We start from the raw sequence: 57,671 nt of genomic DNA on the forward strand, positions 1-57,671 counted from the left end.
CACGAAGGAGGAGTTGCGGGACTGGCGCGGCGGGTATGCGGCCGTCGCGGGCCTGGCGTTCCTGGGTTGCGCCCCGACCGCGAAGCGGGCGATGACGGCGCTGAACCGCGGCAGCCTGCGGTGGCAGCGCCGAACGATCCCCCGGCGGATGGCCCTGGAGCTGCTCGCCGAGCGTGAGGTGCCGTGGCTGGCGGAGCTGGCCCAGCTGTGGGCGCAGACCTCGCGACTGTCGGACGTGGACGAGTGGAAGCTGGTCGACGCCCTCGCCGGTGCGGCGGGAGCTGAGCGGCCGCAGACGGCCGGGTTCGCCCGGGGCTGGATCGGCTGGGTCAACCAGCAGAACGACTCCTACGCGGCCCTGACCGCCGGCGACTATTCCGGCCACCTCCTTCCGCTACTGTTCGAGGACGACACGATGGGCCGCGAGTGGCAGTTCAGCTCTTCTGGCACGAGCTTCAACACCGCGCTCCTGCGCCTCGCCGGGGACGACCCCTCGATCCGCACGATGCTCGTCGACGGGTGCCTGGCCCGGCTTCTGCGCGGCGGCCGGCCCGGTGACCTGCGCTCGTTCATCGCGCTGTATGACGAGCTGAACGTCACTCCACAAGAGATCGGCGCCCGGGTCGCCGACTACGCCGGCCTCGCCGACGCCGACCTCGGCACCCTCGCCACACTCGCCCAACGCAGCCTGCGCCAGGCCGACGAAGCCGGCCTGCTGGAGGTCGACACCCTCCTCGACGTCACCGCGATCATCCTGCGGCGCAAGGAGAAGGGACTGATCAAGACCCAGATCAGCTGGGTACGCAAGGCGGCCAAGCGGCATCCGGCGCGAAGCACCGAGCTGCTCGCGTCGCTCGACCTGCCGGAGACTCTCGATCTGCTGCCGTCGACGCCGCCGATCGCGCCGACAGTGCCGCAGATGCCGGCGCCGATCACGACTCCGGCCGAGGTCGCCGAGGAGATCGCCGCGACCATGAGCGGCGACCGCTCGATGGTGACCATGGAACGGGTCATGGCTGCGGTCGTGGAGCTGTACGGCCGCGACCGGGCCGGTTTGATCGCGGCGATCGCCCCGGTCGTCGAAGCGAACCGGCACAGCCTTCGGTACTGGACGAGCGCCTTCTGGGGAGCGTACGGGGAGATGCTGGTCGACCTCCTCGAACCGCCCGAGCGCCGGTCGACCTGGCTCATGGAGGCGTTCGCCGACTTGCGGGCCGACCACGCCCTGACGAGGCCGCTGTCCGACTCGGAACGCTCACCGTCCACATTGCTGGAGGTCCGGCTGGCGACCATCAAGCGTTACCTGCGGCGCACCCCGGTTCCCCGGCTCGTGGCCACCCCGACGCAGACCAACGGCCACCTCGATCCCGAAGTTCTGCTTGGCCGCCTGGAACTGGCCGAACGGGACGGCTGGCAGCCGTGGCGCGCCGACCTCGTCCAGGCGCTGCTGCGACTGCCTCGGATGGACCCCGGCGACGGCGTACGCGCACGGGCGGGCCGTCTCACCAGCCCAGCCGGGCAGGCGCTCGCCCGCCACTTCCGCGACGGCCATCGCGATCCCGTCGTCACCGCGTACGCCCAAGACGGCCAGGACGGCCGCTACTCGTGGTACGGCAAGCTGCCGGAACGCCGGATGGCCGTCATGATGGAGCCTCCGGCGAACGCCGATCCCGTCGAGGCCGCGCTGTTCGCGTACCCGAGGCATCAGAAGCCGCAGAGTTCGCCGTGGATTCCGGGCTCCGGCGCACCATTGTGGACCGGTGCGTTCCCGTCGCATCGTGAGGTGGTCGCCGCCTGGGCGCTGACGCAGCTGGCTATGTCGGCCGACAGCGCCAACGCCGGTGGCGAGGCGGCGCAGATCCTGCCGCTGCTCGCGGAGAATCACGGGCCGACCGGTCCGGCCACCCAGCTCGCCCTCGTCTACGGCATGACCGCCCCGGGGGCTGCCGACCGGGTCGCCGCCGTCGACGCCCTGCTCGGGTTCGGCGCGGCGGTGGACTGGCGGGCCACCGGACAACACCTCGGCGACTGCGTGGCGGCCGGTTCGCTCGTCCTCACGCGCGCCGCGACCGTGCTCCGCGACACGGCCGAGGCCGGCGCGATCGAAACCGCGTGGCAGATCAGCGTCGGCGCGCTGCCGGCCCTGCTCGCCCTGCCCAAGCCCCGCGTCGGCACCGCCGACCTCCTCCAGCTCGCCGAACGGTGCACCCGTACGCTCGGCCGCCGGGATCAGGTCGAGGGCCTGGACACGGTGGCCGATCGCGGCGGCAGCAGCCAGTTCGCCAAGGCGGCCAACGGCCTGCGCGACGCCCTGGCCGGGGTCCTCTGACGGACCCGTCAAGCACTCGTCCCCTGCCTGGAGGGTCGGCCGGGCAGGGGACGAGGAATCATCGCGTCCGGCGAGCGTCGACCTCGATCTCGATCCTCATCCGCGGATCGGCCAGCCCGCACACCTGCATCGTCGCAGCCGGGCGTACCTCGCCGAAGCACTCGCGCAGGACCGGCCAGCACGGCTCGAAGTCCGCGGCGTCAGGCAGCAGATACCGAACGCGGACCACGTCGGCGAACGAACTGCCCGCCTCGGCCAGCGCCGCCCCGATGTTGCGCAGACACTGCGCGGCCTGCTCGACCACGTCCTCGGAGATGGTCATCGTGGCATAGTCGAAGCCGGTGGTGCCGGAGACGTAGACCGCGTCCCCGAGGACCACGGCGCGGGCGTAGCCGATCTGCTCCTCGAAGGTCGAACCACTGAGAATCGCGCGTCGCTCTGTCACCCCGCCCACGCTACCGCCCCTCCCCACCCCGCCCCCTCCCCGCTTCCGCCCCGCCCCCACCCCGCCCTTTCCGCGCGATCATGAACTATTGGTCGTGATCGACCGGCGTGTCGTGTCCGCAGCACCCTGATCAATTCCTTACGGGACTGATCAATGCGGGAAGGCGCGCGGGGTCCGGGTCGGCGCTTCCGCCCGATATGCCGCGATCCGGGATGCGACCTGGTTCATCCCGATGGTGTGCTCCAGCCGGTCCAAGTACAGGTTCCGCCGGGCCAGCCCGATCAGGTCGAACGTGAAGTACAGCGCCATCAGCGGATTGACGAACAGCACACTGTCTCGCGTACGCCGGGTGAAGCGCACGTCGCCGTGCCGTCCCGCCAGCGCCGCAGCGATCTGGCCGTTGACGATGCTGGGGCGCGACGGTGTCGTCGCCTGGGCATGCTCGACCGCGCTCCGATACAGCTCAGCTTCACGGGACCCACTCGGAACCGAGAACGCCCCGAGGTACGCGCCGTCCTGATCGAGGTCGGCGATGTTCTCCAGCACCTGCACATGGTTCACGCCGTGGTACGCGTCGATGCCGAACCCGATGCACGCCACGACCCGCACCGGTACGCCGTCGAGCCCGGCGACGGCGGCCAGGCTGGTCATGTCCTCGACGGGGGTGCCCAGCGCCGCTTCGTCACCCCGCAGCAGGATGTCCGTCCCACCGTCGATCAACACGATCGCGTCGATGCCGAGCAACTCGACGAGCGCCGCGTACGCCTCTCGCAAAGGCTCCACGCCCACCTTCGGGAAGGCGTACACGGTGGTGGGCAGCTCGGCGGCCGCTTCATTGCTCGCCAGCCATACCGCCAGGGACCGCTCCGGGAAGTAGTCGTCGAGCCCGGCCGTGGCCGGAGTCACCGCGGCCACGTTCGGGGCAGCCCAGACGCCGAGGTCCAGCACGTGCAGCTCGGAGAACGACAGGTTCGCCAGGAACACCTGCTTGCCACTGTCCCGCAGAGCCGATGCCAGCGGCAGTCCCGCGTACACGTCGAAACCGCCGCCGGCCCCAGCGATCAGGACGCGCTGAGCCGGATCGAGCGAGGCGAAGATCGCGGGCCGCTGCACCGCGCCGACGATACCGCGCCTACGCTCCGAGACGAACGATGAGAGAGCGGGGGCGGCGTGGGCTTCGGGTACAAGACCTCCTGGCTGGCAGTCCGCGACCGGACCGCGGCGGACATCGCCGACGCCCTCGGACTTCACGACCGGCAGTCGATGGACTGGGCCACCGGCGTGGACCTCGCCTACGGCCAGGGTGTCTATATGGCCTCACCGATACCAGGATGGACGGTCGCCCATAGCCGAAGGGATCTGCCCTTCGAGGCGTACGACCTGGGCTTCGCTGAATGGCTGGGGGACTTGAGTCGCAGCCTGGGCGAGGTCCAGTTCTTCGCCAACGAGCGGGTCGTCGGGTATCACGCGTGGGCGATCGCCCGCGCGGGCGAGGTCCTGCGGGCTTACTGCTTCATCGGCGAACAGGGCGAGATTCCGCTGTTCGTCGGCGATCCCACCGCGGACGAGATCCGCATCGGTAAGGGAGTGCTCGGCCCGGTCGCGGATTACGCGGACTGGTCGGACGACGAGGCGGAGGCTTGGTTCCGCACGACGCCGTCGGAGGAGGACGTGCTGCTGATGGCCGCGGCCTGGAGCTTCGATCCGAGCACCATCGACGACGCGGCCGTCACCACACTCGGTCTCTACGCCTGAACCGGTACGCGGACAGCGCGCAGGGCTCGGTCGACCGTTTCCTCGTTCTCACCCACCGGAGCCACGTATCCGACGACCTCCCGGACGGCGTCCTCGCCGAGCACCCGGTCGATGACCCAGGCGGCGAGGTATTGGGAGGCGAGGCAGCCGCCGGCGGTCGCGATGTTGCCCTCGGCGTGGAACGGCTTGTCGAGGACGGTGACGCCGCGGGCCTCGACGTACGGGCGGCTGACCATGTCGGTGCAGGCGGGCATGTCGCCCAGCAGCCCGAGGCGGGCCAGTACCAGCGCGCCCGAGCATTGGGAGCCGATGAGCTGCCGGGCCGGGTCGAGCGGCAGCCGGGAGACCAGCTGGTCGTCCGCGATGACGTCGCGGGTCTTGATCCCGCTGCCGATCAGCACGACCTCGGCTTCGGTCACGAACTCCAGCGGCCGCTGGCCGGTGACCTCGACGCCGTTCATCGACGTGACGACCGGTGTCGGCGTGGTGATGAACGCTTCCAGGCCGCGCTTGCGACAGCGGTTGATCAGCGCGGACGCAATAAAGCTGTCGAGTTCGTTGAATCCGTCGAAGGTGACCACGGCTACCTGCATGAGCTGACGATGGCCGACCCGGCGCAGTCGAGTCGAGGGCCAATCCGGCGACAGCGGCCTGCCAGGAGCCGGGCCGCGTGTGACCATGGCGGGATGACCGACGATGTAGTGGCAGAGCAGGTCGACTACTACCGGCGGCGGGCGGCCGAATACGACGCGACGGCGTACGGGGATCTCGCGGTCGCACGGCCACGCATCGCACGGCTGGTCGAACAGATGCGGCCGGCCGGGCGGGTGCTGGAGATCGCGTGCGGCACTGGAGTGTGGACGGAGCCGCTGGCCGCGTACGCCGACTCGCTGACGGCCGTGGACTTCGCGCCGGAGGCGCTGGCCATCGCGCGGGAGCGGGTGACCTCGCCGAACGTGACGTTCGTGGTGGCCGACGTCTTCGACTGGACGTCGGACGCGCAGTTCGACGTCATCTTCTTCTCGGCGTGGCTGTCACACGTCCCGCCGGAGCGGTTCGGCGCGTTCTGGGACTCGCTGCGGCCGATGCTGGCCGACGGCGGCCGGGTGCTGTTCCTCGACGAGCACGTGGACGAACGCGGGAAGGAGTCCTACCTCCGGGAAGGGGTCGTCGAGCGGCGGCTGTCCGACGGGAGCACGTTCCGCGTGGTCAAGCACTTCGTGGAGCCGGACGCCATGACCGCTCGGCTTCGCGAACTGGGCTGGGAGTGCGACATCCAGCGCGACGGCGACGACTGGGTCCTCGGCGAAGCACGCCCCCGCTTCTAAGACCGACCGGGTCCTCGGTGAAGCACGGCGCCCCTGAGACCGACCGGCTCCGGGCCCAGCACGCCCCACGAGTTGAGTCTGCGCCACGTACCGTACTGCGGATGGGGACGAGCACGAGCGCCTTCCGGGGCGCGGCCGCGGTGACGGTCGACGGCGAAGTGGTCTTCGAGTCGGCGGAGACGAAGACGACCTGGTATCGGCTGGCGTCGGTCGGCAAGCACATCTGCGCGACCGGGATCCTCCAAGCGGGACTCGACCTTCACACGCCGGTCGCCACTTGGCTGCCCACAATGGACGATCGGGTCACGCTGCACCATCTGCTCACGCATACGGCCGGGGTCGCGCACTGGCAGCCGGGCGTACCGGGGTTCGACATCGACGTCCCGATGCCGGTCGATGAGCGGTTGCTGCTCATGGAGCGGGCTCCGTTGATCGCCGAGCCCGGCGCCGCCTGGCACTACAGCAGTCCCGGGTACGCCCTCGCCGGCCGCGTCCTCGAAGTCGCCAGCGGGCGGCCGTATGCCGAGTGCCTCAACGCGTACGTCTTCGCAGCTTTGGGGGCGACGGCGATCACCGCCGGCGATCCCCCCGCCGACCGGACGATCGCCCAGGGCCACCGGGACGGGCAGCCGGTCCCGACGAACGATCTCACGAGCCTGCCCGGGACCAGGGACGTCTGGGCGACCGCAGCCGGGCTGGCCGACTTCACCACCCGGCTGCACACCTCCACCCTGCGCGGGGTACGCGACCTGACGGGGCACGTCGCGATGGTCACCGACGAGGACGGGATCACCACCGAGTCCTACGGCTACGGGCTCTACGCGGGGACCGTCGACGGGAAGGCGGCGTACCTGCACCCGGGCGACAATCCCGGCTTCCAGACGCTGTCGGTGTGGTTCCCCGAGCAGCGGGCGAGCATCGCCATCCTCGCCAACGAGGAGACCACCGACCCGCTGCCGATCCTCCACGATCTGGTCCGGCTCGTCCCGTGACTCCGGTGCCCGTCCCGGCTCAGCCGAGGCGGGCACCGACTGAACCAGGCCGGACGCCGGACCCCGACCGCCGGAACCGACCGCCGGAGCCGACCGCTGGAGCCGACCGCCGGACGCCGCCGGAACCGACCGCCGGAGCCGATCGCCGGTCGTCGCCGGAACCGGTCGCCCACGGAGCCGGAGTCAGATGAGCCGCGCCAGGCCGGCCCACGTGTTCGGGCCTGGTACGCCGTCGATCGGGCCGGCGTAACCGCCGAGGCGGGCCATGCGCTGCAATCCGGCGTAGGTGTTGACGCCCGCTACGCCGTCGACCGGACCGGTGTAACCGAACCCGCGCAGGACGGTCTGGACGCCCTTCCACGTGTTGGGCCCGAGCGCGCCGTCGATCGGCCCGGTGTAGCCGCCGAGCTTGGCCAGCCGTTGCAGGGCCGCATAGGTGTTCGCCCCAGGTACGCCATCGATCGGGCCGCTGTAACCGAACCCGCGCAGGACCGTCTGAATGCCCTTCCACGAGTTGGGCCCGAGTGCGCCGTCGACGGGACCGGCGTAGCCGCCCTTCTGCGCCAGCCGCTGCAGGGCCGCATAGGTGTTCGTCCCAGGTACGCCATCGATCGGGCCGGTGTAGCCGTATCCACGCACGACGGTCTGCACCCCCTTCCACGTGTTGACACCGGGTACGCCGTCGACGGGCCCGGTGTAGCCGCCGGCTTGGGCGATCTCCTGGAGGATCCGGCCTTCCGACGAGGTGCTCGGGCCGGGTGCGTAAGTGAGCGGGTTGATCCGCACTCCGTTCGGATCGATCATGTGCCAGTGCACGTGCGGACCGGTGGAGTTGCCCGCCCCGTCGGCTCCGGCGGCTCCGCCCGACCAGCCGACCACGGTCCCAGCCGCGACCGCGGTGCCGTTGGCCAGCCGGAACTGTGACAGATGCAGGTACTGGCTGCGGTATCCCTCGGAGTGGTAGATCGTGACGGTGTGGCCGCCGGTGCCGTTGTAGGGAGTGTTCTGAATGGTTCCGGCTCCACAGGCGGGCAAGGGGGTGCCGACGGCCATCGCGAAGTCGATGCCGCCGAGCGAGCCCCGGTTGAGATGGTCCTGCCAGGTGCCGGTGATCGGGTACGCGCTGAACGGGTTGTAGATCGACGGCGCAGCGAGGGCCGTCCCCGGCACGAGCAGCCCGCCCGCGAGCACGCCGCCGCCGACGATGGCGCTGCGCCGCAACAGATCACGGCGGCTGACCGGAGCGGGCGCCGATCCGTCGCCGGTGCCGCCACAGCAGGGTTGCGTTCGGTTGTCCTCGTTCATCGGTCCTCCCCAGCTGGAATCAATGCTCGATAAAATCAAGCACGCTCGATTTACTGGGGACAACCCAACGAAACCGCGGAATCGGCTAACCGCCGACGGACTGGGCGACCTCGCCGCTGCGGCCGATCTTCTGCCAGCCGAGGCGACGTCCGGCGAGGGCGGTCACCACCGATTGGACCAGCACGAGATACATGATCTGCCGGTACGCCACCTGCTGGAGCGGCAGTGCCCACAAAGGTCGTAACGGTTCCCGGTCGAGCCGGAACGCCAGCACAGCGGTGATCGCCTGCACGATCAGCACCGCGATCCACCCGGCCAAGGTGGCCTTCCGGTCGAGGAACAGCACCCCGTAGACGGCCAGGATGTCCAGCAGCGGGCCGAACACCGGCAGGATCACACTGAACAGCGCGATCAAGGGCAGCCCGACGCGGCCGAACCGGCCGGACGCGCCGCGCTCGACGACCGCGTGGCGGTGCTTCCACATCGCCTGCATGGTGCCGTAACTCCAGCGGTACCGCTGCCGCCACAGTTGCCGGAGGGTGGCCGGGGCTTCGGTGACCGCCTGCGCGCTCTCCTCGTAGACGACTCGCCAGCCCGCCCGCAGGACGGCCATCGTGAGGTCGGTGTCCTCGGCCAGGGTGTCGGTCGGCGGTCCGCCGGCGTCGGCGAGCGCCTGGCGGCGGAAGGCGCCCAGCGCACCCGGCACGGTCGGGATGCAGCCGAGCGAGTCGTAGAGCCGCCGATCCAGGTTGAATCCGATCACGTACTCCAGATGCTGCCAGCGGCCGATCAGGCTCGCCCGGTTGCCGACCTTCACGTTCCCGGCCACCGCTCCGACGGCGGGATCGGCGAACGGCTGGATCAGGCGCCGGATCGTCTCCGGGCGTACCACTGTGTCCGCGTCGATCATGACGATCAGAGCGTGACCGGCCATCGCGACCCCGGCCTTCAGGGCGGTGGCCTTGCCACCGCCCGGCACCCGCACGAGCCGCACGTTGTCGAGTTCCAGCTCGCGGACCCGGTCGCTGGTGGCATCGTCAGACCCGTCGTCGACCACGACGATCTCCACCGGGTGGGCGGAGGCGACGAGGGTACGCACAGTGGCGACGATCGTGTCCTGCTCGTCGTGGGCCGGGACGATCACCGAGACCGGCTCGGTCACCGGTACGCCCCACGTGAAGCCCGCCGCGCGACGCGATCGGCTGTGCCGGACGGCGACGGTGAACATGAGCAGCGTGCGGGCGAGCGTGAGGACGCCGACGGTGAGCAGCAGCACCCACAGCAGGCGCAGCGTCAGATCGGCGAGCCCGACGGTGTGCACGACCACCGCGCCCCGCCACCGGTCGTTCGCGGACGACGGCTGGTTCACCGGAGTCGCCAGCGAACCACGCAGCGCCTGCGAGACGGTGGCGAACTGGTAGCCACGGGCCTGCATCTGCGGGATGAATCGGTCCAGCGCCGCCACGGTCTGGGCACGGTCGCCGCCCGCGTCGTGCATCAGGACGATCGCGCCGTCGCCGCTGGGCGTCGCGTTCGCCACGATCCGGTCGACCCCCGGACGCGCCCAGTCCTGGCTGTCGGTGTCGTCGAGCACGGTCAGATATCCGGATCGGCCCGTGGCGGCCAGCACCGGCCAGTCCCGGTCGGTGACTGCGTCCGGAGTGGACGAATACGGCGGCCGGAGGATCGAGGTCTTCACCCCCGTCGCGTACGCGATCGCCAGCTGGGTGTGGGCGTATTCCAGGCGCTGCCGCCAGCCGCCGATCGCGCCCAGGTCGGGATGGGTGAAGGTGTGCACGCCGATCTCGTGCCCCTCGGCGACCTCCCGCCGGGCCAGGTCCGGATGACGGGCCACCTCGGAGCCGATGACGAAGAAGGTCGCGGGCACGTGGTGCCGGGCCAGCACGTCCAAGATCTGGGGCGTCCAGCGCGGATCGGGGCCGTCGTCGAAGGTCAGCACGATCTGGTTCCGCGGCACCCGCAGCGTACGCGGCTGGTCGCCGGTCGCGTCGATCACCGGCCCCCCGTCGTCCTTCACCGCTGCGGGAACCTGCCCGCTCGTCTGGCCCGACGGCGGACGGGCGTCGGGGGCGAACGCGGCATCGGTGTACGCCTCGATCGCCAGCAGCACGGCGACGACGCCGAGGACCGTGGCGGTCAGCGCCACCCGGACGAAGCGCGAGGCCACTCGGCGTACGCCCGGCCCGGGTGATGGCGGGGTCTGCGCCTTGCTTCGGCTCACGTAGAGGCTCATCGGCGCTCACACGACCCTCCGCCGACCGGGACCGTCGCCCCGGCCCGCTTCACCGACACCGTCGGGTTCGAGGCGGCGGCCGGGTTCGTGCGAGCGGCCGGGTGCGTGGGGGCAGCCGGGCAGACTTCGAGCGGGGCCGGGTCCACCGGCCGGGCGTACACCCCGATGAGCAGCACGATCGCCCCCGCCACGGTCGCCAGCACGACCAGCAGCGCGGCCACGTGCAGCACGCGGCGACGGCGACCGCTGACGTCCACGAACACCGGCGGCGGCTGCGGCGCTACCGGCAGGGCCCGGGTCCCGAGCGGTTCCCGTCGACCCGGCGGTTTGGTTGGTCGCAGCTTCGGCTGGGCACGTCCGATGTGCCGTTTCGCTTGGCTGCCCATCCGCTCCCGCCTCCGCCGCTCGCGATCACCGTCAGGCTTTGATCCCGCGTCGAGGCGGTCGGCAAACCGGACGTGATGCGCGGCACGGAATCCGATGAGGTCGGTGACATGCCGCCTCACCAGGCCCTACAGGGCCGGGGCACGAACCCTCACCATCTTCCGGTTCAACCCGATCAGCCGATCCCCTGTCACACCCCCTCGTCATCCCTCGACACACCGTCGAGACCACAGTTAACTCCATGCTCAACGCGAAAAAGGGGTGGGCGGCGAGGCGAGGGCGGGGCCTTAGAAACGCCAATGGCAAGGAGAAATATCTCCCTGCCACTTTTAACGTATACCGCAGGTGGGGGCTTGCGGCAAGACCCGGGTCGTCACGCACAATGGTCGACCGAAGCCATTACCTGCCGAATTGGGGGATTCGCGAAATGCGCGTGGTATTGACGACGTGGGGATCGCGCGGGGACATCGAGCCGCTGGCCGGGCTCGCGGTGCGGCTGAAAGAACTCGGCGCGGAGGTGCGCTTCTGCGCCGCCCCGGACGAGGAGTTCGTCGAGCTGCTGGCCCGGGAGGGCATCGAGCTGATCCCGCTCGGCCCGACGGTGAAGTCGGTCGTCGCCCGGGAACGCCCGCCGACGGCCGACGACGCCTTCCGGCTCGCGGCCGACCTGGTCGCCGCCCGGTTCGAGACACTGGGCCAGGCGGCGCAGGGAAGCGACGTCATGGTGGCGACCGGCCTGATGCCGTCCGGCGCCCGATCCGTGGCCGACAAGCTGGGGCTGCGCTACTGGCTGGCCGCCTTCCATGTGTACGGGCTGCCGTCCCAGCACTACAAGCCGGGCCGCCGCCCGGGTACGCCGTCCACGGCGGACGAGAACGACCTGAAGGCGCTGTGGCGGCAGGACGCCGAGGCGGTGTACCGGCTGTACGGGGAGGCGGAGAACAGTCATCGGGCGGCGATCGGCCTGCCGCCGGTGGAGAACATCCGCGACTACGTCTTCGGCGAGCCGGTGTTGCTGGCGTCCGATCCGGTGCTGTGCCCGTGGGCGGAGCTGACCGATCTGGACCTGATCCAGACGGGCGCGTGGATCCTGCCCGACCGGCGTCCCCTTCCGGCCGAGGTCACGGAGTTCCTGGCAGCCGGGGAGCCGCCCGTCTACGTCGGCTTCGGCAGCATGGCGATGCACTCCACCCCGGGGCTCGCCCGCATCGTCGTCGACGCCGTACGCGCCCAGGGCCGTCGCGTACTGCTGGCGAAGGGCTGGGCGCAGCTGGCCGCGATCGATGCTCAGAACGACTGCCTGGCCGTCGGCGACATCAGTCACCAGGCACTGTTTCCGCAGGTCGCGGCGGTCGTCCACCATGGCGGGGCGGGCACGACGACGGCCGCCGCGATGGCGGGCGTACCGCAGGTGGTGGTGCCGCAGTTCGCCGACCAGCCGCTGTGGGCCGGGCGCGTCGCCGAACTCGGCATCGGCGTGGCTCACGACGGTCCCACCCCGACCTTCGACTCGCTGTCCGCCGCACTCAAGACCGTCCTCACAACCGAGACGCGGGACCGGGCCAAGGAGGTCGGCAGCACGCTCCGGACCGACGGGACGACGGTGGCCGCCAAACTCATACTCGAAAGTTAGGACGACAGCCCGGCCACCCAGTCCGCCACGGAGGTGACCTCGGCCTGCCGCGGGAACACCTTGCCCGCGAACGCGCGGCCGACGATGCCGGCGTGGACGTCCATCACGAGCAACGCGGTTCGGTCATCGGCCACCTCTCGAATCCGTGGTCGCCATGTCGCGTACCACTTGGCCTTGATCATCTGGAGCCCGGCCGATCGCGGAGAGCGAGCGGTCGACGAGCGTGACCACGAGGTAGGCCGCCGCGATCGCGATCAGGAACCAGCCGAGTTCCCGCAGGCCCGGCGTGTCCGCCCGGGTCGGGAAGAACGCGCCGGTGGCCGCTGACGCGAGCATCGCGCCCAGATACATCGCGGTCCGCAGCAGGCCCGCCGACGAGCCGATCCGCGCCGGGTCGGCCTGGTAGTAGACGCTGTTCTGCAGGGCGAGGCTGTTGAGGCCCTGCGGGATGCCGAAGACCACCATCACCCCGAGCAGCGCGACGACCGGCCTCGCGGGGGTCAGGACCAGCAACAACGTGGCGGCGACGAGCTGGCTGGCGCTGGCGACGACGAGCTTGCCGCGGATCTGGGGATTGCGGCCGGTCAGCGAGGAGACGATCAGGCCCGTCCCGAACACCGGCAGCTGGACGAGGCCGGCGGCCGCCGCCGACAGCCCGCGACCGTCCTGGAGCCACTGCGTGACGCCGTAGAGGAAGCCGTAGCTGACCGTCGCGGCCAGCACCGCCCGGATGTAGGTGAGGATGAGCGGCCGGTTCCCGGCGAGTACGCGCACGTCGACGAACGGGTTCGCGGCATGGAGTTCCCGCCGGACGAACAGCCCGCCGAGGACGGCCGCGAGCACCGGCAGATACCAGCGGTCGGCCCGCGGTGCCAGCAGGAAGACCAGCAGCGCGATCAGGGTCGGGGCGAACAACACGATACCGGGGAGGTCGACCAGATCGCGTACGCGTCCCTCGCTCTTGGCCGTTCGGGGCAGATACCGGGCGCCGAGGGCCAGGCCGGCGATCGCCAGCGGCACGTTGATCGCCAGGGTCGCCCGCCAGCCGCCGACCGAGATGAGCAGCCCGCCGAGCGCGGGACCGATGACGGTGATCGTCTGCGTGGCGACGGCCAGCGCGGTGAGCACCCCGGCTGGACTGCGCATCCCCGTACGCCGTGCTTCGCTGCCGATCAGATACATCGCGGCGGGATAACCCGCGCAGGTGCCGAAGCCGAGCAGCACCCGGGCAAGGATCAGCGTGCCCAGGTTCGGGGCGAGGAAGCCGATCACGCCCGCCAGGCCGACCAGCACGGTGGCGGTCAGGAAAAGCCGTCGTGGCCCGTAGAGGTCGATGAGCCGGCCCACCACCGGCTGTCCGATGGCGGTCGCCAGGTAGAGGCTGCCGACCAGCCAGGCCGTCTGCGCCGGCGGGGCGCCGAACGCGATGCCGATGGGCACCAGCGACACGGCGAGGATCGACGAGTTGATCGGGTTGAGGATCGCCCCCAGCATCATCGACGCCAACAGCCGCCGATCGAACGAGCCCTTCGTCGCCGAGGTCACACCCCGACCAACCGGTCGAGCACCGCCAACGCGGCCAGCACGGTCTGGCGCTCCTCCTCGGTGCAGCGCTCCTGCAACGCCCTGGCCAACCACTCCTCACTGGCCCGGCGGCGGTCAGCGAACAGTTCCTGGCCTGGTTCGCTCAACGCGATCTGGATCCGCCGCCCGTCGGTGGGGTCGGCGGTACGCGTCAGCAACCCTCGCCCGTCCATCGCCGACAGCGTCGTGGCCATCGACTGCGGGCGTACGCGTTCGGCCGCGGCCAGCTCACTCAGCGTGGCCGGGCCGTCCTTCGCCAGCCGGATCAGCACCGCCGTCTGGGACGGAGTGATCCCGTCGGCCGAATAGCTCTCCCGGAGCCGCCGCCGGAGCCGACTGAAGACCGCCCGCAGTTCGCTGGCCGCCTGGTTTGCGCTGCTCACAAGCCCACCGTACAACTCTTCAGTTCAACCTGACAAGTCTGAGCTGAAGGGTTGTCCGGTGGGCTGCAGATCACGGTCACGCAGGCATCCCGGGGCGGTTTCAGGCTGCCCAACCGTGATCCGCAGGTATCCCGGCGGGCTACAGCCAGCCGTTGGAGTCGGCGATTCGGGCCGCCTCGGCCGAGGTACGCGCCCCGGTCTTGCCGATCGCGGCGGACAGGTGATTGCGTACCGTGCCGGCGGACAGGTGCAGCTGGCGAGCGATGTCGCCGACCGTCGCCCCGGTCGCGGCCGCGCTGAGCACGTCGCGCTCGCGGGGCGTGAGCGTACTGGCGCCGGCGGCCAGCGACTCGGCTGCCAGGCCGGGGTCGACGACGCGGAGTCCGGCGTGAACTCGGCGGATCGTGTCGACCAGGTACGCCGGTGGCGCGTCCTTGACGACGAACGCCGACGCTCCGGCGGCCATGGCGCGGGCGAGGTAGCCGGGGCGGCCGAAGGTGGTGCAGATGACGATGCGGATGGCCGGGAGCAGCCGATGCAGTTCGGCCGCCGCGGTCAGCCCGTCGACGCCGGGCATCTGCACGTCGATCAGGGCGACGTCGGGCGTCGCCGTACGCGCGGCCGCCATGATCTCGTCGGCCCGGCTGACCTGGGCGACCACCGTCAGGTCGGCTTCGAGGTCGAGCATCGCGGCCAGCGCGCCCCGGACGAGCGCCTGATCGTCGGCGAGCAATATCTTGATCATGCCGCGCGGATTCATGCCGCTCCGAACTGTGCCCGCAGCCGGAAGCCGCCGCCGTCGGCCGGTCCGGCGGCCAGCGCACCGCCGCTGCCGGCCAGCCGTTGCCGCAGTCCGGTCAGCCCGTTGCCGGGTTCGGCCGCGCCGCCCCGGCCGTCGTCGGTGACCTCGACCGAATCGGGGGCGATGACGATCTCGCAGATGGTGGCGCCGCTGTGGCGCAGGACGTTGGTGACGCCCTCGCGGACCACGTAGGCCAACGGCTCCCGCAGGTGCGCCGGGACGACCGCCGGATCCCCGATGACGCGTACGCCGATCTGCCCGGCCTCCAAGGCGATCCGAGCACCGGCGAGTTCGGCGTCGAGGGAAACCTGCCGGTGGCCGGAGACGGTGGCGCGCAGCTCGACCAGGGCTTGCCGGGACAGGTGCTCGATGTCGGCGAGCTCCTGCCCGGCCCGGTCCGGCTGACCGGTGCCGAGCAGGCGTTGCGCCAGGGCCGACTTGACCGTGAGCGTCGTCAGCGTATGCCCGAGGACGTCGTGCAGATCGCGGGCGACCCGGGTGCGCTCGTCGGAGACCGCTCGCGCCGCCAGCTCGTGACGCGCCTGGAACAACGCCTTGTTCGAGGTCATCAGCATCCCCACGAGCAGCAGGTCCACCACGATGATGAGCAGCGTCGTCCATGGCTCCCACGACGAACTCGACCAGATCACGGTCGCGACCGCCGCGGCGGACAGCACGACCGCGGCCACCCCGGCCGCCCACCGGATCGGCAAGAGCACCGCTGCCACGGCGAAGGCGTACCCGATGAGCGGCAGCCAGGGCAGGCCACGGACCGTGACGTAGCCCGCGACCAGGGCGAGCAGGATCGTGACGCCGGTGAGCTTGGCCGCCACGCCGCGCCGCCACAACGCCGACGGCGTGACCAGATAGACCGCGGCGTAGGCGAGGAGCAGGACCATCGCGATGATCCGGCGCGGACCCGCCGGCTCGTGCCAGGTGTCGAGGCCGACGGGGATCAGCATCACGGTGAAGAACACCCCGATGGCGATCCCCCACTTGCGGCCCACGCCTAACCCCATGTCGCCACGCACGCGCTCACGCTAATGCTCAGGCTCGTGCGACGTCGGCCCGGAACCGGGTGATCGCGACCACCCCGGCCGCGAGGGTCCAGCCCGCGAGGACCAGCAATCCAGTGGTACGCGAAGCGACCGGACTGAACGCGGACAGTCCGAACTCCCGCAACCAGTAACTCGGCGTGGCCTGCATGACGTGGCGCATCCACCCGGGCACGATCTCGGCCGGAATCCACATGCCGCCCGTCAACCCCAGTACGCTCATCAGCGCGCCGCCCATCGCCTGCGCGTTGGTCGATGTGGACAGCTGACCGAGCGCCACCCCGAGTACGCCGAACGGCAGCACGGCGAGCCACAGCCCGACCGTCACCCCGAGCCACTGCGGGCCGGTGAGGTCGACGTCGCCGACCACCGCGCCGAGCACCGAGACCAGCAGCACCGGCGGCATCGCGACCAGCATCGACAGCATGGTCTTGGCGGCCAGGTATCCCGAGCCGCTCAGCGGGGTCAGGCGCAGCTGCCGCAACCAGCCGCTGCCCCGCTCGGCGGCGATGGTGAGCCCGGTCGACAGCGCCGCGCCCATCGCCCCGTACCCGGCCATGCTGACCATGAGCGCCGGGGAGGCCCGCGTGCCGTTGTCGAACGCCTGGCCGCCGAACAGCCCGTCGAAGACGAGGAACAGCACGGCCGGCATCGCGACGGTGAAGACCAGGAACCGGATGTCGCGCAGCACCGTGCGCGCTTCCAGGAGCAGGTAACGCACGTTCATCGGGTCTCCTCCGTCGGCTTCTCAGCGAGTGTCGTCGGCTGCTCAGTGAGTGCTAGGAACGCGTCTTCGAGACCAGCCGCGGTCACTTCCACGTCGTACGCGTCCCGGTGGCGGTCGAGCAGCGTACGCAGGGCCGCGTCGGAGTCGCCGCAGCGCAGGGTCACCCGGTCGTCGCGTACCTCGACGTGGTCGACGCCGGGCAGCCGTCGCAGTTCGTCCAGGTCGGCGCCCGGGACGACGGCCTGAATGGTCCGGCCGCTGGCCGCCGCCCGGATCTGCGCCACGGTCCCGTCCGCGACGACCCGGCCCTGTCGCAGCAGCACCACCCGGTCGGCGAACGACTGCGCCTCCTCCAGATAGTGCGTGGCGAAGACGACCGTGCGACCGGTGTCGCTGTACGCCCGCATCGCCGCCCAGAACTCGCGGCGTGCCTCGACGTCCATTCCGGCGGTCGGCTCGTCGAGCACGATCAGCTCGGGTCGGGAGATGAGTGCGATCGCGAAGCGTACGCGTTGCTTCTCGCCGCCCGACAACTTCGCGCAGCGCCGGCCGGCCAGCTCGGTCAGCCCAGCCTCGGCCAGCACCTCCGGTACGCGTCCCGGCCGCCGATGCAGCGCGGCGATCTCGGCGACGGTCTCGCCGACGGTCAGCCCGTCCCGCAGCGCCCCGGTCTGCAGCATGGCCCCGACCTGCCCGGCTACCACCGCCTCCCGGGGGCTGCGGCCGAACAACCGGGCCTGCCCGGCGTCGGGCGCGATCAGCCCCAGCATCATGTCGATGGTCGTGGACTTGCCCGCGCCGTTCGGGCCCAGCAGCGCCAGCACCTCCCCCGTCGCGATCTCCAGGTCCACCCCGGCGACCGCGACCGTGCTGCCGTACCGCTTCTCGAGGCCGGTCAGCCGGACCGCCGGGGCGGTCACGACGGGCTCGGCCGTCACGGTGTTCGTCATGCCCCGCACGGTATGCAGCCGTCGGCCTCTCCTCCTCTGCTTGCTGTCACCCCTTCCCCATGACATCTGTCATGCCCCACTGCTCCTGCTTGGGCGGCAGATCACGGTTATGCATGCTTTGACGGCGTCGGGAAGCCTGCATAGCCCTGATCCGCAGGCATCCCACCGCCCATTCGGCTACTCATCCGCCGAGGGGACCCACAAGCTGGGGCGGATGCCACACGTTGTAGGTAACGGCACATCACACGGAGGGAATCAACCATGTCGACAAGCGCAAGGCTGCACCAGATCAACATCGTCGTGTCCGACCTCGACGTGTCGATCGCGTTCTACCGTCGGCTCGGGCTCGAATTCGTCGTCGACGCGGCGCACACCAGCCACGCTCAGTGCGAGCTTGCCGACGGCATCGTCGTCGCACTCGACACCGAGGCGGCGGTCGCCCAGTTCACGCCGACGTGGACCGCCCCTACCGGCGGCCCGCGCGTGGCGTTCGCGTTCGGCCTGGCGTCCGCCGAGGCGGTGGACAAGCTGTACGCCGAACTGGTGGCGGCCGGGTTCGCCGGGCTGCGCGAACCGTGGAGCGCCGAATGGGGCGTACGCTACGCGACCGTGCTGGACCCGGACGCCGTTCCGGCTGACCTGCAAGCACGCCTGTAACGCCGGTAAACGCCGATAAACCGGGCGAGGAATGTCGCCCGGCGCCGGTACCATCGGCGGGCCGGGGCGGCTCCCAGACGCGCTTCCTTCTCAATCTCTCTGATGAATCAGCGTGTCGACTCTCCGCCCCGGCTCAACCGACGGCACCGGCACAGGCATGGGGGTCAGCAGGTGGACGCGCTCGCGACGGTCCTGGTACGCCGCCTGAGCCGGGTCAGCCTGCCGGCCGGGAGTGCCGCGCCCGAGGACGCCGAGCCCTGGGTGTCCACTCTGGAAGCCGATCTGGCCGAGCGCGGCTGGCTCCTCGACGCCCGGCTGCGGGCGCGGTTCACCGAGCTGACCGCGCATACGCGGATGCTGTGGGCCGACTGGCTGCTCGCGCTGGCCGACGAATGGTCCGGCGCCGATCGGCGGCATCTTCCGCTGTACCGGCAGTTCCCGGACACTCCGGCCGAGCCGGCGGCGGTGTTCGTGAACCGGCTGCTGGCCGAGCTGTTCCAGGCCCCGGACGCGCCATGCGTCCTGTGTGGAGACTACGGTGACGTCAACCCGGTAAGCCCGTGTGGGCACCTCGTCTGCGCGACCTGTTTCGACCCGGCGGACTACACCGCCTGCGCGATCTGCGGCCGTCGCGGTGACGGCAGCTTCCTGAAGGTCGCCAAGCCGCGCCGGGCCGGACGGCCGAAGTCGGACCCGGTCCGGTGGAAGCGGCTCACGCTGGACGAGACGCCGAAGGCAACCGCCGTCCGCCTGCGCGACGACCTCGTCGTACGCCCAACCGCGCTCAGCGAGGCGGACGCGGCCGATCTGCGTACGCTCATCGAGGCGACGGCGCTGCGCAAGCTCGACTGGCTGCCCGACACGGTGCCGGCCCGGGAGACGCTCGCCCTCGTACTCGCCTGGGCGCTGCCGCCGGCCGCCCGCCTCTCGGCGTACCCGGAGATCCTGCGGCAGGCCGTGGCGCGGTGGACGACTGCCACCGATGCCGCGCGCTGCCTGTGGGCGTACTCGGGCGGCGACGCGGGCCTGATCGTCCCGCGACCGGAGCCGTCCGACGGCCCGGACGAGGGCTGGCGGCCGTGGCACGAGCCGAAGGTGACGGTCGCGGTTCCGCGCGTCAGTCCGCTGCCGCGCGCGATGCGCCGCGCGGTGCTCGCCTTCCTCGACGGTCTCGACCTGCCCACGCTGGCCGAGGATCTGGCGCGGCACCGCACGGTCTGGAAGCGCCTCGCCGAGCGCCTGCACCCGTTCGAGCAGGCGGGTGCGCATCCCCGGGCAGCGGTGGCGTTCGCGGCACTGCGGCAGACCCGCACGCCGATCGACGGGCTGCTCGGCTTCGCCATCGCCGAGGCGGCCGCCGAGCATCCGGATCGCGTCGTGCCCACGTACCATCCGGGCGGCCTGGTCTCGGTGCGCGTGCGCACGTTCGCGTCGCTGGTCGAGGCGGCCGTCGCCGCCGACGACGTGGTGACGGCGACCGCGTTGCTCGCCGGGCGACCCGGCGACCTGTGGCGGCGGCTCGATCACCTGCTCCGGCTCGCGGCCGACGATCCGGACGCGACCGAACTGGTCCTCGACACCGCGGTCCAGACGGCCGCGCGGGTGTCGCCCACCGTCCTGGCGGGAGCGTTCGCCGAGCTGCACGGTCGCGACGCGACGGTCGCGGTCCGGCTGGCCCAGGCTCAAGTCGCGGCGCGCGGCGAGGCTCGGCAGGTCGTCGTGCGCTACGAGCACGCGACGCCCGAGCTGCGTGGTCCGCTGCCGGGCACGCCGCGCCGGACCTTCTTTCCCAAGGGCGATGTGGTACGCACCTGGACCGAGCCGGAATACCGCAAGCGGCTGGCCGCGACCACGGTGACGCAGGTGCGTACCGCGGTGGACGTCGAGCTGACCCGCCGGGCAGCCGCCCAGGGACGCTTCGACGTCGCCGTGATCGACGCCGCGCTCGGTAGCGTACCGGCGCCGTCACGGGAACGGGCCGGCTCGGAGCAGCTCGCCGGCTGGCCGCGCGGCAGCTTCCGCGCCCTCGGCGACGCGGATGTGCTGCGGCTGTTCCTGCATTGGATGGACGGCCCGACGTTCCGGGTCGACCTCGACCTCTCCTGCGCGTTCTACGACGCCGACTGGGAAGAGGTCGGCCACTGTGACTACACGCGACTGCGGTTCGGCAAGCGGGCCGCGATCCACTCGGGCGACCTCACGTCCGCCCCGCCGCCGGGCGGTGCGACGGAGTACCTCGATCTCGATCGCCCGGCGCTGCGCGCTGCCGGGGTGACCTGGGCGGTGCCCGTCGTGTTCAGCTACAACGACGTGCCGTTCGAGGCGTTGACCTCCGCGTTCGCCGGGTTCTCGCTGCCGCTGGACCGTAAGACGCAGTTCGACCCGGCCCGGGTGTTGCAGCGGTTCACCCTGCGCGGCAACGCCAAGGCGCTGCTGCCGATGATCCTGCAGGTGGAGACCGGCACGGTGATGTGGGCCGACGCCAGCCTCACCAGCCCTGGGTACGCCCACCGCATCGGCAACCGGGGTCCGCGCCTGGGCCGGGTGGCCGCCGATCTGTGGGAGCACTTCGACAACGGCAAGCGTGCCAGTCTGCTGGATCTCGTCGCGTGGCACGCCGCTGCCCGGGCCGACCGGGTCCTGGTGGCGTACGCCGACGGCACGGCGGCCGAGGTGCCGACCGGCTCTGCCGAGGCGATCCGCGCCGCGGCCCTTCTCCCCGCCGGCTCGATGCGACCCGGGCCGCTGAGCGGCTGCCGGATCCTTGCCGCCGCCACCGGCCCCGACCGGCTGACGGCGTACGCCGGCCCGGACGCTGCGCCCGGTTCGGTCGCCGTGCTCGTCGACGGCATCGCCGGTCCACCATGGACGGCGCTGGCCGCGGCCGACCTCGCCGCTCCCCTGGGTGCTCAGTAAGGATCGCTAACAGTCTATTGACGCGCGTGTCACCGCATCGTAGCCTGAGAGCGCTCTCCCTCAGCGTCAGCCCTGGTACGCAGGAAGGTGAGAGCGCTCTCAGTCAATCGTCATGGATGGAGAGGGCTTCATGCGTACCTGGACAAGGGTCGCCGGCGCACTCGCGGCGACCGCCCTGGCCGTTCCCCTGGCGCTGGCCGACGTGGCCACGCCCGCCCAGGCCATCGGACCCGACCTGCTCCCGGTCACGGTCACCAACAGCACCGGTCGCGGCGACGCCACCTACCTCTACGTCATCGGCGTGCAGCTGTCCTCCGGGCGGCTCGGCTACGTCAACTCCGGCGGCACGTTCACGGCGTGGAGTGGTGGGCAGATCCCGCCGAGCCCCGCCCCCGACGTGTCGATCGGCGGGCCGGGCAACGGCGGCAGCACCACGATCCGGTTTCCGCGCGGCTTCTCCGGCCGGGTGTACTTCTCCTTCGGGCAGAAGCTGCAGTTCTTCCTGACCCCGGACGGGCTCGTCCAGCCCGCACCATGGGCGGCCGGCGACGCGAACCAGAACATCCTGTTCGACTGGAGCGAGTTCACCTACAACGACGCCGGGCTGTGGCTCAACAGCTCGCAGGTCGACATGTTCGCGGTGCCGCACGCGGTCACCGTGACGGGCGGCTCCGGCGTCACGAAGCGTACGGGTGACCTGGTCGCGAACGGGCGGGACGCGGTCATCAACGGCGTCCGCGGCCAGTCCGGCTGGGCCAACACCGTCTACACCCGTTCGGACGGGACCGTGCTGCGCGTCCTGTCCCCCGGCAAGGCCGCCGGGGCGGGCCTGTTCAGCGCGACCTATCTGGACGGCTACATCGCCTCCGCCTGGGGGGCGTACGCCTCGAAGACGCTGACCGTCGTCCCGTTCGCCGATCAGCCGAATACCAAGTACTTCGGGCGTACGAGCGGAACGGTGATGGCCTTCACCAACTCGTCGGGCGCTCAGGTGGCGTCGTTCAACCGCCCGTCCAGCGCCGACGTGTGGGGCTGCGCCGGGAACCTCAACGCTCCCAACGATCTGGTCGTCGGCCCCATCGCGCGTACGCTGTGCGCCGCGCTCAACCGGGGCACGCTCGGCACGATCGACACCCAGCCGAGCACCAACGCGGCGCAGTTCTACCAGAACAGCCCGACCAACCAGTACGCCAAGATCATTCACGCGAACATGACCGACGGCAAGGCGTACGCGTTCCCGTTCGACGACGTCGGCAACTTCGAGTCCCTGGTCAACGACGGCGATCCCCGGTCGGCGAGCATCATCCTGAGCCCGTTCACCGGTGGCGGCGGCGGCGGAACGATTCCGGCGGGGTCGGGGACGATCTCTGGTCCGGGTGGCAAGTGTGTGGACGTGGCCGGTGACGACGTCGGGGTGAACGCGGCGGCGGTGCAGCTGTGGGATTGTCAGGCGGCGGCGGTGGATCAGCATTGGCGGCATAACGCGGATCTGTCGTTGTCGACGTTGGGCCGGTGTCTGGACATCGTGGGCAACGGCACGGGGCAGGGTACGCAGGTGCAGTTGTGGGATTGCAACGGTGTGGGCGGGCAGAAGTGGGTGCAGCAGGCTGACGGGTCGTTGCGCAATCCGCAGTCGGGCCGGTGTTTGGACTCGCCCAGTGGTGCCACGGCGAACGGGACTCGGTTGCAGATCTGGGACTGCAACGGCAGCGGCGCGCAGAAGTTCACGGCTAATGGTGGTGGTCCGATTGTGGGGCCGGGTGGCAAGTGTGTGGATGTGGCCGGTGACGACGTCGGGGTGAACAACACGGCGGTGCAGTTGTGGGACTGTCAGGCGTACGCGGTGGATCAGCATTGGCTGCGGTTGTCGAGTGGTTCGTTGCGGACGTTGGGCCGGTGTCTGGATGTGGTGGCCGGTGGCACGGGCAACGGGGCACTAATCCAGTTGTATGACTGCAACGGGACGGGGGCGCAGATCTGGCAGCAGCAGGCCGACGGGTCGCTGAAGAACCCGCAGTCGGGCCGCTGTCTCGACTCGCCCAGCGGTAACACCGCCGACGGGACCCGGTTGCAGATCTGGGACTGCAACGGCAGCGGCGCACAGAAATTCGCCCTGTCCTAAGGCTTTCTCCTCCACCTACGCCGACCCCGCCCACGCGGACCGCACTGGATCAGGGATCTCGGTCGAATCATGGGTCAAGATTCGACACGGATCCCTGATCCAGCGCTAAACAGCCAGCGCTAAACAGCCAGCGCCAAAACAGCTGGCGCGATCTTCGATCTCCCCCGGGAGGGTCACCATGACCAGACTCCTTCGCATGGGCTCGGCCCTGATCCTCGCCGCAGCCACCGTCCTCATCGGAGCGACGCCGGCGCACAGCGCGTACGTGCCCAAGACCCCGCCGCTCAGCACGCCCTGGACCAGCCAGGTGTCGCTGACCAACCCGCTGCCGGAGTACCCGCGGCCCCAGCTCACCCGGTCCGACTGGCAGAGCCTCAACGGTCAGTGGCAGTTCGCCCACGCGACCGGGCTGACCAACCCGCCCGTCGGGCAGACCCTGGGCGAGACGATCCTCGTGCCGTATCCGGTGGAGTCGGCGCTGTCGGGGATCATGCGGCACGAGAACCACATGTGGTACCGGCGTACCTTCACCGTGCCGTCGGGCTGGTCGGGCCGCCGCGTCCAGCTCAACTTCGGTGCGGTCACCTGGCAGGCCGCGATCTGGGTGAACGGCCAGTCGGTCGGCGGCCACACCGGCGGATACGAGTCCTTCAGCGTCGACGTCACCACCGCCCTCAACGGCGGGACCAATGAGATCATCGTCGGGGTCTACTCCCCCGTCGACGCGGCCGGCATACCGCTGGGCAAGCAGCGGCTGAGCCCGAGCGGGATCTTCTACACCGCCGCCTCCGGCATCTGGCAGAGCGTCTGGCTGGAGCCGACCGTCGCCGCCCACGTCACCAGGCTCGACACCACGCCTGACATCGTCGCCGGGCAGCTGGATCTGGTGGTGCAGACGGGCGGCGGGACGGCGCAGGGCGTACTGGCCGAGGTGCTCAGCGGCGGCGCATTCGTCGGCAGCGCCACCGGTTCGCCCGGCGCGCACCTGCGGGTCACCATCCCGAACGCCCGGCTGTGGAGTCCGGACGATCCGTTCCTCTACGACCTGCGCGTCACCCTCACCGGCACGGGTGGCGGTGACGTCGTCGGCGGCTACTTCGGGATGCGCTCGATCGCGAAGGCCGTCGTCAACGGCTTCCTGCGGCCGGTGCTCAACGGGCGGTTCGTGTTCCAGATCGGCACCCTCGACCAGGGCTACTGGCCCGACGGGAGCTACACCGCCCCGACGGACGCCGCGCTGGCCTTCGACCTTCAGCAGCAGAAGAACCTCGGGTTCAACACCGTCCGCAAACACATCAAGGTCGAACCCGCGCGGTGGTACTACTGGGCCGACCGCCTCGGGCTGATGGTGTGGCAGGACATGCCGTCGATGCGTACCGGGGTGACGCCGTCCACGTCGGACCGCACGAACTTCGAGAGCGAACTGCACCGCATGGTGGACCAGCTGCGCGGGATCACCTCGATCGTCCAGTGGCAGCCGTTCAACGAGGGCTGGGGCGAGTACGACCCGGCGCGCATCGCCGACCTGGTCAAGAGCTGGGATCCGACGCGGCTGGTGGACAACAACTCCGGCTCCAACTGTTGCGGCTTCGACGGCGGCAACGGCGACGCGATCGACGACCACATCTACGTCGGGCCGGGCCAGACCCAGCTGCCCAGCGTCACCCGGGTCGCCGAACTCGGCGAGTTCGGCGGCCTCGGGCTGATCGTGCCGGGCCACGAGTGGCAGGCCGGCGCCGGGTTCAGCTACGAGATGGAGCCCGACTCGGCCACGCTCACCAAGCGGTACGCCGAGGTCACCGACACGCTCCAGGGACTGATCTTCGCCCGGGGCCTGTCGGCGTCGATCTACACCGAGCCGACCGACGTGGAGAACGAGCGCAACGGGTTCTACACCTACGACCGGCAGGTCCTGAAGATGGACGCCGCCCAGGTACGCGCGGCGAACCTGGCGGTGCAGGCGGCGGCCGGCGGGCTACGGCTCAACACGCTGGTGTCCCTCGGCGCGACGACGTCCTGCTGCACGACCCGCTATCTGCGGCAGAACCCGCTCGGCGTGACGGTTCCGGTGACCAGCGGCAGTGGCGACGTCACCAAGCAGGACACCACATTCCGGCTGCGAGCCGGGCTGGCCGACGCCGCGTGCTACTCCTTCGAGTCCCGTAACTACCCGGGGCAGTACCTGCGGCACTCGGCGTACCGGGTGCAGCGGGCGGTCAACGACGGCTCGTCGCTGTTCGCGCAGGACGCCACGTTCTGCGTGCGTACCGGGCACACGGCTCAGGGGGTGTCGTTCGAGTCGAAGAACTTCCCCGGCCGGTTCCTGCGGCACATCGACTCCGAGGTCTACATCGCCGCGAACGGCGGCCCGAACAGCTTCGACAACGCGGCGTCGTGGGCGGCCGACACCACCTGGCAGGTCGCCGCGCCCTGGTGGCGCAGCGGCGCATCGCTCGCCACCGACCAGGCCGTCTCGCTGCAGGTCGTCACGGCCTGCTGCACCAACCGCTATCTGCGGCACTACAACGGTCTCGGCTACACCGAGGTGGTGACGTCGGCCGGCGACGCGACGCTCAAGGCGGACGCGACCTTCGTCGTACGCCACGGCCTTGCCGATTCGAGCTGCTACTCGTTCGAGTCGCGTAACTTCCCGGGCCAATACCTGCGGCACGCGCAGTTCCGCGTACGCAAGGACGCCAACGACGGCACGGCGACGTTCGCCCAGGACGCCACCTTCTGTGCCCAGCCGGGCCGGCTCGCCGGCTCCGACGTGACGCTGACCTCCTACAACATCGCCACCCGGGCGATCCGGCACTACGCCTCGGAGGTGTGGATCGCCGCCGAGGGCGGACCCAATTCGCCGTACGACGCCGCGGGCAGCTATGCCGCCGACGTCACCTGGCATCCGGCGGCGGCCTGGGGCTGACCTTCTCCCCCGACAGACGGTCTCCTACTGACGCGGCCGGGCGACAGCGACGTCGTCCGGCCGCCGTCCGGCGAACTCGGCCCGGTATCGCGTCGGCGTGGTCCCCAGCGCGGCGGCGAAGTGCTCGCGCAGGCGGGTCGGCGTACCGAAGCCGGATCGGGCCGCCACCACGTCCACCCCCAGGCCGGTCGATTCCAGCAGGTGCCGGGCACGGTCGAGGCGCTGGGTGACCAGCCATCGGTGCACGGTCGTGCCGGTACGCGCCCGGAACATCCGGGTGAAGGTGCTGCGACTCATGTGCGCCTGCGCGGCCAGCTGATCGATGCCGAGCGGACCGTCCAGATGGGACTGCGCCCAGGTCAGCGCGGCGGTCAGCGGGTCCTCGCCGGGATGCGGCGAACTCGTCGACGCGGCCGGGCATCGGGACGTGGTGATCGCCGGGTTCATGACCCACATGTGCGTCACGTTCACCGCGGAAGGCGCGTTTCTGCGCGGCAACGCACCCACCGTCGTCGCCGACGCCTGCGCCACCCGGCCGCTGCCCTCGGCCACCGGTCCGACGACCGCCGCCGAGCAGCATCGCGTCGCGCTGGCGACCATCGGCGACCTGTACGCCGTCGTCGTCCCCACCGCGGCCGACCTGCGCTGACGGCCGTGGGCAAATATTTCTGCGATCCCGGCGGCAATAGGAACGAACTGTTCCTAATGGCCTTCTAGCTTTATCGGCATGAGAATCCTGATCGCCGGATCCACCGGCACCGTCGGCCGCCAGATCGTCGCCCAGCTCGTCGCCCAGGGGCACTCGGTCCGGGCGCTGACCCGCAACCCGGAGGCCGCCCTGCCCGGCGCGGAGATGGTCGTGGGCAACCTGACCGACCCCAGCACCCTTGTCGAGGCGCTCGACGGCGTCGACGCCATGCACCTGATCAGCTTCGACGGCGGCGGTTACCAGCCGCTGGCGACCGGGCCGGAGATCGTCGAGCTGGCGAGCCGGGCCGGCGTCAAGCGGGTGACCGTGCTCGGCGGCAAGGACGAGTCCGGTGTGGAGAAGGCGCTGCGCGACAGTGACCTTGCCTGGACGATCGTGCAGCCCGTGGAGTTCATGGGCAACGCGCTGGCCTGGATTCCCGCCGTCCACGCGGGTGAGGTCAAGGAGCCGTTCATCGACCGGCGCAGCGCGATGGTGCACGAGGCGGACATCGCGGCCATCGCCGTCGTGGGACTGACCGAGGACGGCCACGGCGGGCAGACCTACACGGTGACCGGTCCGCAGGTGCTGACCGTGCCGGAGAAGGTCGAGATCCTGAGCCGGGCGCTCGGCAAGGAGATCGGGCTCGTCGAGCTGACCGAGGCCCAGGCGCGGGAGAAGTGGGCCGGCGAAGGACTGGCCGCCGACATCATCGACTTCCTGATCTGGGCGTACGGGAACACTCCGGAGATCGGCTACACCGTCGTGTCGACGGTGGAGGATCTGACCGGCAAGCCCGCTCGCACCTTCGCACAATGGTGCGCGGAGAACGCTCCGGCCTTCGCCTGATCACTGTCGAGGAAGCCGGGACGCGGCGGTCGCCGTGTCCCGGCTTCGTGCGCTGCGCTGTGCGTATCAGCTGATCATGCTGGATTGTCGCCGTGCGTGAGGGTCTCCCACGCGACGAACAGGTTGTTGGTCCCGGCCGGGCGTTGCGCGAGGGTGAGCGCCTCGGTGTTGGTCATGCCGTAGCCGAGGCGGTTGTGCATGGCGTTGTAGCCGACCTCGGTGATCGGCCCGAGGCCGAGGGTGAGCGAGCCGCCGCACAGCCAGGACGGCACAGCGGCGCCGCGCTGGTAGGTCGACTGGAAGCCCAGCGCCTGCCGCAGCCGCTCCCCCACCTGTGGGTAGAGGTCCTGGCCCTGGATGCGCGAGGTCTCCGCGACGTGCGAGATGGCCGAGATGCCGTAGCCGGTGTGGGTGAAGTCGCGGCAGGTCTCCTGGGTCAGCCCGGTGACGAAGGTCGACTGGCCCTGCCAGTACCCGATGATCTCGCTGCTGGTGTCGAGGCCGCTGCCGGGGACGGTGTAGGGCAGCGAGCCGTCGCTCGTGAGATAGACGTACGCATGCACGCGGTTGAGGTAGCGCGTGACCGCGGAGTTGTAGCTCGCCCGGTCGTCGAGGAAGACCGAGACGCCGATCGCGGCCTCCATCATGGACAGCTCCCAGTTGCCGTTGCTGTTGGAGCCGTTGCGCACCTTGGGCAGGTACACGTTGCGCAGCATGGTGGCGAACCGGCCGGAGTTGGGCCACGACGAGTAGGTGTACTTGATGATCTCGGCCGCCCGGGGCCACACCGAACCGGCCCAGCCGGTCTGCAGCGGGGCGTTGGAGTTCGTGTGATCGGTGATCACCGCCGACCAGGCGTCCATGAGCTGGATCGCCTTCTGCGCGTATGCGGTGTTGCCGGAGATGTACCAGGCCAGCGCGTCCGTGTACGCCGCGATCGCGTCCTCGCGTTCGTCGGTGCACCCGTAGTTCGGGTTCGAGTAGGGGCCGCATTCGACGACCGATCTCGGCGCGGGCGTACGCGACAACGACGCGTACCGGCTCGCGAGCATCGCGTTGTACGCGCTGGTCCACGGCTGCGCCCCGGCCTGCACCCTGCCCTTGACGAAGTCGAGCTGCGCCCGGCTCACGAGTACGCCCGGGTGGACGAAGCCGGCCGACGCGCCGGGGAGCGTCCACTGCTGGTTGGCGTTGCCGCTGCACGACCAGATCTGCAAAGCCGTCCCGTCGGCCGAACTCTGCCCGGTCGCGTCGAGACACGTGCCCGACCCGGCGTTCACCAGCGCGGTGCCGGTCTGGTTCCACTTCTGGGCGTTGGTGCCGTCGCAGTCGTAGATCTGGGCCTTGGTGCCGTTCGCCGTCCCGGCCGCCGCGACGGTGAGGCATTTGCCGAGAGCCTTGATCGTGCCGTCCGCACCGACCACCCATTGCTGGGCGCTGGTGCCATTGCAGGTGTAGAGCTGGACCTGGGTTCCGTTGGCGGAGTTGGCCGCCGCGACGTCGACGCACTTGCCGCCGATCCCGGTGATCGGCCCGGTGCCGGTGACCGCGGCGGCGGCCGTCGGGGACAACTGGCTGCCGGTGACGGTCAGCGCTGCCGTTACGGCGAGCGCGGCGAGCAGCCGAACGAGGCGGATTCGCCGCGGGTGGGCGCGGGTGGGCATGGCGTGCTCCCTTCACAGGAGATAGCGCCTCATCAATTAGGAAGGCGTCTGAACAGATAGGCCGACCTAGATTGCCACCCATCGCGCCGTTCGTCAACGCATGGACACATGTCCACATATGTGGACGGGATCTTGGCGCGGCTTCCGTTTCATGATCGGCGGCTGCCGACGATCGAGGCCGTAGCACGTCCATGATCGGCGGCTGCCGACAACCAATGGCAGCGGCGCCACCAAGATCGTCGGCAGCCGACAACAAGTGGGCTAATTCGCCCTTGATCGTCGGCTGCCGACGATCACCATGCGGGCCGGGCCACGGCCGAAGCGTCAGGCGGGGACGACGTCCGCGACCACGCAGGCGACGTTGTCGGGAGCGCCGGCGGCGTACGCCCGGGCGATGAGGTCGTCGACGACCTCGTTCGCGCCCACGGATCGGGCGAGCGACGTCCGGATGGCGTCCCTGTCCACCACCGCGAACAACCCGTCGGTGCACAGCAGATAGCGGTCGCCCGCCCGCGCCTCGCGTACGCTCAGGTCCGGTTCGGCCGCGCCTTCGTTGGTCAGCGCACGGATGAGCTGAGCCCGTTGCGGGTGCGCCATCGCCTCGTCGTCGGTCAACCGGCCGCTGTCGACCAGCGACTGGACGTAGCTGTGGTCGTGGGTGAGCTGGAACAGCTGCCCGTCGCGCAGCAGGTAGACCCGGGTGTCGCCGATGTGCGCCAGGCCCAGCTGGGAACCGGACCAGACCAGGGCGGTCAGCGTGGTCACCGCTTGCCCCGACGGGTCGTCGGCGGCGATCTCGGTCAGCCGCGCCTGGGCCCGATCCACCGCAGCGGCCAGCGCCGGGATCAGGTCGCCGGTCGGCAGGTCGCGCAGTGCCTCGATCGCGGCGGCGCTCGCCCGGTCACCGGCCGCGCCGCGCATGCCGTCGGCGACGGCGAGCAGCCGGTCGTCGGCGTACGCCGTGTCCTCGTTGGTGTCGCGGCCGACGCCGGGCTCCGTGCGCGCGGCGTACTGGATGGTCAGTGGGGTCGGCATGGGTTCGGCCCTTCCGGAGAAGTGGTCGACGAGAAAGGTGGCGACCCGGTCGCGGGTGGCCGCCTCGGACGCGATCACGGCGCGATACCGCTCGATCTCCTTCGCGGCCGCGTCAGGGGTCGCGTCGCAGACCACGCGGATCACGTCCAGGGGCATGCCGAGCCGGCGCAGCCACGCGATCAACCGGCCGCGGCCGAGCTGTTCGGGGTGGTAGTACCGGTACCCCGTCTCCGCGTCGACCACTTCCGGCGGCAGCAGCCCGAGCTTGTCGTAGAGCCGCAGCGCCCGGGGTGACAGCCGGGCGGCGCGAGAGAACTCGCCGATCGTCAGCACCCGTTCCGCCTTCCTCGTCGTGGCCGGACCGGCGGCCCGGCGAGTCCCATGGTGGGCCTTCACCCAAGGTGAAGGTCCAGCGTAATGGGCTGACGACTGTGACGGAGACGCGCGTCACAGCCGCCGATGTCACATCTCGCCGCGTCTTCTCGTCGAAGAGGTATGAGCAATGAGCTGGACATCCTGCGCCGCGACTTCCGCGGCGACATCATCGAGCCCGGCGGCGCGGACTACGAGACCGCCAGCCGTTCCGTTCTGGTCGTCGGCAGCCCCGCGTACGTGCTGCGCCCCAAGTCCGTCGCCGACGTGCAGGCCGCCGTGACGTTCGCGAACTCCGCCGTCCTCCCGCTGGCCGTGCGCGGCGGCGGGCATGCCTTCGCCGGTTTCGGCACGAACGAGGGCGGCGTCGTGATCGACCTGAGCCCGCTGGCCGACGTCGAGGTCCTCGACGACTCCCTCGTGCGGATCGGCGGCGGCGCCACCTGGGGCCAGGTCGCGACGGCGCTCGCCCCACACCGCCTGGCGATCTCCTCCGGCGACACCCGCAGCGTCGGCGTCGGCGGGCTGACGCTGTCCGGCGGGATGGGCTGGAAGGTCCGCAAGCACGGCCTCGCCCTCGACGCCCTGGTCTCGGCCGAGGTGGTCACCGCCGACGGCCAACTGGTACGCGCCAGCGAGGCCGACAATCCGGACCTGTTCTGGGCGATCCGGGGTGGCGGCGGCAACTTCGGCATCGTGACGGCCTTCGAGTTCCGGGCCCACCCGACGACGGACGTGTTCTTCGGCCGGATCTCCTTCCCGGCGGCGGAGGCAGCGACCGTGCTGCACGGCTGGGCGGAGTGTCTGCGTACCGCGCCGGCCGAGCTGACCTCGATCGTCGAGCTGGCCAACCCGTTCGCGGGCGGCAACGCCGCACCCGTCGAGGTCCGCGTCGCCTACGATGGCGACGACCCCGACCTGGCCGCGCGGGCGATCGACCCGATCCGGCGGCTCGGGACCGTCCTCGACGACACCGTGGTGCTCACGGCGTACCCGGACGTCCTCGTGGACGGCGTCGTCCCGCCGCCTGGCATCGCGCTGTTCACCCGCAGCGGGTTCGTCGAGCAGGCTTCCGTGCCGGAGGTGCTGCGCATGCTGGCCGAGGTGGGCGCTTCCGAGCGACCGCCGTTCCTGGCCGTACGCAGTCTCGGCGGCGCGGTGTCCGAGGTACCGGCGGACGCGACGGCGTACGCCCACCGCTCGGCGGAACTGATGGTGCTGACCACGATCGCGGGACCGAAGCCGGTCGTGGACGGCGCGCGAGCCGGGATCGACGCGATCTGGGGACGGCTCGCGCCCCACGTCAGCGGGGCGTACGCCAACTTCCTCGCCACCGCCACCGAGGCGGACGTCGCGGCGGTCTACCCGGCGGCGACCTATGACCGGCTGGCGGCGGTGAAGCGACGGTTCGACCCGGGCAACCTGTTCAGCGCCAACCACAACGTCCGGCCCGCGTAGTCCGGCGTCGTCGCACGGTGTGGCCCCACGGTGCGTGTGGGGCCACACCGCCCATTGACTTCCACAATGGACGAAGTTACGGTACGCGCCGCCGGGACGGCGCTGACCAGCGAGCGGAATGGGTGACCTGACGCCCATTTTCTTGACTGATTCCAGAAAACGGGCAAGACTGCGGGTGATTACCCACAGGTGAGCCCGGAAGGAATCCGATGTCAGAGAACCACGACGCCGTAGTCCACGACGCCGAGGCCGGGGCCGAGTCCCGCTGCCCGGTCGCGCACGGACGGGCGCCGCATCCGACTCAGGGTGGCGGCAACCGCGGCTGGTGGCCGAACCAGCTCAACCTGAAGATCCTCGCCAAGAACCCGGCCGTGGCCAACCCGCTCGGGGTGGAGTTCGATTACGCCGCGGCGTTCCAGGCCCTCGACCTGGCCGCGGTCAAGCGCGACATCGCCGAGGTCCTGACGACCTCGCAGGACTGGTGGCCGGCCGACTTCGGCAACTACGGCCCGTTCATGATCCGCATGGCGTGGCACAGCGCCGGCACCTACCGCATCAGCGACGGCCGCGGCGGCGCGGGCGCCGGTCAGCAGCGGTTCGCCCCGCTGAACAGCTGGCCGGACAACGGCAACCTGGACAAGGCCCGCCGCCTGCTGTGGCCGGTCAAGAAGAAGTACGGCCAGTCGATCTCCTGGGCCGACCTGATGATCCTCACCGGCAACGTGGCGCTGGAGACGATGGGCTTCAAGACCTTCGGCTTCGCCGGCGGCCGGGCCGACGTCTGGGAGCCCGACGAGGACGTCTACTGGGGCCCGGAGAGCACCTGGCTGGGCGACCAGCGCTACACCGGCGACCGCGACCTGGAGAACCCACTGGCCGCCGTCCAGATGGGCCTGATCTACGTCAACCCGGAGGGCCCGAACGGCAACCCGGACCCGATCGCTGCCGCGCGGGACATCCGCGAGACGTTCGGCCGCATGGCGATGAACGACGAGGAGACCGTCGCGCTGATCGCCGGCGGCCACACCTTCGGCAAGACCCACGGCGCCGGCCCGGCCGACCACGTGGGCGCCGAGCCGGAGGCCGCGCCGCTGGAGGCGCAGGGCCTGGGCTGGCAGAGCACCTACGAGTCCGGCAAGGGCCCGCACGCGATCACGAGCGGCCTCGAGGTCACCTGGACCACCACGCCGACCCAGTGGAGCAACAGCTTCTTCGAGATCCTGTTCGGCTACGAGTGGGAGCCGTCGCAGAGCCCGGCCGGGGCGCACCAGTGGGTCGCGAAGAACTCCGCCGAGATCATCCCGGACGCATACGACCCGGCCAAGAAGCACCGGCCGACGATGCTGACGACCGACCTGTCGCTGCGGTTCGACCCGGTCTACGAGCAGATCTCGCGGCGCTTCCTGGAGAACCCGGAGCAGTTCGCCGACGCGTTCGCCCGCGCCTGGTTCAAGCTGACCCACCGCGACATGGGCCCGATCGTGCGCTACCTCGGCCCGGAGGTCCCGGCCGAGGTGCTGATCTGGCAGGACCCGCTGCCGGCCGCCGACTACGCGCAGATCGACGCGGCCGACGTCGCGGCGCTCAAGCAGCAGATCCTCGCGTCCGGCCTGTCCGTCGCGCAGCTGGTCTCGACCGCGTGGGCGTCGGCTTCGACGTTCCGCGGCAGTGACAAGCGCGGTGGCGCCAACGGCGCGCGTGTGCGCCTGCAGCCGCAGAGCAGCTGGGAGGTCAACGAGCCCGACGAGCTGGCCGTCGTGCTGAACGCGCTGGAGCGCGTCCAGCAGCAGTTCAACGCCCAGGGCGCGAAGAAGGTCTCGCTGGCCGACCTGATCGTCCTCGGCGGTTCCGCGGCGGTCGAGCAGGCGGCGAAGGCGGCCGGTCACGACGTCGAGGTGCCGTTCACGCCGGGCCGTGTCGACGCCACGGCCGAGCAGACCGACGCCGAGTCGTTCGCGGCGCTGGAGCCCACTGTGGATGGTTTCCGCAACTACCTCGGCAAGGGCCACCGCCTGCCGGCCGAATTCCTGCTGGTCGACAAGGCCAACCTGCTCACGCTGAGCGCGCCCGAGCTGACCGTGCTGGTCGGCGGTCTGCGGGTGCTCGGCGCGAACTACGGCAACTCCTCGCTCGGCGTCCTCACCGACAAGCCCGGGTCGTTGACGAACGACTTCTTCGTCAACCTGCTCGACCTCGGCACCCAGTGGACGCCGACCGGCGACGACCTCACCTACGAGGCCCGCGACGCGGCCGGCCAGGTCCGGTGGACCGGCAGCCGCGCCGACCTGGTCTTCGGCTCGAACTCCGAACTGCGTGCCGTGGCCGAGGTCTACGCCGGCGACGACGCCCAGGAGAAGTTCGTCGGCGACTTCGTCGACGCCTGGGTCAAGGTCATGAACCTCGACCGGTTCGACGTCGCCTGATTTCCGCTGAGTCCAGGCCGGCCCGCGTGGGTCGGCCTGGACTTTTTTGTACGCCGAAAGCAGCGCCCGGGACCGGTCAGAAGGTCAGCGCACTGATCAGCGAGACATAGGCCGCCACGAGGAACACCGAGCCGGTGAGCAGGCCCGTCATCGCGCTGGGGTAGACGCCCCGGCGGCGCGCCAGCGGCACCGAGACGATCGCCGCGACGCTGACCAGAACCGCGACGAGGTGGAAGAACGCATAGTCCACCAGGATCGCCAGCGGGATGAAATGCAGGCCGACCACCAGGGCGACCCAGGCGGCCATCAGCTCCTTCTTCCCGCGGCGCGCCAGAAGGACGCAGCCGATTCCGGCCAGGACGAACTCGATCGCCACGACGATGCCGAACCTCGGGCTGGTGTCGGCGTCGAAGGCGGTGCCGTCGTTCCAGTGACGCCACACGAGGATTCCGCCGGCCACGGTGCAGGCGAGCCCCACGATCGATCCCGTGGTCAGCCAGGCACGCCACCGCTGTGGCGGCGACTCCTGCGCCCAGCCGAACCAGACGGAGGTCACGAAGCCGAAAAGTGCGGCGCTGGCCGCGATGTCACGCAGAAAGCCGGAGGTCACGGCAAGACGGTAGCGTGCAGTCGCTACGGGTTTCGCAGCACATACCGCAGGAATCCGCTGTGCGGGGTGTAGTTGTCGTAGAGCATCCGGGCGCGGTAATTGGTCTCCCGGGTCTGCCAGGACAGCGACGACCAGCCGCGTACGCGCGTCTCGTTCCACAGCCAGTCGATCAGGGTGCGGCCGACGCCGCCGCCGCGCACGTCCGGGTCGACGTAGAGGTCCTGGAGGTAGCAGCCCGGCGCCAGCGCCGAGGTGCTGTCCTGGAGCAGGTAGTGGGCGATGCCGACGACGCCCTCGCCGGGCCGCTCGGCGACGATCGCGTGCACCGAGCCGGCCGGATCGAGGATACGGGACCAGGTCTGCCGGGTGATCGCCTCGACCGGTTCGCGCTCGTAGAACCGGGTGTACGCGTCCCACAGCTCGCGCCAGCGGGGCTCGTCGTCGGCGTGGGCGGGACGAATGGCGACGGCAGGCGACATGTCGATCATGATAGACACCAGGCGCCGGACGTATGCCGTCCGGCGCCTGGTGGATTCAGCGGGGCTTACTTACTCGATCTCGACCAGCCGGCGGCGCGTCGCGACCATCATCAGACCGCCGCCCAGCAGGAGCAGCGAACCGGCGACGATGAGGATCGAGCTGAACGAGCTACCCGTGGTGGGCAGCATCTCGATCGTGGTCGGCGACGGCGTCGGCGACGTGACCGGGCTGGTGCTCTCCGAAGCCTTCGGAGACGGGCTGGTGCTCTCCGACACCGTGACGGACGGGCTCGGCGACTCCGACACCTCCGGCGACGGGGAGGTCGAAGCACTCGGGCTCTCCGACACCTCGGCCGAGGGGCTGGTGCTCGGCGACTCCGACACCTCCGGTGACGGAGACGTCGACGTGCTGGGGCTCTCCGACACCTCGGGCGACGGGCTCGTGGAGACGCTCGGGCTCTCCGACGGGCTCGGGCTCTCCGTCACACTCGCGGACGGGCTCGCGCTCGGCGACTCCGACACCTCCGGCGACGGGCTGGTCGAGCGGCTCGGCGAGGTCGACGGCGACGCGCTCGGCGACGGCTTGACCGGCGTACCGGGGCAGGTGTGGCTCAGGTTGAACGTCGCGTCCTTCGCCTCGTTGGCGAGGTCGGCGGTGGCGGCGGTGAGCTGCCAGCCCGCCGTCGTGATCACGTACGCGTGCTTGTACTGCTGCTTCTTGCCGGCGGCGTCGAGCCAGCCCTTCCAGCCCGTGCCGGTGTTCGGCGCGGCGGGGTCGGTGCTCGTGATCGGCCCGGCCGTGACGGTGCCGCCCGAGGTCGAGAAGGTCAGCGTGAGGCTGGTGAAGCCGTCACCCTGCTTGTCCGGGACGACGAAGTGCCAGCCGTCCTGCGAATCGGACAAAGTACCGAAGCCGTCGCACTGGTGGGTCTTGAACGCCTTGGCCGTGGTGGGGATCTGGCTGTCCTTCACGGACGCGGCGAACACGCCGACACCGAGGGTGACCGTCCCGACCACCGCGAGGACGAGCGGAACGCCCACTCGGCGGATATAGGGGCTGAAACGTCCTGCTGACACGAAGCTCTCCGAGGGTGATCGACAATGCCAGCGCACGGTAACCAGGTTGACCAGGATTCGGCATCGGCTGCCGCCACTAGATCTTGCTGACGAACGTTTTCGCAGGTCAGCCGTTAGGTGGAGAGATCTTGGCCGAATCGCGATCTTGGTACGCCCACCGGCTGACGCCTGTCACGGCCCCGTGTCGCGCCGGAGTTGCCGAACTCCGCCTCTGGGCAGACCAACCACGGTAGAAAGAGGTCATGGCCACGTACAAGGTTGGATATTTCGTCGGCAGCCTCTCGTCGACCTCGATCAACCGGGAACTGTCCAAGGCACTGATCCGGCTCGCGCCGGAGGACCTCGAGTTCGCCGAGATCCCGATCGGGGACCTGCCGCTGTACAACCGCGACCTCGACACGGCGTACCCGCCGGAGGCGATGGCATTGAAGGAGGCCATCCACCAATCCCAGGCGATCCTGTTCGTGACGCCCGAATACAACCGGTCGATCCCCGGAGCGCTCAAGAACGCCATCGACTGGGCGTCGCGGCCGTGGGGTCAGAACGCCTTCGACCACATCCCGGCCGCCGTCATCGGAGCCAGCATCGGGCAGATCGGCACGGCCCTGGCTCAGCAGACCCTGCGGAATGTGCTCTCGTTCTGCAACGCCCGGCAGATGACCGCGCCGGAGGCGTACATCCAGTACACGCCGGAACTGTTCCCGGGCGACGGCGCGGTCACCGATCCGGCCACCGCGAGCTTCCTTTCGGCGTACATGTCGGAATTCCGCGAGCACATCATCCGCGTGCTTCAGGTGCTGCCCCGCGAGGCCCGAGTGCCCACGGCCTGATCAGCCGTTGGCGTAGAGGCAGAACGGGTGACCGTCCGGGTCGAGCATGACCCGGACCTCGGTCTGGGGCTGGAACTCCGCGGGGGTCGCGCCCAGCTCCATGGCGTGAGCCACCGCGGCGGCCAGGTCTTCCACCTCGAAATCCAGGTGCAGCATCTGCTGCTGGCGGCCCTCGGCCGGTGGCCACACCGGCCGAACGTATTCCGGGGAGTCCTGGAAGGCGAGGTAGCCGACGCTGTCGGGCGGGATGATCGTCCGGCCCTCGGGACCCAGCTCCCAGCCGAGCAACTCGGCGTAGAACCGGGCCAGCGCCCGGGCGTCGGGACTGTCGAGCACCGCACCCCAGTAGTCGTGCCGCTGGTCACGAGGGGTGGAACCGTCGTTCTGAGTACGACCGCGCATGAGCCCATGGTGCCGGAGAACGGCCCGGGTCGCAGCCGACCCGGGCCGTCGCCTGCTCAGTAGCCGTAGCGGCTCTTCAGATGCCGCCACCAGTCGCGGAACATCCACTTGTCGAACTCGGTGATGGAGGTGGCGCTGCCCGCGTTCATGATGAAGCAGCACTGACCGGTCGGCGTCCAGTCGTAGAAGTCGTCCAGCCCGAAGGTATGCCCCATCTCGTGCAGCAGGATGTGGATGTTGTCGGTGTTGAGGTTGCCGGTGAAGTACTCGCTGCCGATCCGCTGACCCCAGTCGCCGCCGGCGCCGCCGGTCATCCCGGCGGTCAGCCACAACGACATGTCGTAGTGGTGCGACGCGCCGCCGGTGCAGCCGGAGTAGTTGCCGTCCTGGTGGAAGAAGCGGCCGCACGGCTCAGAGCACTGCGGCGCGTCTTCGCGGATGTTGTTGACGTAGATGTCGACCGAGGTGTCGGTCCACTCCAGTTGGGCCCGGTCGCGGACGGCCCAGCCGACGACCTTCACCGGCACGGTGGCGTACGGCCAGCCGTTGTGGCCGACCATGACGTCCATCCACTTCTTGAACTGCCGGGCCAGGGCGGCGTGGATCTGGTCGCGCAGCGCCGCGGTCACATGCGCCGTCGAATCCCAGCGTACGCAGTAGTTGATCTGCCCACCGCCGGCGAAGACCTGGTCCCAGCCGTAATTGCGGAAGGTGTAGAGCGAGTTGTAGGTCGACTCGTAGTGCGCCCAGACCTCGTTGAGCGGTTGCACCAGGTTCGACGGCGGATTCCAGCCCGTCGGGCTGACCGTCGTGCTGGGACTCGGGCTGGTGCTGGCACTCGGGCTCGCCGACGGCGACACCGTACGCGTCGGCGACGGTGAAGCGGTCGCCGTGGCCGTGGGCGAGGCGGTCGTGGTGCTGCCCGTGCAGGCCACACCGTTGAGCGTGAAGCGGGTCGGGATCGGGTTGGTCGAGGTCCACGCCCCGTTGAAGCCGATCGAGGTGACTCCGTTGGTGGCGATGGCGCCGTTGTAGCTGAGGTTCGTCGCGGTGACCTGGAGGCCGGTCTGCGCGTACGTCGCGTTCCAGCCTTGAGCGACGGCCTGGCCGGTGGCCGGGAAAGTCCACTTGAGATTCCAGGAGGCGACGGCGTCGCCGAGGTTCTTGATCTCGACGTTGGCGGTGAACCCGCCCGACCACTGCGACGGGACGGTGTAGGTGACCTGGCAGCCGGTGGCGGCGGCCTGGGCGACCGGTGCGGTCATACCCCACGCGATCAGGGTGACGCCGGCCGTGAGGACGAGAGCGGGCGCGATGAAGCGCCTTCGAGTGATGGACACGTGTGACTCCCGGGGCGGAATCTGGCGCAGAAGCTGCGCGCGAACGGGTGATACACGTGGGCGAGATACCCGGCGTCTCGACGACACGCAATGAGCACTGTGGATGCTAGACGCTCTGGGAGCGTTCCCACAAGGGCGCTGTCACCACTCCGCGTGCGTGCCGTCGGCGTGCCGCCACACCGGCGACTGCCAGTCGTGCCCGATCTCGTCGGCCCGGCGTACGGCGTCCTCGTCGACGGTGATGCCCAGGCCCGGCCCGGTCGGCGGCAGCAGATGGCCGTCGCGGAACGTGAAGACGGCCGGGTCGACGAGGTAGTCGAGCAGGTCGTGCCCGACGTTGTAGTGGATTCCCAGGCTCTGCTCCTGGATGAGGAAGTTCGGCGTGGCCAGGTCCACCTGGAGGCAGGCGGCCAACGCGATCGGCCCGAGCGGGCAATGCGGAGCCAGCAGTACGCCGAACGTCTCGGCCAGCACGGCGATGCGACGCGACTCCGAGATGCCCCCGGCGTGCGACAGATCCGGCTGCGCCACGGCGATTCCGGCCTGCAACACCGGCAGGAAGTCGGTCCGGGAGTACAGCCGCTCGCCGGTCGCGATCGGGACCGTCGCGGACCGGCACAGCTCGCCGAGCAGATGACCGTGCTCGGGGACGAGCGGCTCCTCCACGAACATCGGCGACACCGGTTCCAGCGCCCGGATCAGGCGACGCGCGGTGGCCTTGGTGGCCCGGCCGTGGAAATCGATCGCGAGGTCGCGGTCCGGTCCCAGCACCGCCCGCGCGGCCTCGGCTCGGGCGACGGCGTCGGCGATTTCCCGCGCGGACGCGAGCGGCGGCAACTGTCCGGCGACGTTCATCTTGATCGCGGTCAGCCCGGCGTCGACCTGCCGCTGGACGGCGTCGGTCACCTCGGACGGCGAATCGCCACCCACCCAGCCGTACATGCGGATCCGATCGCGCACCGGACCGCCCAGCAGCTCGTGCACGGGCGCGCCCCGGTACTTGCCCGCGATGTCCCACAACGCCTGATCGATGCCGGCCACCGCGCTCGACAGCACCGGCCCGCCCCGATAGAACGTTCCCTTGGTCATCACCTGCCACAGATCCTCGATCCGCAGCGGATCGCGGCCGATCAGCAGCGACTCGAACTCGTGCACGGCCGCGCGGACGGTGGCGGCCCGGCCCTCGACGACCGGCTCACCCCAGCCGACGATGCCGGTGTCGGTCTCGATCCGGCAGAACAGCCAGCGCGGGGCGACGAGAAACGTCTCCAGCGAAATGATCTTCACGGTTTACTCCGGGTGTCACGGCTCGGGCTCGCGGCTCGGCGGCTGGCTTCGGCTCGGGCTCGCGGCCCGGCTCGGTAGGGGTCAGGCGAAGCGGGCGCCGAGGCCGCCGTCGACGGCCCAGTTCGCTCCGGTCACATAGGACGCGTACGGGGAGGCGAGGAAGCAGACGACGTTCGCCACCTCCTCGGGGGTGCCGATCCGGCCCAGGGGCTGCGCGTCCAGGACGGTGCGCTCCAGCCCCGGATCGGGCGAGCGGTCGAAGAAGTCCTGCACCAGTCGCGTACGCACATAGCCCGGGCTGACCGCGTTGACGCGTACGCCGTGTTCGGCGACCTCCAGCGCGAGGCTGCGCGTCAAACCGACCAGGCCGGACTTGGCCGCGGCGTACGGGAACATGCCCCGGCTGGTCAGCGAGGAGTGCAGCGAGGAGATGTTGACGATCGACCCCTGGCGGGCCGCGATCATCGGCGGCAGCACGGCTTTGGCGCACAACCACGCCGACTTGAGATCGACGGCGAAGACGGTCTCCCAGTCGTCCTCGGTCATGGCGACCGGATCGAAGTACGCGTTGCGCCCGGCGTTGTTGACCAGCACCGTCACCGGCCCCAGCTCGGCCGTCAGGACGCGGAAGGCCACGTCGACCGCGGCGGCGTCGCTGACGTCCGCCTGGACGGCGTACCCGATGGGCGCGGGATGCAGGTCGATCACCCCGACCCGAGCCCCTTGCTGCTCAGCGGCGGTGGCGATGGCGGCGCCGATGCCCTGTGCGCCGCCGGTGACGACGACGACCTCCCCGGCGAGCATGGCGGACCTCCAATAGTCATACTGTATGGCAATTGGAGAACCTACGAGCCGACCGCCATCACGTCAAGGAGGAGCAGTGACCTCGGACGCCACCCGCGGACTGCACGGGTACCTCGTCGACCGGCTGGGCCGCATGATCGCCTCCGGCGAGCTGACCACCGGTGCCCGGATCGTGCCGGAGGAGCTGACCGAGCAGTTCGGCGCGTCCCGCCCGGTCGTCCGCGAGGCGCTGCGGGTCCTGGAAGCCAAAGGCATGGTCCGGCCCCGCCCGAAGATCGGTACGCGCGTCCTGCCCATGCGGCAGTGGAACCTGCTCGATCGCGACGTCATCCGGTGGCGCGTCGCCGGCCCGGACGGCCCCCGCCAGCTCGACGAACTCAGCGATCTACGGACAGCGGTGGAGGTGCACGCCGCCCGCCGCTGCGCCGCGTACGCCGCCCCGGAGCAGGTGGCCGAGCTGCGAGCGGCCTGCGACGCGATGGCAGCCGCAGCGACCGCCCGGGATCACACCGCGTTCACCACGGCCGACGTCGAGTTCCACACGACCCTGCTGGCGGCGTCGGGCAACGCCATGTTCCGCCACTTCACCGAACCGTTCGCCGCCTTCCTCACCGCCCGGGAAGACCTGCGTACGCTGCCCGACCAAGTCGACCCCGGGGTCGTCGAGAGCCACCGAAGGCTGGTCGCCGCGATCGAGTCCCACGACGGCGACGGTGCGGCCGCGATCGCGCACTCCCTCATCGAGGCGGCTCGGGCCGAGGTGGCCGCCCGCCTCCCCTAGAGCCGCCCGCCCGCGTGCCCGCCACTCCGCTGAGCCCAACCGAACCGAGCCGCTGGACCACCCGGGCCCATGTCGCAAAGCCGCCAGCCGAGCCGTCACTCCGCCCAGGCGACCGCCTCGCACCAGAACCGGGCGACGAAGGCGCTCGATCCTGCGGAGACGACCAGAATCCTGCCAGTTTGCCTCCTCGACTGCGAGCCAGGCGTACGCCGGATCGCCGCCCAGCACGCGCCACTCACCGACGACGCGGTGAAGTGGCTGACCGAACTGGCCGGCGATCCGATCGAGGAGCCAGGCGTACGCGATGTCGCCGCGGCCCGCCTCGCCACCCGTTGATCAGTCCCTTACGGAGTTGATCAGGGCGCCGTGGACACGACACACCGGTCGATCACGCACATAGGTTCATGATCGCGCGGAAACAGAGGGGGTGGTGGTGGACGGGGAGGCGGGGGAAGTGGCGGTGAGGGCGGCGAGTTTTTCGCCTTCGACGTCCACGTTGGGCAGGATCTTGTTCAGCCAGCGCGGCAGCCACCACGCGGCCTTGCCCAGCAGCGACATCAGCGCCGGGATGATGGTCATCCGGACCACGAACGCGTCGACCAGCACGCCGAACGCCAGCGCGAAGCCGATGGACTGGATGAGCGTCTCGCTGGAGAAGACGAACCCGCCGAAGACGCTGATCATGATGATCGCGGCCGCGGTGACGACCCGGGCGCCGTGCCGGAAGCCGGTCACGATCGCCCCGCGGGCCGACGCCCCGTGGACGTAGTCCTCTCGCATCCGGGTCACGAGGAACACCTGATAGTCCATCGCGAGTCCGAACAGGATGCCGATCAGCAGCACCGGCAGCATGCTCATGATCGGTCCGGTCTCCTCGACGCCGAAGACCGAGCTGAGCCAGCCCCACTGGTAGACGGCCACGACCGCGCCGAAGGTCGCCGCGACGCTGAGCAGGAAGCCCAGGGTGGCGGTCAACGGCACCAGGATGGATCGGAAGACGAGCAGGAGCAGCAGGAACGCCAGTCCGACGACGACGCACAGGTACGGCACGAGCGCTTCGCCGAGGCGAGCCGAGACGTCGATGGCCAGCGCCGTCTGGCCGGTCACCGACACGGTGGCGCCGGTGGCGGCCTTCAGGTCGCCGGCTTGGTCGCGGATCGCGGTCACCAGGTCGGCCGTCTTCTCGTCGTTCGGTCCGGTCTTCGGGATCACGGCCAGCAGCGCCGTGTGGCCGTCCGGGCTCACGCCGGTCGGTGAGGCGTACAGGACGTTGTCGACCTTCATCAACGCGCCGGCCAGGGTCGCCGAGGTGGTCTGCGGGTCGCTGCCCGTGGGCAGCTCGGCCACGATCACCAGCGGCCCGTTGAAGCCAGGGCCGAAGCCTTCGGACATCAAGTCGTACGCCTTACGCTGCGTGGTCGACGAGGCCTGCATGCCGTCGTCGGGCAGCCCGAGCCGCAGGCTCGCCGCCGGAACCGCGAGCGCGGCGAGCCCGGCGACCGCGAGGATGAGCGCGGGTACCCGGAAGCGGACGATGAACTTCGCCCAGCGCTCGCCCATCGGCGTCGAACCAGCCTCGTCCGACTCTGGGTCCGGCGTACGCCGGCCGAACAGCCGCCCACGCACGAGCCGGGTGCCGGTGAACCCGAGCAGCGCCGGGAGCAGCGTGATCGCGACCAGCACCGAGACTGCGACGGTCGCGGCGGCGGCCAGACCCATGCTGCGCAGCAGCGGGATGCCGACGACCGAGAGCGCGGCCAGCGCGATGATCACGGTCAGGCCGGCGAAGACGACGGCGGATCCGGCGGTGCCGACCGCACGGCCGGCGGCTTCCGGGCCGTTCTTGCGTACCAGCAGCTCATGCCGGAAGCGGGAGACGATGAACAGGGAGTAGTCGATGCCGACCGCGAGGCCCAGCATGAGCGCGAGGATCAGGCTGTTGGAGTTGATGTCGAACCAGCGGGCGGCCAGCGCGATGCCCGAGATGCCGACGCCGATGCCGGTGAGGGCGGTGAGCAGTGGCAACCCGGCCGCGATCAGCGAGCCCAGGGTGACGACGAGCACGACGGCGGCGATGACGATGCCGAGCACTTCGACGATGCCGGTCTCCGGGTTGGCGCGCAGGGCGTCACCGCCCACCTCGACGGTCAACCCTTGATCCCGGCCGAGCTGGGCGGCGTCGAACAGCGCCTCCCGGTCGGAGTCGGTCAGGGCCATGCCCTGTACGCCGTAGGTGACCTGGGCGAAGGCGTACCGCGGGTTGTCCGGCGAGATCGTCTTCGCGGTGTACGGGTCGGCCACATTGGCGACCTGGGGCGCCTTGTTCAGGGCGGCGACCACGGCTCCCACCGCGCTCTGCACGGACGGGTCGGCGACCGTCTTGCCCTCCGGCGCGACGAAGACGACCCGGGCGCTCGCCCCGCCGGCGTGCGCCTCGGGGAACCGTTCGCTCAACTGGTCGATCGCCTGCTGCGATTCGGTGCCCGGAATACTGAAGTCGTTACTGGTCTTGCCGGCGAAGAGGGCGGCCCCGGCGCCCGCGAGGGCGAGGAACACCACCCAGACCGCCAACACGAGCCACCGTCGGGCGTACGCGAACCGGCCGATTCGATAGAGGAACGTTGCCATCGGAGCACTCCAATATAAGAGGTAGGCAGCCGTCATCACGACGAAACACGCAGTTCACGGTGGGTGAAAAGCGCTCGCCTCTGCTCCTCAAACTAGCCGATCGGCAAGGCGGCGACAAGCCGATCGGCAAGGTCACACCTTGCCGATCGGCTAGCTGGCACACTTGCCGATCAGCTAGCTTTGACGGAAGGCATTCAGCGTCCCTAGAGTGAATGAGCTGGTAGGGAGGACGCCGTGACGGGATTGGCGGAGGCCGGACCGCGGGGTCAGGAGCGCACCCGGCAACGCCTGCTGGACGAGGCGTGTCGGCTGTTCGCCCTGTACAGCTTCGCCGGGACGTCGCTGCAGATGATCGCCGACCACCTCGGTGTGACGAAGGCCGCTATCTACCACCACTTCAAGACGCGCGACGACATCCTCACCGCGGTGATCCAGCCCGCCATGGAGAACCTGCGCACCATCATCGAGACGGCCAAGGCGCAGCGTACGCCGTCGAGCCGGGCGGACACGATGCTGCGAGGATTCGTCGACCTGACCGTCAAACACCGCCGTCTCATCGGGATGATCGGCACCGACCCGGGCATCACCAGCGCCCTGCAGAGCCATCCGGACATCGCCGAGCTGCTCCAGCAGCCAGGCGAGCTGCTGATGTCCGACGACTCCCCCGGCTCGGAGGTCGCCGCGACGGTGGCTCTCGCCGGGATCGCCGCCGCCGCGTCCTCCCCTGTCCTGCAACGGTTCGACGACGACGCCATGCGTGAGCAGCTGCTCGCCACCGGTCGCCGGATCCTGGGGCTGCGCGCCCGGCGTTCCTGACCGCAGACTGCAACCCGTGACGGGGGCCTGGCCGTGTCCCAGGCGACCCATCCCCACGATCACGGGCGGTAGCAGTGGATTTCGCGGAGTTCTACCAGGCGACCTCACCCCGGACGCTGCGGTACGCGTACGGGCTGACGGGTGACCTCGCCCAGGCTCAGGACGTCGTCCAGGAGGCTTACATCCGCGCCTGGCAACGCTGGCGGCGGCTCAGCGGGTACGACGACGCCGAGGCATGGCTGCGGCTCGTGGTCTCCCGGCTCGTCTTCGACTGGTGGCGGCATCTGCGCGTACGCCGTAACGCGCCGGTCGAGTCGCCGGCCCCGGTGCCGCCGCCCTCGGAGGACACGATGCTGGTCGTGGCGGCTCTGAAGAAGCTGCCCGAACGGCAACGGCAGGCGCTCGCGCTGCACTATCTGCTCGACGTCTCCGTGGCCTCGATCGCGGCCGAGTTGCGCGTCAGCGAGGGAACCGTCAAGTCGTGGCTGTCGCGTGGCCGGGACAACCTCGCGACGGTGCTCACCGCGGAGATGTCGCAGGCCCGCATGGGCTCCGCTGCCGACGTCGCGGAACTCGGCCGCCGCCGACGGCGTACCCGGGTAGCGGCGACGGTGACCGCCGCGGGGCTGGTGGTGATCGCGGTGATCGTGCTGACGACGGCCGTGCTGGGCCGGAACCGCACGATGCCGCCGCCGCCGACGATCAATCCCACCGGCAGCCCGATGGTCTTCTCGCCCTTGCGTCGCGTGGGCTCGATGCCGCTGGACGGGCTGGCGTATCCGGAGGTCGCGGTCCAGAACGGGCGCGCCTACGTGATCGACACCGCCGCGCCGGGAGTGCGGGTGCTGGCCATGAATCTGGCCGACGGCAGCCAGGCCTGGCCGCGCGTGGATCTGCCACCCGCCGGGCCGGCGGACTCCGTTCTGGTCGGCCGGATCCTGATCACGCCACAGGTGGTCATGGTCCTCACGGGCACCTCGACCCAAGGCGTCACGACGACCACCGCCTCCGCGATCGACCCTGCCACCGGGCAGAAACGCTGGTCCCGCACCAGTTCCGCGGAGCCTGACGACGTCCAGGTCTTTCCTGGCGTCGCTGTCTTCGCCGACCGCGCGGCCGGCACGATCGTCGGCGTCGACCTGCAGACCGGTGATACGCGCTGGCAAGTGGCCACACCGGCGCACCGGGTCTTCGGCATGACGGTCCCGGGCGACCTCGCCCGCTCGGACCTCGACACCGGCACACCCACGATGGGCAACAGCGAGGACCAGCTGTATGTGTCAGACGGCAAGGAGACGATCACCGAGTACGCGGCGTCGACGGGCAATCCGACCGGACGCGCCTGGCACGGCATCCCGCCCAACGACGGCTTCCTGGCGTACAACGGGGACATCTACATCCGCAGCGCACGCGAGCTGTATCGGCTGCACGTCGACGACGGCAAGCTCAGCCGGGAGTACGCCGGCGGCGGGGTGACGGCGATGTCGCCCTGCGGCCTGGCGGACATCTGCCTGATCGACGTGGCCGAATCCGGCGGCCACAACGTCGTCGCCGTCCACGACGGCCAGGTCAAGTGGACGGTCTCGGTTCCCCGCGCGACGCGGCTGGCCCCGGTCGGGCTCGCGCTTCGGGTCGCCGGCAACGCCGCCAACGACGGCGCTGTCGTGCTCGCCACGGACGGCCGGGAGGTCCTGCGTACCAGGGAGGACAGTCGCGTGCTGCGGCTCGACGCCGGCAACCTCCTCGTCTGCGAGTGGACCAACGAACGGTCGGTCCGGTTGTCCGGCGTACCGGCGGGGGCGCCGCAACTTGAGTCACTCGGCGGGCTCGACACTGCTCAAGGGCAGCTGGCCGCCGAGGGGACGGCGTTGGTCGCCGTCGTCGGCGGAGAGCTGGTGCTCTACTCGATGGTGGGCTGATAGCTGATCCGATTCCGGTGCAAGATCGTCGGCTGCCGCGAATCTTGGGGGTGATAGCGCCAAGAATGGCGGCAGCCGACGATCTTCGAGGTGCGGATCGCGATGAATGGCGGCAGCCGACGATCTTCGAGGGTGCGAACTCCATGATCAACGCGGCGGAGGCTTCCGATAAGCGCGTCCATGGCGCGATCTGCGGTTTTGCCGATCAAATGGGTGGGTAGCAGGCAGTATGGGAAGGAGACGACAGAAAGGGCGACCATGCTCGCGTTGACCGTCCGTCCCGGACAAGCCGATTCGCTGGAACTCAGTGACATGCCCGAGCCGCAGCCCGGCCCGGGTGAGCTGCTCGTCGACGCGGTCGCCGTGGGCGTCTGCGGCACCGACCGGGAGATCGCCGACGCCGAGTACGGCTGGGCGCCGGCCGGCGAGGATCGGCTCATCCTCGGCCATGAGTCGCTGGGCCGCGTACGCACCGCGCCCGCCGGATCTGGTTTCGCCGAAGGCGATCTGATCGTCGGAGTGGTGCGGCGGCCCGACCCGAAGCCGTGCGGCGCCTGCGCCCGGGGCCAGTTCGACATGTGCCGCAACGGCGAGTACACCGAGCGCGGCATCAAGGAGATCCACGGCTACGCCAGCCAACGCTGGACCGTCGAGCCGGAGTACGCCGTGAAGCTGCCCACCGAGCTGGGCGAGGCCGGTGTGCTCATGGAACCGACCTCGGTCGTGGCCAAGGCGTGGGAACAGATCGACCGGATCGGCGGCCGAGCCTGGTACGAGCCGCACACCGTGCTGATCACCGGGGCCGGCCCGATCGGGTTGCTCGCCGCGTTGCTCGGTGTGCAGCGCGGGCTCGACGTCCACGTGCTGGACATCGTCACCGACGGCCCGAAACCGGCGGCGGTGGCCGCGCTGGGCGCGACCTATCACAGCGAGCCGATGGACCGGCTGACCGAGCGGCTCAACCCCGACGTCATCGTCGAGGCGACCGGAGTGTCCTCCCTGGTCATCGAGGCCATCAGCGGCACCGCCGAGTACGGCATCGTCTGCCTGACCGGAGTGTCCGTGGCCGGCCGGAAGATCAGCGTCGACATCGGCGGCGCCAACCGGTCCATGGTGCTGGAGAACGACGTGGTCGTCGGCTCGGTCAACGCCAACCTCAGCCACTTCCAGCAGGCGGCCGACGCTCTCACCCGGGCTGACCGGACGTGGCTGGAATCGCTCATCACCTCGCGCAGCTCGCTGCAGAACTACGCCCACGCCTTCGAACCCGATCCGAACGGGATCAAGCATGTGATCGACATTTCCTGACACACCCCCGGGGAGGCGCCCATGCCCGACCGTCAGATCAACATCCTCCAAGGCCGCACGTTCATGGTCAGCGACGAGCGCGGCGACGTGGCCCCCAACTACGACCTCCCGGGCGGCTTGTTCTTCCGGGACATGCGCCACCTGTCGCGCTGGGAGCTGCGGCTCAACGGCCGCCCGCTCGCCGCGCTGTCGGGCCAGCCCGTCGAGTACGACGAGGCGGTCTTCTACCTCCAGCAACCGACCGGCACCGTGTACCTGAACCCGTCGCTGTCCGTGCTGCGCCGCCGGCATGTCGGCGAAGGCGTACAGGAGCAGCTCACGGTCACCAACCATGGGGCGCGGCCCGCGGTCCTCGAACTCTCGCTGCTGTTCGAGGCCGACTTCGCCGACATCTTCGAGGTCAAGGACAAGCAGGGCAAGACCGGCCGGCACTACCGGCGCATCGAGAAGGGCGCGGTCGTGCTCGGCTACGAGCGCGGCGAGTTCCGGCGCGAGACCCGCATCAAGGCGCCGGGTGCGCGCTTCACCGAGCAATCCATGTCGTACGCCTTGGAGCTGGCCGCGACGGAGACGTGGAGTACGGAGATCGAGATCTCGGTGGCGACCGCCGCGATCCGGCCCGTCCCGCACCTGGACCATCGGCCGCAGATGCCGGTGAGTCTGGAGGACTGGCTGGCGCAGGCCCCGGAGCTGGACACCGACTGGGACGATCTGGTGCACACCTATCGGCGCAGTCTCATCGACCTGGCGGCGTTGCGGTTCTATCCGGACACCGTGCCGGACGCTTCGCTGCCGGCCGCCGGGTTGCCCTGGTTCATGGCGCTGTTCGGGCGTGACAGCCTGATCGTGGGCTACCAGACCCTCCCGTACGCCCCGGAGTTGTGCCGGACGACGTTGCGAGCGCTCGCCGCCCAGCAGGCGTCCACGATGGACGACATCCGCGACGCCGAACCGGGCAAGATCCTGCACGAGCTGCGGCACGGCGAGCTGACCTACTTCGGCCAGCGCCCGCAGTCGCCCTACTACGGCAGTGCCGACAGCACGCCGCTGTTCTTGATCGTGCTCGACGAGTACCACCGGTGGACCGGCGACAGCGCGACGGTCCGCGACCTGGAACCGCACGCCCGAGCGGCGATCCAGTGGATGCGGGAGTTCGGGGACGCCGACGGCGACCTGTTCATCGAGTACGCCACCCGCAATCCCGAGCAGGGCCTGGTCAACCAGTGCTGGAAGGACTCGTGGAACGCGATCGTGCACCCGGACGGGACGCTCGCCACCCTGCCCCGGGCCACCTGCGAGATCCAGGGGTACGCCTACGACGCCCGGCTGCGGGCGGCCCGGCTGGCCCGGGACTGCTGGAACGATCCCGCGCTGGCGTCCACACTGGAGGCCGAGGCGGCGGCGTTGCAAGAACGGTTCGTCGACGCCTTCTGGCTGCCCGACGAGGGGTTCTACGCACTGGCCTTGGACGGCCAGAAACGCCCGGTGCCCACGCTCACCTCGAACGTCGGCCACCTGTTGTGGAGTGGGATCATCCCGCCGGCCCACGCGGCATCGGTGGTGGGGCACCTGATGGGTCCGGCGATGTTCTCCGGCTGGGGCGTACGCACGCTCGCCGACGGGCTGACCGCGTACAACCCGATGGAGTATCACAACGGGACGGTGTGGCCGCACGACAACGCCATCGTCGCCGCCGGGCTCGCCCGGTACGGCTTCCGTGCGGAGGCGGCCGTGATCGCGGAGGCGATGCTGACGGCGGCTGCGCTATCGGGGTTCCGCCTGCCCGAGGCGCTCATCGGGACGGCCCGCGACCTGACGGAGATCCCGATCGCGTACCCGTCGGCGTGTTCGCCGCAGGCCTGGGCCGCCGGTACGCCGCTGATGCTGCTGCGGACGCTGCTCGGCCTGGAACCGGACGGGGACCAGCTGACCGCCGACCCGTACCTGCCGTCGCGCTGCGCCCGGCTGATGCTGCGCGGCGTACCGGGCGCATGGGGGAAGGCCGACGCGGGGATCTGACCAACCTCGGCCCTCTCACCCGCCGCGTTGATCGTCGGCCGCCGCCAATCATGGCCCCCCCGCCGCGTTGATCGTCGGCCGCCGCCGATCTTGGCGGTCGGCACCTCCATGATCGTCGGCCACCGCCGAACAACTAGCTCTGAGCGGCAAGATTGTCGGCCGCCGCCGATCTTGAAACAGCCCGAGGAGGCGGACGATGATGGCCTCATGTTCCTGACCCACCTCGACTGCCCTCGCTGCGGCGCGCAGCATGACGCCGATCGGCCGCAGAACCTGTGCACCTGCGGTTCTCCCCTGCTGGCCCGCTACGACCTGCCCGCGATCGCGAACGCGGTCGAGCCGGGTGACGTCGAGCGGCGGGGCGCGGACCTGTGGCGGTATCGGGAACTGCTGCCGGTCCGCTCGGCCGAGCACGTCACGACCCTCGGTGAGGGCTGGACGCCGCTGTGGCCCGCCGCCCGCTACGGTCCCGCGATCGGGCTGAACCGGCTGCTGGTCAAGGACGAGGGCCTCCTGCCGACCGGCGCCTTCAAGGCGCGGGGTGCCGCGGTCGGCGTATCCCGGGCGCGGGAGCTGGGCATCCGGCACGTGGCGATGCCGACCAACGGCAACGCGGGCGCGGCCTGGGCGACGTACGCCGCCCGCGCCGGGCTCGCCGCCACGATCGCCATGCCCCATGGTGCGCCGGTCATCACGCGGCAGGAGTGCCTGGTCGCTGGGGCGGATCTGCACCTGGTCGAGGGCGTCATCAGCGACGCCGGGCGGCTCATCGCGGCTCTGATCGCCGACGCCGACGGGGCGATCTTCGACGTCTCCACGCTCAAGGAGCCCTACCGCATCGAGGGCAAGAAGACGATGGGGCTGGAGATCGCCGAGCAGCTGGGCTGGCGTACGCCGGACGTCATCCTGTATCCGACCGGCGGCGGCGTCGGGCTCATCGGCATCCACAAGGCGCTGCTCGAACTGCGTACGCTCGGCTGGTTGCAAGGCGAGCTGCCCCGGTTGGTGGCGGTGCAGTCGACCGGCTGCGCGCCGGTGGTGAAGGCGTACGACGCGGGACTTCGTCAGGTCGAGGCGTGGCCCGACGCGTCCACTGTGGCCTTCGGCATCAACGTGCCCAAGCCGCTTGGCGACGAGCTGATCCTCGACGCGATCGCCGAGAGCGACGGCACCGCGATCGCCGTCGACGACGCCGACATGCTGGCGGATCTACGGGAGTTCGGGCGGCTCGAAGGGCTCATGCTCTGCCCGGAGGGCGCCACCTGCCTGACCGCCGCCCGGCTGCTGCGCGAACGCGGCTGGCTCGGCGCCGACGACGAGGTGGTCCTGCTCAACACCGGCGCGGGCGTCAAATACCCCCTCGATCTCGCCTGACGGCCACACCGCCCAGGAATCAGCACGGATGCACTTCCGGGTGGGCGTACCACCAGGGTGCGTAGGCGGGGCTGGCGGTGGCGGCCTCGGCGTAAGCCTTCGCGGCCGCGCCGTAGATCGCGCCGGCTCGCGCGTCGGTGATGGACTGGCGACGCCAGGCGAACACCAGCCGCATGCCGAGCGGGTCGCCGGTCAGCCGCCGGATCGCGATGCCGCCCAACGGGTTGGAGGACGGTTCGACGAGCTGCACCGCCTGGCCGGAGCTGATGAGCGGGCGTCCGCCGCCGCTGGGCACCTGATAGCGGATCTTCGGCTCGAAGCCGGCGTCGTGGCACGCCGTACGCAAGGAGGTGAGCGAGCCGTCGTCGGCTCCTGGCGGGCAGATCCAGAACTCGTCGCGAAGGTCGGCCAGCTCGATGTCGTCCCGGACCGCCAGCGGGTGCTGGGCGGAGATGGCCAGGAGCACCGGCAGCCGCGGGATGAACGTGCGTTGCGCCAGGTCGCTCGCGAGCGGTACGCCTTGGTCTTCCATGAATCCGATGAGCGCGATGTCGAGGCGGCGATGGGCCAGCGCTTGGGCGAGGACGACGGCCGACGGTTCGACCTGCAGGGCGAACTCGGTGTCGGGTAAGGCTTGCCGCACGTAGGTCAGCATGCTTCCGACGCATTCCATGTGGGCGGAGCCGAGCAGGATCTCCCGGTTCTTGCGATCGCCGTGGGTGATGCTGCCGATGAAGCCGTCGAGTTCGCTCAGCACCAGCCGGGCGCGGGCGGCGGCCTGTTCCCCCAGTGCGGTGGGCTGGATGCCGGTGCGGCCGCGGACGAACAGCGGCCCGCCGACCGATCGTTCGATGCGTTGCAGCAGCGTGGTCAGGGCAGGCTGGGTGATGCCCAGGTGAACGGCGGCTTTCGACAGGCTCCCGGCGTCGGCGATGGCGCAGATGGCACGCAGGTGGCGGATCTCCAGATCCATAGGCCGATGTTATAGCGATTGGAATGACTACAGGGCGATCGCCCATGTCAGGGTTCCCGTGGATGAAGTCAGCTCTTTCGATGCCAAATCGAGTTGGCGCGGCCAGTTCGGCCGACTTCGACCATCCCCGTCCCCCAGAACCCCGGAGCCTCCTATGCGACTTCCTCGCAGCAGACCTCTCCTTGCCCTGATAGCCGCCGCCGCGATGACGCTGCCGACCGTGCAGGCGCCCATCCCGGCGGCGGCCGGTCCAGCGCCGCAGACGTCCGCGGCGACGGCCCACGGTCCCGCGCCGTCGGCGGCGTCGACGGGAAGCGGCAGCGCGCATGTGCGATCGGGAGCCCAGCCGATCCAGGACCGCGCGCCTCGCCCGGCCACCACTGATGCCGTACGCCAGAGCTACGACAACCCGCAGACCACGCCCCGGCAGAACCGTCCGTCGACGGCTAGGTCGTCCGTCACCGCCGCGGCCGCCTGCAACGTCGCCGACTTCACGAGCCGCACCGGCAGCGCGCTCGTGCAGCAGATCAAGGCGTCGACGACCGACTGCGTCAACACCCTTTTCACGCTGACCGGCAGCGACGCGTACTACGCCTTCCGGGAGGCGCAGATGGCCGGCGTCGCCTACGGATTCCGGGACAACGCCGGGTCCTATGCCGGTGACAACGCCACCGGCACGGCGCAGCTGGTGCTGTACCTGCGGGCCGGCTACTACGTCCAGTACTACAACGCCTCCACGGTCGGCAGTTACGGCGTCACGCTCCAGACCGCGATCCGAGCCGGGCTGGACGCCTTCTTCGCCAACGGCCACTCCGGCGACGTCAACGACGCGAACGGGGAAACCCTCGCCGAGGCGGTCACGCTCATCGACAGCGCCGTGGAGAACGCTCGGTACATCTATTTCGTCAAGCGTCTCCTCGCGAACTACACCAACGCGTACAACGCGTATTGGTGGATGCGCAACGCCGTGAACAACGTCTTCACGGTCACCTTCCGCGGCCACCAGGTGCCCGCGTTCGTCAGCGCGGTGCAGTCCGATCCCAGCCTGATCGATTCGCTCTACAACTTCGCGTCCGCGCATCGCGATCTGCTGGGCACGGACAACAGCTTCCTGACCTCCAACGCCGGCCGGGAACTCGGCCGATTCCTTCAGCACACGGCGTTGCAGTCGCGCGTTCGGCCACTGGCTCTCGGGCTGCTCGGCATCAGCGCGATCACCGGCACGACCGCGCCGCTGTGGGTGGGCGTGGCTGAGATGACCGACTACTACGACCAGGCCAACTGCGCCTACTACGGCACCTGTGACCTGGCTGCGCGGCTCGCGAGCGCCGTGCTCACGGTGACCTACGCCTGCGGATCGAGCATCACGATCAAGGCGCAGGACATGACGTCCAGTCAGCTGTCGGCCAGCTGCACGAGCCTGACCAGCCAGGACGCCTACTTCCACAGCGTGGTCGCCGACAGCGGCGCGGTCGCCAACGACTACAACACCGACATCGAGGTGGTGGTGTTCGACTCGAGCACCGACTACCAGACCTACGCCGGCGCGATGTACGGCATCGACACCAACAACGGCGGCATGTATCTGGAAGGCGACCCGGCGAACTCGGCCAACCAGGCCCGGTTCATCGCGTACGAGGCCGAGTGGGTGCGCCCGGCTTTCGAGATCTGGAATCTCAACCACGAGTACACCCACTACCTCGACGGCCGCTTCGACATGTACGGCGACTTCAGTGCGGGCGTCACCACGCCGACGATCTGGTGGATCGAGGGATTCGCCGAGTACATCTCGTACTCGTACCGCAACGTCGCCTACGACGCCGCCATCGCCGAGGCGGCGACCGGCACGTACGCGTTGAGCACCCTGTTCGACACGACGTACAGCAACGACACGACGCGCATCTACCGATGGGGCTACCTGGCCGTGCGCTACCTGCTCCAGTCCCATCGATCGGACATGACGACGGTGCTGAACTACTACCGCAGCGGCAACTGGACCGCGGCGCGCACCTACCTCACCAGCACCATCGGTACCCGCTACAACGCCGACTGGTACACCTGGCTGGCGGCTTGCGCGGCCGGCGCCTGCGGCGGCTCCACGCCGACCAACAACCCGCCGACCGCCTCGTTCACCACCACGACCAGCGGTCTGACGGCGACCTTCACCGACCGCTCGACGGACAGCGACGGCACCGTCGCCTCCCGCCGGTGGACGTTCGGCGACGGCACGTCCTCCACGGCGACCAACCCCAGCAAGACGTACGCGGCCGCCGGCGCCTACACGGTGACCCTCACCGTGACCGACGACGACGGCGCGACCGGCACCACCTCGGCGACGGTCACCGTCGGCGGCGGTGGCGGGATGACCGAGTGCACCAACTCCGACGTGCGCCAGCTGGACCGCAACTGCCGGCGCAGCAACCTGTCGGCGACCACCGGCAACTACTCCTACCTCTACATCTACCTGCCGGCCGGCGTCAGCCGGCTCACGATCACCGCCTCGGGCGGCTCCGGCAACGCCGACCTCTACTACAACAGCAGCAGCTGGGCGACCACCAGCTCGTACACGAGCCGCTCGACCGCCGGCGGCAACACCGAGAGCCTGACCATCACCAATCCACCCGCCGGCTACAACTACATCAGCCTGTACGCGGTCTCCGGCTTCAGCGCCGTGACCGTCGCGACCCAGTACTGACGCCGCTGAACCGATCCCGCCGCGGGGGCCTGCTCGACCGAGCCGGCCCCCGCCGACTGCGTTAAGGCTTCACAGGTGGAGTGTCGTGCCGGTAAGGTCTTCACATGTCGATCTCCCGTCGCGCGCTTCTGTCCACAGTGCCCGCAGCCGCCCTCCTCACCGTGGCGGGCCAGATCCGCGCCGGCAAGGCCCAGGCGGCGCCCGGTGACCAGGACCGGCTGATCGCCAACACGGTGGCGATGCTGGCCGGTACGCCGGAGAGCAACGCCCGCCCGGAGGTCGCCGACAAGCTGGCCGCGATCGAGTCGACGGCGCGTACGTGGTTGCAGGCGCTGGACACCGCAGGAGCGGGCGAACTGTTCAAGGGACTGCCGCTGGGCACGAGCGACACGAATCTGAAGAGCACCAGCCAGCACCTGTACGAGATCGCGCTCGCGACCCGGGTCCCCGGCGGCGCGCTGAACGGCGACTCGGCGATCCAGGATCGCGTCCTGCGGAAGCTGCGCTGGCTGCACGAGAACTACTACGGCGACCAGAGCAAGGGCTACTACGGGAACTGGTTCAACTGGGAGATCGGCGTCTCGACCGACGTCACGCGGACCCTGGCGCTGCTGTCCGGCGTCGCCCCGGCCGACCTCGTCAGCGCGTACGTGGCCAGCATGGACGCGTATCTGCGCAACGGCAAGAACGGCGACGTCGACCTGGACTCGCGGTTCCACACGGGCGCGAATCTCGCCGACATCACCGCCAACCGGATTCTGCAGGCGGCGCTGCTGGGTGACGACGCACGGCTGGCCAAGGCGGTCGCCGACCAGTTCACGGTGTTCTCGACCGTCGACCCGTACAACCTTCAGCACGGGGTCACCGACGGGTACTACGCCGACGGGTCGTTCCTGCAGCACGCGTCGGTGGCGTACACCGGGTCGTATGGGAAGGGCCTGCTCACCCGGGCGGTGCAGACGATCAAGGTGCTCGACGGCACGAGCTACGCCTCCACCGGCACCGTCGTCCCGGTCGTGCAGAGCTGGGTGGTCGACGGCTTCGCCCCGCTGATCTTCGAGGGCTACCTCATGGAGATCGTCAAGGGCCGCGCGGTCTCGCGTACCACCACCGGCTACGCGGACGTCGCGATCATCGTCGAGGCCATCGTGGACCTCAGCGGCTACAGCGCCGACGCGGCCGGCCTCAAGAGCTACATCAAGCACATCCGCCAAAGCTCCCGCGCGACGCTCACGCCCACGTCGTTCGTCTCGCCCGTGAGCATCAGCCGGTACGCCGACCTCATGGCGGACG

The 57,671-nt window shown here is 70.1% G+C and carries 48 protein-coding genes (2 of these 48 cut by a window edge); 23 read left to right on the forward strand and 25 right to left on the reverse strand.

From position 1 onward, the window contains the following. A protein-coding gene (locus HDA40_RS12545; RefSeq protein ID WP_253755219.1) for a hypothetical protein crosses the window boundary here: on the forward strand, positions 1-2,329 show its 3' portion. It extends 131 nt beyond the left edge of the window; 2,329 of the gene's 2,460 nt are visible here — the last part of the coding sequence; its start codon lies beyond the left edge, outside the window; the stop codon is at positions 2,327-2,329. 58 nt (positions 2,330-2,387) lie between these two features. Here the strand turns inward: HDA40_RS12545 and HDA40_RS12550 are convergent, their stop codons facing one another. Next, entirely contained in the window at positions 2,388-2,774 is a 387-nt protein-coding gene (locus HDA40_RS12550) for a RidA family protein (RefSeq protein WP_253755222.1), read from the reverse strand. 150 nt (positions 2,775-2,924) lie between these two features. Further along, the gene (locus tag HDA40_RS12555; RefSeq protein ID WP_253755224.1) at positions 2,925-3,887 is read right to left on the reverse strand and encodes a DUF1152 domain-containing protein; all 963 of its coding nucleotides are present in this window, start codon (positions 3,885-3,887) and stop codon (positions 2,925-2,927) included. Between the two features lie 57 nt (positions 3,888-3,944). Here HDA40_RS12555 and HDA40_RS12560 point away from each other — a divergent pair, with 57 nt between their 5' ends. Beyond that, on the forward strand, positions 3,945-4,529 hold the full coding sequence (locus HDA40_RS12560; protein WP_253755226.1) for a hypothetical protein: 585 nt from the start codon (positions 3,945-3,947) through the stop codon (positions 4,527-4,529). Here HDA40_RS12560 and HDA40_RS12565 read toward each other — a convergent pair. Beyond that, positions 4,520-5,122, reverse strand: a complete 603-nt coding sequence (locus HDA40_RS12565; RefSeq protein ID WP_253755228.1) for a DJ-1/PfpI family protein — start codon at positions 5,120-5,122, stop codon at positions 4,520-4,522. The genes HDA40_RS12560 and HDA40_RS12565 overlap by 10 nt on opposite strands. Before the next feature lie 93 nt (positions 5,123-5,215). Between HDA40_RS12565 and HDA40_RS12570 the strand changes: the two genes are divergently transcribed. Continuing rightward, a complete protein-coding gene (locus tag HDA40_RS12570; protein WP_253755231.1) occupies positions 5,216-5,857 on the forward strand; it encodes a class I SAM-dependent methyltransferase in 642 nt (213 codons plus the stop codon). Positions 5,858-5,958: 101 nt separating this feature from the next. Next, complete coding sequence (locus HDA40_RS12575; RefSeq protein ID WP_253755233.1) at positions 5,959-6,849, forward strand: serine hydrolase domain-containing protein; 891 nt, start codon at positions 5,959-5,961, stop codon at positions 6,847-6,849. Between the two features lie 183 nt (positions 6,850-7,032). Here the strand turns inward: HDA40_RS12575 and HDA40_RS12580 are convergent, their stop codons facing one another. From HDA40_RS12580 to HDA40_RS12590, 3 genes are all read right to left on the reverse strand, one after another. Next, positions 7,033-8,154: a peptidoglycan DD-metalloendopeptidase family protein gene (locus HDA40_RS12580; RefSeq protein WP_253755235.1), complete on the reverse strand. Its 1,122-nt coding sequence runs from the start codon at positions 8,152-8,154 to the stop codon at positions 7,033-7,035. Positions 8,155-8,239: 85 nt separating this feature from the next. Further along, complete coding sequence (locus HDA40_RS12585) at positions 8,240-10,396, reverse strand: bifunctional polysaccharide deacetylase/glycosyltransferase family 2 protein (protein ID WP_253755237.1); 2,157 nt, start codon at positions 10,394-10,396, stop codon at positions 8,240-8,242. A gap of 8 nt (positions 10,397-10,404) precedes the next feature. After that, positions 10,405-10,794, reverse strand: a complete 390-nt coding sequence (locus HDA40_RS12590) for a hypothetical protein (RefSeq protein WP_253755239.1) — start codon at positions 10,792-10,794, stop codon at positions 10,405-10,407. Between the two features lie 425 nt (positions 10,795-11,219). Here HDA40_RS12590 and HDA40_RS12595 point away from each other — a divergent pair, with 425 nt between their 5' ends. Then, positions 11,220-12,425 carry a glycosyltransferase gene (locus tag HDA40_RS12595; RefSeq protein WP_253755241.1) on the forward strand — a complete coding sequence of 402 codons (1,206 nt, stop codon included), beginning with the start codon at positions 11,220-11,222 and terminating at the stop codon, positions 12,423-12,425. On the opposite strand, the gene HDA40_RS12600 is transcribed toward HDA40_RS12595, so the two are convergent. From HDA40_RS12600 to HDA40_RS12630, 7 genes are all read right to left on the reverse strand, one after another. After that, entirely contained in the window at positions 12,422-12,559 is a 138-nt protein-coding gene (locus tag HDA40_RS12600; RefSeq protein WP_253755243.1) for a hypothetical protein, read from the reverse strand. The genes HDA40_RS12595 and HDA40_RS12600 overlap by 4 nt on opposite strands. Next, a complete protein-coding gene (locus tag HDA40_RS12605) occupies positions 12,549-13,970 on the reverse strand; it encodes an MFS transporter (protein ID WP_253755245.1) in 1,422 nt (473 codons plus the stop codon). The genes HDA40_RS12600 and HDA40_RS12605 overlap by 11 nt, the downstream gene beginning before the upstream one ends. Then, positions 13,967-14,392: a MarR family winged helix-turn-helix transcriptional regulator gene (locus HDA40_RS12610; RefSeq protein WP_253755247.1), complete on the reverse strand. Its 426-nt coding sequence runs from the start codon at positions 14,390-14,392 to the stop codon at positions 13,967-13,969. Before HDA40_RS12610 ends, HDA40_RS12605 begins: the two co-directional genes overlap by 4 nt. 139 nt (positions 14,393-14,531) lie before the next feature. Continuing rightward, the gene (locus HDA40_RS12615; RefSeq protein ID WP_253755249.1) at positions 14,532-15,137 is read right to left on the reverse strand and encodes a response regulator transcription factor; all 606 of its coding nucleotides are present in this window, start codon (positions 15,135-15,137) and stop codon (positions 14,532-14,534) included. Positions 15,138-15,148: 11 nt separating this feature from the next. Continuing rightward, complete coding sequence (locus tag HDA40_RS42085) at positions 15,149-16,225, reverse strand: sensor histidine kinase (protein ID WP_253755251.1); 1,077 nt, start codon at positions 16,223-16,225, stop codon at positions 15,149-15,151. A 16-nt stretch (positions 16,226-16,241) separates the two neighbouring features. After that, complete coding sequence (locus tag HDA40_RS12625) at positions 16,242-16,976, reverse strand: ABC transporter permease (RefSeq protein WP_253755253.1); 735 nt, start codon at positions 16,974-16,976, stop codon at positions 16,242-16,244. Further along, positions 16,973-17,926, reverse strand: coding sequence for an ABC transporter ATP-binding protein (locus HDA40_RS12630; protein WP_253755255.1), 954 nt, complete (start codon positions 17,924-17,926; stop codon positions 16,973-16,975). Before HDA40_RS12630 ends, HDA40_RS12625 begins: the two co-directional genes overlap by 4 nt. A 261-nt stretch (positions 17,927-18,187) precedes the next feature. Here HDA40_RS12630 and HDA40_RS12635 point away from each other — a divergent pair, with 261 nt between their 5' ends. The 4 genes from HDA40_RS12635 to HDA40_RS12650 all read left to right on the forward strand — a co-directional run bounded on the left by HDA40_RS12635 (position 18,188) and on the right by HDA40_RS12650 (position 26,547). Next, positions 18,188-18,583, forward strand: coding sequence for a VOC family protein (locus tag HDA40_RS12635; protein WP_253755257.1), 396 nt, complete (start codon positions 18,188-18,190; stop codon positions 18,581-18,583). A gap of 171 nt (positions 18,584-18,754) precedes the next feature. Next, positions 18,755-21,499 (forward strand): MXAN_6230/SCO0854 family RING domain-containing protein, encoded by a 2,745-nt coding sequence (locus HDA40_RS12640; RefSeq protein WP_253755259.1) that lies wholly within the window; start codon positions 18,755-18,757, stop codon positions 21,497-21,499. Between the two features lie 130 nt (positions 21,500-21,629). After that, a complete protein-coding gene (locus HDA40_RS12645; protein ID WP_253755261.1) occupies positions 21,630-23,621 on the forward strand; it encodes a beta-1,3-glucanase family protein in 1,992 nt (663 codons plus the stop codon). 178 nt (positions 23,622-23,799) lie between these two features. Continuing rightward, positions 23,800-26,547, forward strand: a complete 2,748-nt coding sequence (locus HDA40_RS12650; protein WP_253755263.1) for an AbfB domain-containing protein — start codon at positions 23,800-23,802, stop codon at positions 26,545-26,547. A gap of 24 nt (positions 26,548-26,571) precedes the next feature. Here HDA40_RS12650 and HDA40_RS12655 read toward each other — a convergent pair whose 3' ends face one another. Further along, the gene (locus tag HDA40_RS12655) at positions 26,572-27,003 is read right to left on the reverse strand and encodes a helix-turn-helix domain-containing protein (RefSeq protein ID WP_253755265.1); all 432 of its coding nucleotides are present in this window, start codon (positions 27,001-27,003) and stop codon (positions 26,572-26,574) included. Here HDA40_RS12655 and HDA40_RS12660 point away from each other — a divergent pair. Both HDA40_RS12660 and HDA40_RS12665 read left to right on the forward strand, forming a co-directional pair. Then, positions 26,993-27,196, forward strand: coding sequence for an isochorismatase family protein (locus tag HDA40_RS12660; RefSeq protein ID WP_253755267.1), 204 nt, complete (start codon positions 26,993-26,995; stop codon positions 27,194-27,196). The two genes, HDA40_RS12655 and HDA40_RS12660, sit on opposite strands and share 11 nt — an antisense overlap. Positions 27,197-27,274: 78 nt before the next feature. Beyond that, a complete protein-coding gene (locus HDA40_RS12665; RefSeq protein ID WP_253755269.1) occupies positions 27,275-28,084 on the forward strand; it encodes an NAD(P)H-binding protein in 810 nt (269 codons plus the stop codon). Positions 28,085-28,158: 74 nt separating this feature from the next. On the opposite strand, the gene HDA40_RS12670 is transcribed toward HDA40_RS12665, so the two are convergent. Both HDA40_RS12670 and HDA40_RS12675 read right to left on the reverse strand, forming a co-directional pair. Next, positions 28,159-29,748: a ricin-type beta-trefoil lectin domain protein gene (locus tag HDA40_RS12670; RefSeq protein ID WP_253755271.1), complete on the reverse strand. Its 1,590-nt coding sequence runs from the start codon at positions 29,746-29,748 to the stop codon at positions 28,159-28,161. 324 nt (positions 29,749-30,072) lie between these two features. Then, entirely contained in the window at positions 30,073-31,116 is a 1,044-nt protein-coding gene (locus tag HDA40_RS12675) for a MerR family transcriptional regulator (RefSeq protein WP_253755273.1), read from the reverse strand. Positions 31,117-31,278: 162 nt separating this feature from the next. Between HDA40_RS12675 and HDA40_RS12680 the strand changes: the two genes are divergently transcribed. Together HDA40_RS12680 and katG are read left to right on the forward strand one after the other, a co-directional pair. Beyond that, complete coding sequence (locus tag HDA40_RS12680; protein ID WP_253755275.1) at positions 31,279-32,613, forward strand: FAD-binding oxidoreductase; 1,335 nt, start codon at positions 31,279-31,281, stop codon at positions 32,611-32,613. Positions 32,614-32,822: 209 nt separating this feature from the next. Continuing rightward, the gene (gene katG / locus HDA40_RS12685) at positions 32,823-35,036 is read left to right on the forward strand and encodes a catalase/peroxidase HPI (RefSeq protein ID WP_253755277.1); all 2,214 of its coding nucleotides are present in this window, start codon (positions 32,823-32,825) and stop codon (positions 35,034-35,036) included. Between the two features lie 76 nt (positions 35,037-35,112). On the opposite strand, the gene HDA40_RS12690 is transcribed toward katG, so the two are convergent. The 3 genes from HDA40_RS12690 to HDA40_RS42090 form a co-directional block, all read right to left on the reverse strand. After that, positions 35,113-35,646, reverse strand: coding sequence for a hypothetical protein (locus HDA40_RS12690; RefSeq protein ID WP_253755279.1), 534 nt, complete (start codon positions 35,644-35,646; stop codon positions 35,113-35,115). Between the two features lie 23 nt (positions 35,647-35,669). After that, positions 35,670-36,125, reverse strand: a complete 456-nt coding sequence (locus HDA40_RS12695; protein WP_253755281.1) for a GNAT family N-acetyltransferase — start codon at positions 36,123-36,125, stop codon at positions 35,670-35,672. Between the two features lie 69 nt (positions 36,126-36,194). Continuing rightward, on the reverse strand, positions 36,195-37,202 hold the full coding sequence (locus HDA40_RS42090) for an LPXTG cell wall anchor domain-containing protein (protein WP_253755283.1): 1,008 nt from the start codon (positions 37,200-37,202) through the stop codon (positions 36,195-36,197). 242 nt (positions 37,203-37,444) lie between these two features. Between HDA40_RS42090 and HDA40_RS12705 the strand changes: the two genes are divergently transcribed. Continuing rightward, on the forward strand, positions 37,445-38,032 hold the full coding sequence (locus HDA40_RS12705) for an NADPH-dependent FMN reductase (RefSeq protein WP_253755285.1): 588 nt from the start codon (positions 37,445-37,447) through the stop codon (positions 38,030-38,032). Here the strand turns inward: HDA40_RS12705 and HDA40_RS12710 are convergent, their stop codons facing one another. From HDA40_RS12710 to HDA40_RS12725, 4 genes are all read right to left on the reverse strand, one after another. Further along, on the reverse strand, positions 38,033-38,434 hold the full coding sequence (locus HDA40_RS12710) for a VOC family protein (RefSeq protein ID WP_253755287.1): 402 nt from the start codon (positions 38,432-38,434) through the stop codon (positions 38,033-38,035). It lies immediately after the preceding gene. 56 nt (positions 38,435-38,490) lie between these two features. Beyond that, entirely contained in the window at positions 38,491-39,774 is a 1,284-nt protein-coding gene (locus HDA40_RS12715) for a cellulose-binding domain-containing protein (RefSeq protein ID WP_253755289.1), read from the reverse strand. A gap of 141 nt (positions 39,775-39,915) precedes the next feature. Beyond that, the gene (dgoD, locus tag HDA40_RS12720; protein WP_253755291.1) at positions 39,916-41,061 is read right to left on the reverse strand and encodes a galactonate dehydratase; all 1,146 of its coding nucleotides are present in this window, start codon (positions 41,059-41,061) and stop codon (positions 39,916-39,918) included. Between the two features lie 81 nt (positions 41,062-41,142). Further along, the gene (locus tag HDA40_RS12725) at positions 41,143-41,865 is read right to left on the reverse strand and encodes an SDR family oxidoreductase (RefSeq protein ID WP_253755293.1); all 723 of its coding nucleotides are present in this window, start codon (positions 41,863-41,865) and stop codon (positions 41,143-41,145) included. Between the two features lie 76 nt (positions 41,866-41,941). Between HDA40_RS12725 and HDA40_RS12730 the strand changes: the two genes are divergently transcribed. Both HDA40_RS12730 and HDA40_RS12735 read left to right on the forward strand, forming a co-directional pair. Further along, positions 41,942-42,646, forward strand: a complete 705-nt coding sequence (locus HDA40_RS12730) for a FadR/GntR family transcriptional regulator (protein WP_253755295.1) — start codon at positions 41,942-41,944, stop codon at positions 42,644-42,646. A gap of 69 nt (positions 42,647-42,715) precedes the next feature. Beyond that, positions 42,716-42,982 (forward strand): hypothetical protein, encoded by a 267-nt coding sequence (locus tag HDA40_RS12735; protein WP_253755297.1) that lies wholly within the window; start codon positions 42,716-42,718, stop codon positions 42,980-42,982. Positions 42,983-43,048: 66 nt separating this feature from the next. Here HDA40_RS12735 and HDA40_RS12740 read toward each other — a convergent pair whose 3' ends face one another. Beyond that, positions 43,049-45,274, reverse strand: coding sequence for an MMPL family transporter (locus HDA40_RS12740; RefSeq protein WP_253755298.1), 2,226 nt, complete (start codon positions 45,272-45,274; stop codon positions 43,049-43,051). 234 nt (positions 45,275-45,508) lie between these two features. On the opposite strand from HDA40_RS12740, the gene HDA40_RS12745 reads away from it, so the two are divergent. From HDA40_RS12745 to HDA40_RS12770, 5 genes are all read left to right on the forward strand, one after another. Further along, positions 45,509-46,090 carry a TetR/AcrR family transcriptional regulator gene (locus HDA40_RS12745; protein ID WP_253755300.1) on the forward strand — a complete coding sequence of 194 codons (582 nt, stop codon included), beginning with the start codon at positions 45,509-45,511 and terminating at the stop codon, positions 46,088-46,090. A gap of 74 nt (positions 46,091-46,164) precedes the next feature. Beyond that, positions 46,165-48,009: a sigma-70 family RNA polymerase sigma factor gene (locus HDA40_RS42095; RefSeq protein WP_308197699.1), complete on the forward strand. Its 1,845-nt coding sequence runs from the start codon at positions 46,165-46,167 to the stop codon at positions 48,007-48,009. A 258-nt stretch (positions 48,010-48,267) separates the two neighbouring features. Further along, positions 48,268-49,317 carry a glucose 1-dehydrogenase gene (locus tag HDA40_RS12760; RefSeq protein ID WP_253755302.1) on the forward strand — a complete coding sequence of 350 codons (1,050 nt, stop codon included), beginning with the start codon at positions 48,268-48,270 and terminating at the stop codon, positions 49,315-49,317. A 21-nt stretch (positions 49,318-49,338) separates the two neighbouring features. Further along, positions 49,339-51,336: an amylo-alpha-1,6-glucosidase gene (locus HDA40_RS12765; RefSeq protein WP_253755303.1), complete on the forward strand. Its 1,998-nt coding sequence runs from the start codon at positions 49,339-49,341 to the stop codon at positions 51,334-51,336. A 207-nt stretch (positions 51,337-51,543) separates the two neighbouring features. Further along, positions 51,544-52,710, forward strand: coding sequence for a threonine synthase (locus tag HDA40_RS12770; RefSeq protein ID WP_253755305.1), 1,167 nt, complete (start codon positions 51,544-51,546; stop codon positions 52,708-52,710). Between the two features lie 19 nt (positions 52,711-52,729). Here the strand turns inward: HDA40_RS12770 and HDA40_RS12775 are convergent, their stop codons facing one another. Then, positions 52,730-53,683 (reverse strand): LysR family transcriptional regulator, encoded by a 954-nt coding sequence (locus tag HDA40_RS12775; RefSeq protein ID WP_253755307.1) that lies wholly within the window; start codon positions 53,681-53,683, stop codon positions 52,730-52,732. Between the two features lie 205 nt (positions 53,684-53,888). Here HDA40_RS12775 and HDA40_RS12780 point away from each other — a divergent pair, with 205 nt between their 5' ends. Both HDA40_RS12780 and HDA40_RS12785 read left to right on the forward strand, forming a co-directional pair. Next, complete coding sequence (locus tag HDA40_RS12780; protein ID WP_253755308.1) at positions 53,889-56,378, forward strand: collagenase; 2,490 nt, start codon at positions 53,889-53,891, stop codon at positions 56,376-56,378. Positions 56,379-56,482: 104 nt separating this feature from the next. Beyond that, a protein-coding gene (locus HDA40_RS12785; RefSeq protein WP_253755309.1) for a polysaccharide lyase family 8 super-sandwich domain-containing protein crosses the window boundary here: on the forward strand, positions 56,483-57,671 show its start. 1,292 nt of this gene lie beyond the right edge of the window; 1,189 of the gene's 2,481 nt are visible here — the first part of the coding sequence; it begins with the start codon at positions 56,483-56,485; the stop codon falls past the right edge of the window.

Origin of the sequence: Hamadaea flava (assembly GCF_024172085.1) — a bacterium.
Taxonomy (GTDB): domain Bacteria; phylum Actinomycetota; class Actinomycetes; order Mycobacteriales; family Micromonosporaceae; genus Hamadaea; species Hamadaea flava.

What these genes read in the sequence shown, in the direction of transcription:
- HDA40_RS12565 (WP_253755228.1), bottom strand. Translation starts at nt 5,122, where the DNA reads ATGCAGGTAGCCGTGGTCACCTTCGACGGATTCAACGAACTCGACAGC.
- HDA40_RS12570 (WP_253755231.1), top strand. Translation starts at nt 5,216, where the DNA reads ATGACCGACGATGTAGTGGCAGAGCAGGTCGACTACTACCGGCGGCGG.
- HDA40_RS12575 (WP_253755233.1), top strand. Translation starts at nt 5,959, where the DNA reads ATGGGGACGAGCACGAGCGCCTTCCGGGGCGCGGCCGCGGTGACGGTC.
- HDA40_RS12580 (WP_253755235.1), bottom strand. Translation starts at nt 8,154, where the DNA reads ATGAACGAGGACAACCGAACGCAACCCTGCTGTGGCGGCACCGGCGAC.
- HDA40_RS12590 (WP_253755239.1), bottom strand. Translation starts at nt 10,794, where the DNA reads ATGGGCAGCCAAGCGAAACGGCACATCGGACGTGCCCAGCCGAAGCTG.
- HDA40_RS12595 (WP_253755241.1), top strand. Translation starts at nt 11,220, where the DNA reads ATGCGCGTGGTATTGACGACGTGGGGATCGCGCGGGGACATCGAGCCG.
- HDA40_RS12615 (WP_253755249.1), bottom strand. Translation starts at nt 15,137, where the DNA reads ATGATCAAGATATTGCTCGCCGACGATCAGGCGCTCGTCCGGGGCGCG.
- HDA40_RS12625 (WP_253755253.1), bottom strand. Translation starts at nt 16,976, where the DNA reads ATGAACGTGCGTTACCTGCTCCTGGAAGCGCGCACGGTGCTGCGCGAC.
- HDA40_RS12630 (WP_253755255.1), bottom strand. Translation starts at nt 17,926, where the DNA reads ATGACGAACACCGTGACGGCCGAGCCCGTCGTGACCGCCCCGGCGGTC.
- HDA40_RS12635 (WP_253755257.1), top strand. Translation starts at nt 18,188, where the DNA reads ATGTCGACAAGCGCAAGGCTGCACCAGATCAACATCGTCGTGTCCGAC.
- HDA40_RS12645 (WP_253755261.1), top strand. Translation starts at nt 21,630, where the DNA reads ATGCGTACCTGGACAAGGGTCGCCGGCGCACTCGCGGCGACCGCCCTG.
- HDA40_RS12650 (WP_253755263.1), top strand. Translation starts at nt 23,800, where the DNA reads ATGACCAGACTCCTTCGCATGGGCTCGGCCCTGATCCTCGCCGCAGCC.
- HDA40_RS12660 (WP_253755267.1), top strand. Translation starts at nt 26,993, where the DNA reads ATGACCCACATGTGCGTCACGTTCACCGCGGAAGGCGCGTTTCTGCGC.
- HDA40_RS12655 (WP_253755265.1), bottom strand. Translation starts at nt 27,003, where the DNA reads ATGTGGGTCATGAACCCGGCGATCACCACGTCCCGATGCCCGGCCGCG.
- HDA40_RS12665 (WP_253755269.1), top strand. Translation starts at nt 27,275, where the DNA reads ATGAGAATCCTGATCGCCGGATCCACCGGCACCGTCGGCCGCCAGATC.
- HDA40_RS12670 (WP_253755271.1), bottom strand. Translation starts at nt 29,748, where the DNA reads ATGCCCACCCGCGCCCACCCGCGGCGAATCCGCCTCGTTCGGCTGCTC.
- HDA40_RS12680 (WP_253755275.1), top strand. Translation starts at nt 31,279, where the DNA reads ATGAGCAATGAGCTGGACATCCTGCGCCGCGACTTCCGCGGCGACATC.
- katG (WP_253755277.1), top strand. Translation starts at nt 32,823, where the DNA reads ATGTCAGAGAACCACGACGCCGTAGTCCACGACGCCGAGGCCGGGGCC.
- HDA40_RS12695 (WP_253755281.1), bottom strand. Translation starts at nt 36,125, where the DNA reads ATGTCGCCTGCCGTCGCCATTCGTCCCGCCCACGCCGACGACGAGCCC.
- HDA40_RS12705 (WP_253755285.1), top strand. Translation starts at nt 37,445, where the DNA reads ATGGCCACGTACAAGGTTGGATATTTCGTCGGCAGCCTCTCGTCGACC.
- HDA40_RS12710 (WP_253755287.1), bottom strand. Translation starts at nt 38,434, where the DNA reads ATGCGCGGTCGTACTCAGAACGACGGTTCCACCCCTCGTGACCAGCGG.
- HDA40_RS12725 (WP_253755293.1), bottom strand. Translation starts at nt 41,865, where the DNA reads ATGCTCGCCGGGGAGGTCGTCGTCGTCACCGGCGGCGCACAGGGCATC.
- HDA40_RS12735 (WP_253755297.1), top strand. Translation starts at nt 42,716, where the DNA reads ATGTCGCAAAGCCGCCAGCCGAGCCGTCACTCCGCCCAGGCGACCGCC.
- HDA40_RS12740 (WP_253755298.1), bottom strand. Translation starts at nt 45,274, where the DNA reads ATGGCAACGTTCCTCTATCGAATCGGCCGGTTCGCGTACGCCCGACGG.
- HDA40_RS12760 (WP_253755302.1), top strand. Translation starts at nt 48,268, where the DNA reads ATGCTCGCGTTGACCGTCCGTCCCGGACAAGCCGATTCGCTGGAACTC.
- HDA40_RS12765 (WP_253755303.1), top strand. Translation starts at nt 49,339, where the DNA reads ATGCCCGACCGTCAGATCAACATCCTCCAAGGCCGCACGTTCATGGTC.
- HDA40_RS12770 (WP_253755305.1), top strand. Translation starts at nt 51,544, where the DNA reads ATGTTCCTGACCCACCTCGACTGCCCTCGCTGCGGCGCGCAGCATGAC.
- HDA40_RS12775 (WP_253755307.1), bottom strand. Translation starts at nt 53,683, where the DNA reads ATGGATCTGGAGATCCGCCACCTGCGTGCCATCTGCGCCATCGCCGAC.
- HDA40_RS12780 (WP_253755308.1), top strand. Translation starts at nt 53,889, where the DNA reads ATGACGCTGCCGACCGTGCAGGCGCCCATCCCGGCGGCGGCCGGTCCA.